Annotated in this window: 48 protein-coding genes and 1 pseudogene; 28 read left to right on the forward strand and 21 right to left on the reverse strand. The window is 61.4% G+C overall.

Features of this window, described 5'->3' with window-relative positions; genetic code table 11:
- Nucleotides 1-198 precede the first annotated feature (198 nt).
- From guaB to AC3A5O_RS16410, 4 genes and pseudogenes are all read left to right on the forward strand, one after another.
- Nucleotides 199-1,668 carry an IMP dehydrogenase gene (guaB, locus tag AC3A5O_RS16395; protein ID WP_122568796.1) on the forward strand — a complete coding sequence of 490 codons (1,470 nt, stop codon included), beginning with the start codon at nt 199-201 and terminating at the stop codon, nt 1,666-1,668.
- A 79-nt stretch (nt 1,669-1,747) separates the two neighbouring features.
- Nucleotides 1,748-3,325 (forward strand): glutamine-hydrolyzing GMP synthase, encoded by a 1,578-nt coding sequence (gene guaA, locus AC3A5O_RS16400; protein ID WP_210642979.1) that lies wholly within the window; start codon nt 1,748-1,750, stop codon nt 3,323-3,325.
- Nucleotides 3,326-3,739: 414 nt separating this feature from the next.
- Nucleotides 3,740-4,138, forward strand: a complete 399-nt coding sequence (locus AC3A5O_RS16405; protein WP_305469843.1) for a type II toxin-antitoxin system death-on-curing family toxin — start codon at nt 3,740-3,742, stop codon at nt 4,136-4,138.
- 212 nt (nt 4,139-4,350) lie between these two features.
- Nucleotides 4,351-4,537, forward strand: a pseudogene (locus AC3A5O_RS16410) (DNA-binding protein); the annotation flags it as partial.
- 549 nt (nt 4,538-5,086) lie between these two features.
- Here AC3A5O_RS16410 and AC3A5O_RS16415 read toward each other — a convergent pair.
- Together AC3A5O_RS16415 and treR are read right to left on the reverse strand one after the other, a co-directional pair.
- A complete protein-coding gene (locus AC3A5O_RS16415; RefSeq protein ID WP_305469845.1) occupies nt 5,087-7,159 on the reverse strand; it encodes a TerD family protein in 2,073 nt (690 codons plus the stop codon).
- Nucleotides 7,160-7,446: 287 nt separating this feature from the next.
- Nucleotides 7,447-8,151 carry a trehalose operon repressor gene (gene treR / locus AC3A5O_RS16420; RefSeq protein WP_305469847.1) on the reverse strand — a complete coding sequence of 235 codons (705 nt, stop codon included), beginning with the start codon at nt 8,149-8,151 and terminating at the stop codon, nt 7,447-7,449.
- 245 nt (nt 8,152-8,396) lie between these two features.
- Here treR and treP point away from each other — a divergent pair, with 245 nt between their 5' ends.
- The 8 genes from treP to tadA all read left to right on the forward strand — a co-directional run bounded on the left by treP (nt 8,397) and on the right by tadA (nt 18,391).
- Entirely contained in the window at nt 8,397-9,839 is a 1,443-nt protein-coding gene (gene treP, locus AC3A5O_RS16425; RefSeq protein WP_122568791.1) for a PTS system trehalose-specific EIIBC component, read from the forward strand.
- Nucleotides 9,840-9,910: 71 nt separating this feature from the next.
- Nucleotides 9,911-11,557, forward strand: coding sequence for an alpha,alpha-phosphotrehalase (gene treC / locus AC3A5O_RS16430; protein ID WP_305469849.1), 1,647 nt, complete (start codon nt 9,911-9,913; stop codon nt 11,555-11,557).
- Nucleotides 11,558-11,699: 142 nt separating this feature from the next.
- Nucleotides 11,700-12,923, forward strand: coding sequence for a maltoporin (locus tag AC3A5O_RS16435; protein WP_122568789.1), 1,224 nt, complete (start codon nt 11,700-11,702; stop codon nt 12,921-12,923).
- Nucleotides 12,924-12,994: 71 nt separating this feature from the next.
- Entirely contained in the window at nt 12,995-15,529 is a 2,535-nt protein-coding gene (gene ptsP, locus AC3A5O_RS16440) for a phosphoenolpyruvate--protein phosphotransferase (protein WP_305469850.1), read from the forward strand.
- A 2-nt stretch (nt 15,530-15,531) separates the two neighbouring features.
- A complete protein-coding gene (locus tag AC3A5O_RS16445; RefSeq protein ID WP_122568787.1) occupies nt 15,532-15,819 on the forward strand; it encodes a PTS sugar transporter subunit IIB in 288 nt (95 codons plus the stop codon).
- 138 nt (nt 15,820-15,957) lie between these two features.
- Nucleotides 15,958-16,365 (forward strand): DUF6632 domain-containing protein, encoded by a 408-nt coding sequence (locus AC3A5O_RS16450; protein WP_305469852.1) that lies wholly within the window; start codon nt 15,958-15,960, stop codon nt 16,363-16,365.
- Nucleotides 16,366-16,517: 152 nt separating this feature from the next.
- Nucleotides 16,518-17,894 (forward strand): multicopper oxidase family protein, encoded by a 1,377-nt coding sequence (locus AC3A5O_RS16455; RefSeq protein ID WP_072408147.1) that lies wholly within the window; start codon nt 16,518-16,520, stop codon nt 17,892-17,894.
- Nucleotides 17,894-18,391 (forward strand): tRNA adenosine(34) deaminase TadA, encoded by a 498-nt coding sequence (tadA, locus tag AC3A5O_RS16460; RefSeq protein ID WP_305469854.1) that lies wholly within the window; start codon nt 17,894-17,896, stop codon nt 18,389-18,391. Before AC3A5O_RS16455 ends, tadA begins: the two co-directional genes overlap by 1 nt.
- 262 nt (nt 18,392-18,653) lie before the next feature.
- Here the strand turns inward: tadA and cmoB are convergent, their stop codons facing one another.
- From cmoB to AC3A5O_RS16500, 8 genes are all read right to left on the reverse strand, one after another.
- Nucleotides 18,654-19,610: a tRNA 5-methoxyuridine(34)/uridine 5-oxyacetic acid(34) synthase CmoB gene (gene cmoB / locus AC3A5O_RS16465; RefSeq protein WP_305469856.1), complete on the reverse strand. Its 957-nt coding sequence runs from the start codon at nt 19,608-19,610 to the stop codon at nt 18,654-18,656.
- Nucleotides 19,607-20,350: a carboxy-S-adenosyl-L-methionine synthase CmoA gene (gene cmoA / locus AC3A5O_RS16470; RefSeq protein WP_122568783.1), complete on the reverse strand. Its 744-nt coding sequence runs from the start codon at nt 20,348-20,350 to the stop codon at nt 19,607-19,609. The genes cmoB and cmoA overlap by 4 nt, the downstream gene beginning before the upstream one ends.
- Nucleotides 20,351-20,581: 231 nt before the next feature.
- The gene (locus AC3A5O_RS16475; RefSeq protein WP_122568782.1) at nt 20,582-21,217 is read right to left on the reverse strand and encodes a lysoplasmalogenase; all 636 of its coding nucleotides are present in this window, start codon (nt 21,215-21,217) and stop codon (nt 20,582-20,584) included.
- A 2-nt stretch (nt 21,218-21,219) separates the two neighbouring features.
- Complete coding sequence (locus AC3A5O_RS16480; protein WP_305469858.1) at nt 21,220-21,612, reverse strand: protease inhibitor I42 family protein; 393 nt, start codon at nt 21,610-21,612, stop codon at nt 21,220-21,222.
- Nucleotides 21,613-21,819: 207 nt separating this feature from the next.
- The gene (gene lon / locus AC3A5O_RS16485) at nt 21,820-24,234 is read right to left on the reverse strand and encodes an endopeptidase La (RefSeq protein ID WP_122568780.1); all 2,415 of its coding nucleotides are present in this window, start codon (nt 24,232-24,234) and stop codon (nt 21,820-21,822) included.
- A gap of 152 nt (nt 24,235-24,386) precedes the next feature.
- Entirely contained in the window at nt 24,387-25,700 is a 1,314-nt protein-coding gene (locus AC3A5O_RS16490; protein WP_122568779.1) for an MFS transporter, read from the reverse strand.
- A gap of 428 nt (nt 25,701-26,128) precedes the next feature.
- Nucleotides 26,129-27,370, reverse strand: coding sequence for an HlyC/CorC family transporter (locus tag AC3A5O_RS16495; protein ID WP_305491755.1), 1,242 nt, complete (start codon nt 27,368-27,370; stop codon nt 26,129-26,131).
- A gap of 12 nt (nt 27,371-27,382) precedes the next feature.
- Nucleotides 27,383-28,195, reverse strand: coding sequence for a cytochrome C assembly family protein (locus tag AC3A5O_RS16500; protein ID WP_060739059.1), 813 nt, complete (start codon nt 28,193-28,195; stop codon nt 27,383-27,385).
- Nucleotides 28,196-28,391: 196 nt separating this feature from the next.
- On the opposite strand from AC3A5O_RS16500, the gene ffh reads away from it, so the two are divergent.
- The 11 genes from ffh (at nt 28,392) to AC3A5O_RS16555 (ending at nt 38,899) form a co-directional block, all read left to right on the forward strand.
- Complete coding sequence (ffh, locus tag AC3A5O_RS16505) at nt 28,392-29,768, forward strand: signal recognition particle protein (protein WP_122568777.1); 1,377 nt, start codon at nt 28,392-28,394, stop codon at nt 29,766-29,768.
- 251 nt (nt 29,769-30,019) lie between these two features.
- Complete coding sequence (rpsP, locus tag AC3A5O_RS16510) at nt 30,020-30,271, forward strand: 30S ribosomal protein S16 (RefSeq protein WP_003198088.1); 252 nt, start codon at nt 30,020-30,022, stop codon at nt 30,269-30,271.
- A 5-nt stretch (nt 30,272-30,276) separates the two neighbouring features.
- Nucleotides 30,277-30,813 (forward strand): ribosome maturation factor RimM, encoded by a 537-nt coding sequence (gene rimM, locus AC3A5O_RS16515; protein WP_058544503.1) that lies wholly within the window; start codon nt 30,277-30,279, stop codon nt 30,811-30,813.
- Entirely contained in the window at nt 30,795-31,568 is a 774-nt protein-coding gene (gene trmD, locus AC3A5O_RS16520) for a tRNA (guanosine(37)-N1)-methyltransferase TrmD (protein WP_205929660.1), read from the forward strand. Before rimM ends, trmD begins: the two co-directional genes overlap by 19 nt.
- A gap of 45 nt (nt 31,569-31,613) precedes the next feature.
- Nucleotides 31,614-31,964: a 50S ribosomal protein L19 gene (gene rplS, locus AC3A5O_RS16525; RefSeq protein WP_003175895.1), complete on the forward strand. Its 351-nt coding sequence runs from the start codon at nt 31,614-31,616 to the stop codon at nt 31,962-31,964.
- 133 nt (nt 31,965-32,097) lie between these two features.
- A complete protein-coding gene (gene xerD / locus AC3A5O_RS16530; RefSeq protein ID WP_092202311.1) occupies nt 32,098-32,994 on the forward strand; it encodes a site-specific tyrosine recombinase XerD in 897 nt (298 codons plus the stop codon).
- Between the two features lie 262 nt (nt 32,995-33,256).
- The gene (locus AC3A5O_RS16535) at nt 33,257-33,988 is read left to right on the forward strand and encodes a DsbC family protein (protein WP_122568775.1); all 732 of its coding nucleotides are present in this window, start codon (nt 33,257-33,259) and stop codon (nt 33,986-33,988) included.
- Between the two features lie 133 nt (nt 33,989-34,121).
- Nucleotides 34,122-35,426 carry a homoserine dehydrogenase gene (locus tag AC3A5O_RS16540; protein ID WP_122568774.1) on the forward strand — a complete coding sequence of 435 codons (1,305 nt, stop codon included), beginning with the start codon at nt 34,122-34,124 and terminating at the stop codon, nt 35,424-35,426.
- Nucleotides 35,427-35,530: 104 nt separating this feature from the next.
- Complete coding sequence (thrC, locus tag AC3A5O_RS16545; protein WP_122568901.1) at nt 35,531-36,940, forward strand: threonine synthase; 1,410 nt, start codon at nt 35,531-35,533, stop codon at nt 36,938-36,940.
- 120 nt (nt 36,941-37,060) lie between these two features.
- A complete protein-coding gene (locus AC3A5O_RS16550) occupies nt 37,061-38,449 on the forward strand; it encodes a transporter substrate-binding domain-containing protein (RefSeq protein WP_305491756.1) in 1,389 nt (462 codons plus the stop codon).
- A 162-nt stretch (nt 38,450-38,611) separates the two neighbouring features.
- A complete protein-coding gene (locus tag AC3A5O_RS16555) occupies nt 38,612-38,899 on the forward strand; it encodes a DUF3509 domain-containing protein (protein ID WP_122568772.1) in 288 nt (95 codons plus the stop codon).
- A 784-nt stretch (nt 38,900-39,683) separates the two neighbouring features.
- Here AC3A5O_RS16555 and AC3A5O_RS16560 read toward each other — a convergent pair.
- Entirely contained in the window at nt 39,684-40,883 is a 1,200-nt protein-coding gene (locus AC3A5O_RS16560) for a CaiB/BaiF CoA transferase family protein (protein WP_305482774.1), read from the reverse strand.
- A gap of 147 nt (nt 40,884-41,030) precedes the next feature.
- On the opposite strand from AC3A5O_RS16560, the gene AC3A5O_RS16565 reads away from it, so the two are divergent.
- The 3 genes from AC3A5O_RS16565 (at nt 41,031) to AC3A5O_RS16575 (ending at nt 44,955) form a co-directional block, all read left to right on the forward strand.
- Nucleotides 41,031-41,573, forward strand: a complete 543-nt coding sequence (locus AC3A5O_RS16565; protein WP_122568769.1) for a YaeQ family protein — start codon at nt 41,031-41,033, stop codon at nt 41,571-41,573.
- Between the two features lie 172 nt (nt 41,574-41,745).
- Complete coding sequence (recJ, locus tag AC3A5O_RS16570) at nt 41,746-43,455, forward strand: single-stranded-DNA-specific exonuclease RecJ (protein ID WP_122568768.1); 1,710 nt, start codon at nt 41,746-41,748, stop codon at nt 43,453-43,455.
- A 393-nt stretch (nt 43,456-43,848) separates the two neighbouring features.
- Complete coding sequence (locus AC3A5O_RS16575) at nt 43,849-44,955, forward strand: NADH:flavin oxidoreductase/NADH oxidase (RefSeq protein ID WP_305469869.1); 1,107 nt, start codon at nt 43,849-43,851, stop codon at nt 44,953-44,955.
- A 188-nt stretch (nt 44,956-45,143) separates the two neighbouring features.
- Here the strand turns inward: AC3A5O_RS16575 and AC3A5O_RS16580 are convergent, their stop codons facing one another.
- On the reverse strand, nt 45,144-46,772 hold the full coding sequence (locus tag AC3A5O_RS16580; protein ID WP_487753462.1) for a glucan biosynthesis protein D: 1,629 nt from the start codon (nt 46,770-46,772) through the stop codon (nt 45,144-45,146).
- Between the two features lie 362 nt (nt 46,773-47,134).
- Between AC3A5O_RS16580 and AC3A5O_RS16585 the strand changes: the two genes are divergently transcribed.
- A complete protein-coding gene (locus tag AC3A5O_RS16585; RefSeq protein ID WP_092143945.1) occupies nt 47,135-47,320 on the forward strand; it encodes a hypothetical protein in 186 nt (61 codons plus the stop codon).
- A 44-nt stretch (nt 47,321-47,364) separates the two neighbouring features.
- Here the strand turns inward: AC3A5O_RS16585 and AC3A5O_RS16590 are convergent, their stop codons facing one another.
- From AC3A5O_RS16590 to AC3A5O_RS16630, 9 genes are all read right to left on the reverse strand, one after another.
- On the reverse strand, nt 47,365-47,664 hold the full coding sequence (locus tag AC3A5O_RS16590) for a type II toxin-antitoxin system RelE/ParE family toxin (protein ID WP_122568764.1): 300 nt from the start codon (nt 47,662-47,664) through the stop codon (nt 47,365-47,367).
- On the reverse strand, nt 47,627-47,890 hold the full coding sequence (locus AC3A5O_RS16595; protein ID WP_122568763.1) for a CopG family ribbon-helix-helix protein: 264 nt from the start codon (nt 47,888-47,890) through the stop codon (nt 47,627-47,629). The genes AC3A5O_RS16590 and AC3A5O_RS16595 overlap by 38 nt, the downstream gene beginning before the upstream one ends.
- 146 nt (nt 47,891-48,036) lie before the next feature.
- Nucleotides 48,037-49,461: a gamma-aminobutyraldehyde dehydrogenase gene (locus AC3A5O_RS16600; protein ID WP_305482780.1), complete on the reverse strand. Its 1,425-nt coding sequence runs from the start codon at nt 49,459-49,461 to the stop codon at nt 48,037-48,039.
- A 158-nt stretch (nt 49,462-49,619) separates the two neighbouring features.
- Nucleotides 49,620-50,438 (reverse strand): ABC transporter permease, encoded by an 819-nt coding sequence (locus AC3A5O_RS16605; protein WP_053118722.1) that lies wholly within the window; start codon nt 50,436-50,438, stop codon nt 49,620-49,622.
- Nucleotides 50,428-51,375, reverse strand: a complete 948-nt coding sequence (locus AC3A5O_RS16610; RefSeq protein WP_305482782.1) for an ABC transporter permease — start codon at nt 51,373-51,375, stop codon at nt 50,428-50,430. The genes AC3A5O_RS16605 and AC3A5O_RS16610 overlap by 11 nt, the downstream gene beginning before the upstream one ends.
- A 1-nt stretch (nt 51,376) precedes the next feature.
- Complete coding sequence (locus AC3A5O_RS16615; protein ID WP_122568760.1) at nt 51,377-52,414, reverse strand: ABC transporter ATP-binding protein; 1,038 nt, start codon at nt 52,412-52,414, stop codon at nt 51,377-51,379.
- A 208-nt stretch (nt 52,415-52,622) separates the two neighbouring features.
- A complete protein-coding gene (gene ydcS / locus AC3A5O_RS16620) occupies nt 52,623-53,774 on the reverse strand; it encodes a putative ABC transporter substrate-binding protein YdcS (protein WP_487753463.1) in 1,152 nt (383 codons plus the stop codon).
- 90 nt (nt 53,775-53,864) lie between these two features.
- On the reverse strand, nt 53,865-55,322 hold the full coding sequence (locus tag AC3A5O_RS16625) for a gamma-aminobutyraldehyde dehydrogenase (RefSeq protein ID WP_487753464.1): 1,458 nt from the start codon (nt 55,320-55,322) through the stop codon (nt 53,865-53,867).
- Nucleotides 55,323-55,536: 214 nt separating this feature from the next.
- Nucleotides 55,537-56,451, reverse strand: coding sequence for a LysR family transcriptional regulator (locus tag AC3A5O_RS16630; RefSeq protein ID WP_487753465.1), 915 nt, complete (start codon nt 56,449-56,451; stop codon nt 55,537-55,539).
- 182 nt (nt 56,452-56,633) lie between these two features.
- Here AC3A5O_RS16630 and AC3A5O_RS16635 point away from each other — a divergent pair, with 182 nt between their 5' ends.
- Nucleotides 56,634-57,344: a tellurite resistance TerB family protein gene (locus AC3A5O_RS16635; protein WP_122568756.1), complete on the forward strand. Its 711-nt coding sequence runs from the start codon at nt 56,634-56,636 to the stop codon at nt 57,342-57,344.
- Nucleotides 57,345-57,671 lie beyond the last annotated feature (327 nt).

A 57,671-nucleotide genomic window follows, 5' to 3' on the forward strand; every position in this document is an offset into this window, starting at 1 on the left:
CGACACATTCAATATTGTTGCTGACTGATCCACCGCTATCGCGAGCAAGCTCGCTCCCACAGGGGAATGTGTTGGCTGTGGGGCCGGGTTTTAGCCCGTCAATCACCCCGCCAATAATAGACAGAGTTTTACATTGAGCCAGACGGGGTCCATGAGTATAATGGCGCGCTTCCATTTTCCCGCTCGGGAGCCCCCGCGATGCTGCGTATCAGCCAAGAAGCTCTGACCTTCGACGACATTCTCCTAGTGCCCGGTTATTCCGAAGTACTGCCTAACGAAGTCAGTCTCAAAACCCGTCTCACCCGTGGCATCGAACTGAATATCCCTCTGGTTTCCGCCGCCATGGACACCGTGACCGAAGCCCGTCTGGCCATTGCCATGGCCCAGGAAGGCGGTATCGGTATCATCCACAAGAACATGACCATCGAACAGCAGGCCGCCGAAGTGCGCAAGGTCAAGCGGTTCGAGGCTGGCGTGGTCAAGGATCCGATCACCATCGAGGCTGACGCCACGGTCAGGGATCTGTTCGAACTGACCCGCATGCACAACATCTCCGGCGTTCCGGTGCTGCACGATGGTGACCTGGTCGGCATCGTCACCTCCCGCGACGTGCGTTTCGAGAACCGCCTGGACGCCACCGTCCGCCAAGTGATGACGCCTAAAGAGCGCCTGGTCACGGTCAAGGAAGGCACCAGCAAGGACGACGTGCGCGAGTTGCTGCACAAACACCGCATCGAGCGCGTGCTGATCGTCGACGACAAATTCGCCCTCAAGGGCATGATGACCGTCAACGACATCGAAAAAGCCAAGGCCTACCCGCTGGCCAGCAAGGACGACCAAGGTCGTCTGCGCGTCGGCGCTGCGGTCGGCACCGGCAAGGACACCGGCGATCGCGTCGCCGCCCTGGTCAATGCCGGCGTTGACGTGGTGGTGGTCGACACCGCTCACGGCCATTCCAAAGGCGTGATCGACCGCGTTCGCTGGGTCAAGCAGAACTTCCCTGACGTGCAGGTGATCGGCGGCAACATCGCCACCGGCGAAGCCGCCAAGGCCCTGGCCGAAGCCGGCGCCGACGCGGTCAAGGTCGGTATCGGCCCTGGCTCGATCTGCACCACCCGTATCGTCGCTGGTGTCGGCGTGCCGCAGATCAGCGCCATCGCCAACGTCGCCGCCGCCCTTGAAGGCACTGGCGTGCCGTTGATCGCCGACGGCGGTATCCGCTTCTCCGGTGACCTGTCCAAGGCCATCGTCGCCGGTGCCTACTGCGTGATGATGGGCTCGATGTTCGCCGGTACCGAAGAAGCTCCGGGCGAGATCGAACTGTTCCAGGGCCGTAGCTACAAGGCCTATCGCGGCATGGGTTCGCTGGGCGCCATGTCCCAGGCCCAGGGTTCTTCCGACCGTTACTTCCAGGACTCCTCCGCGGGTGCCGAGAAGCTGGTGCCGGAAGGCATCGAAGGTCGCGTGCCGTACAAAGGCACCCTGAGCGCCATCATCCATCAACTGATGGGCGGCCTGCGTTCTTCCATGGGCTACACCGGCAGCGCCGACATCGAAGAGATGCGCACCAAGCCGGAATTCGTGCGCATCACCGGTGCCGGTATGGCCGAGTCCCATGTCCACGACGTACAGATCACCAAGGAAGCGCCGAACTACCGCGTAGGTTAAGGCCTTCAGCAAAATGTTAATCACCGGGGCTGTTCATTCAGCCCCGAGTTGTTTCTGATTCACTACATGAGAATGAGTCATGGCCCTCGACATTCACGCTCACCGCATCCTGATCCTCGACTTCGGTTCCCAGTACACCCAACTGATCGCCCGCCGCGTGCGTGAGATCGGCGTGTACTGCGAACTGCATCCGTTCGACATGGATGACGAAGCGATTCGCGAATTCGCGCCTAAAGGCGTCATCCTCGCCGGCGGCCCCGAGTCCGTGCACGAAGCCAACAGCCCGCGCTGCCCGCAAGCGGTGTTCGACCTGGGCGTGCCGGTCTTCGGTATCTGCTACGGCATGCAGACCATGGCTGAACAACTGGGCGGCAAGGTCGAAGGTTCGGACCTGCGTGAGTTCGGTTACGCCCGCGTTGACGTGGTTGGCAAGAGCCGCCTGCTGGACGGCATCGAAGATCATATCGACGCCGACGGCCTGTTCGGCCTGGACGTGTGGATGAGCCACGGTGACAAGGTCACCAAGATGCCGGAAGACTTCCACATCCTGGCCAGCACCCCGAGCTGCCCGATCGCCGGCATGTTCAACGATGACCGCCGTTACTACGGCGTGCAGTTCCACCCGGAAGTGACCCACACCAAGCAGGGCGGCCGCATCCTGTCGCGTTTCATCCTCGACATCTGCGAGTGTGAAGCCCTGTGGACCCCGTCGAAGATCGCGGAAGACGCCATCGCCCAGGTCCGCGCCCAGGTCGGCACCGATAACGTGCTGCTGGGCCTGTCCGGCGGCGTGGACTCTTCGGTGGTTGCCGCATTGCTGCACAAAGCCATCGGCGACCAACTGACCTGCGTCTTCGTCGACAACGGCCTGTTGCGTCTGCACGAAGGCGAGCAAGTGATGGCCATGTTCGCCGAGAACATGGGCGTCAAGGTGATCCGCGCCAACGCCGAAGAGCAGTTCCTGAACAACCTGGCCGGCGAGTCCGATCCGGAGAAGAAACGCAAGATCATCGGCCGCACCTTCATCGACGTGTTCGATGCCGAATCCTGCAAGCTGGACAACATCAAGTACCTGGCCCAGGGCACCATCTACCCCGACGTGATCGAGTCGGCCGGCGCCAAGAGCGGCAAGGCCCACGTGATCAAGTCCCACCACAACGTCGGTGGCCTGCCCGAGGAAATGAACCTCAAGCTGGTCGAGCCGCTGCGCGAACTGTTCAAGGACGAAGTGCGTCGTCTCGGCCTGGAACTGGGCCTGCCGTACGACATGGTCTACCGCCACCCATTCCCGGGCCCGGGCCTGGGCGTGCGGATCCTCGGTGAAGTGAAGAAGGAATACGCCGACCTGCTGCGTCGCGCCGACCATATCTTCATCGAAGAACTGCGCAAGGCCGACTGGTACCACAAGGTCAGCCAGGCCTTCGTGGTGTTCCAGCCGGTGAAATCGGTGGGCGTGGTTGGTGATGGCCGTCGCTACGCCTGGGTCGTGGCCCTGCGCGCCGTGGAAACCATCGACTTCATGACCGCTCGCTGGGCGCACCTGCCGTACGAGCTGCTGGAGACCGTTTCCGGGCGGATCATCAATGAAATCGAAGGTATTTCTCGCGTGACGTATGACGTGTCGAGCAAGCCGCCGGCGACGATTGAGTGGGAGTGAGCCTGCGCCTGCTAAGGGGCCTATGCTGACTAACAAAAAAGCCCGCTAAGTTGCGGGCTTTTTGCATTTGTCGTTGAATGGATCGACGCATAACCGCTAACCGCTGGAGATGCTTTTTCTGTCAGCAATGACTGATGCCAATCGGCAGGCGGCGTACGGCGCTGTCGAAGGCTCGGTGTATCTTGCCTCTCAGTGTGATATCGTGTGAGCAGAAAATGATCAAGCCGTTTGGGGTACTCAAGCCATGAACCACAAGCTGAACACCTATGGCGTATCCATAGTAGAGAGGCCTAAAGTTAAAGCCATCAAGAAGCTGGACTTGGGTGGCGACTTGGGTAAGCAGATCGTTTATTCAGAAACCAAGCTCGTTCTCAGAACTCACAAGAAGACTTTTCAGAAGTTGGCTGACATGTAATGGAATTGATCTTCTTTCCATTTGAACGTGTCATTGAGATAAACACTCAGATCTTGACTACCGAGCCCGGCATGAAGGGGCCAGTAAATATTCCTATCTTGCAAGGCGCGCTGGCCCGAATCGACAATGCGATCGCCTATAATGGCCTCGATGATGTATTTGAAATTGCCGCCAAGTACACTGCCAGTATCGCGCAAGGCCATGCACTGCCTGATGCTAACAAGCGCACCGGGCTTGCAGTCGGCTTGGAGTACCTTTCGCTCAATGATTATGAAATTACTCTAGATAATGATCTGATAGCGGATGCCGTTAGGGATTTGGTTACCGGCGATATCAACGAGCATGATTTCGCTGATATTCTTTACTCCTGCTTCATCGCTTCTAAAAATCAGGCTTAGCCTTAGGAAGGCCTTATATGGTCTTTCGTCGTCTATTGATAACTGGGCGGGAATGAGTCAAGCGTAAATATCGGTGGCGCTGACGGCCGCGCTATTGGCTCCGGCGCCAGCTCTGAACAAAGCCTTGTGGATAACTTCCATGGGGCTTTTTTCATTTTTGAGGGTCAATTCCAGGCTTCATCTGAGAGGGAAATATCAGCTTGCTGACGTCGGTGCACAAGGCGAGTGCATCTATCTGGCATTTGGCCGGCGTGCTGGCCTGGCTGCAGACCAAGGGCAACTATTCGCTTATCAAAGGACGTGTTGGATGTGGCCCAGGTGGCGTTGCAGGTCAACGTTGCGAAAGAAGGCCTGCGGTTACCTGGCATGGCTTCCAAAGAGTTGGGCGCTTTGGTTGGGAAACAGCATGTTCAGCCTCTTCATCAGTTTGACGAGCCGGTTGTCAGGAGTAATCGTTTTTGTGCGCGGCTCCTATTATCTAATCGTTTTTTACAACCTTAACCGTTTGCTGACAAGATCAGGTGCACGACATCATTTCTGGATTGCCCGTGCTGCAGCAGGTAGGGGTGTGGGCTGAAATCGTTGATGCCGTCTCGCGGGCGTTTGAGGAGGACGGTGGAGCGGGTGCTGCTGTGATTGATCGATATCGCCCGGGAAAGCCTATCGACCGCTGAAGTTCCTTCATGCAGCTTCCCCGTCACCTTCCGCTACGATTGCCGCCTCAGCGCGACTGATTTGGTCGGGCTGACCGACGTTGTTACCTGGTATGGCTTCCGAAGAGTTGGAAGCTTTGGTTGGGTGACAGTGTTGGGGAGTCGCTGAAGTGGGATTTCCATGACATGGGAGCGAATAGACCCCAGCACTGACCTGCGCCCGCTAGCATGCCGCACTAGGTTCGGACGACCATAGGAAAGGGTTTTAGCCAACGTCAAAAGACTGGTTTAGGCATTAGAGAAACTGCGACCGAATCAAATCCGTATCGAACGGCGTTATCCCTTGATCAGGCGCAAATACCGTCTGTGCCTGTTGCGGCGAAGCCACCCGTTCTCCTCGTGCGCGTGCATGTAAATCGAACAGCGTCTCCAAATTCGGACGGGGTGTGTGCACCAAGGCCCGCAGCATCAACGATACCCCACTCAGGTTGTTTTGAACGTTGTTCCACCGCGGCGATGACGTGAGCCCCAGATCGGCCCAAATCACGCGTCGCTCCTGCAAGTCCATCACGAATGGCAGACAGATCTCGGTGTCGGATGCGATATCGAGACGGTCGATCACGGATCGCGGTTCGAATACTTCACCCGATGCCACGTCGGCACGGGCCATCCAGCCAGCGAAGCACTCGGGAAGATCGCAGTACGGTTGCTCGGTGTATGAGTTGATCGACGTGACGACGTAGCGGATACCCTTCTCGACGAGGGCATCAAGGTCGAGGTCGATGAACTCCGAAGCCCCGTGGGGCGCGTCGACGATATCGCCGCTGTGGTAGCCCCCGAACCCCTTCAGGTTGTAGTACGCGACAGTTTGCGTGAACACGAAATTGGCGTCGAAAAATGCGGCAGACAAGTCGATGTCCGTGCGTTCACTGCCGTTCTTCCACCACAGGAACAGGCGAATGAAACGCGTGTCAGGCATAGGCAACCGGCTGCCTCGCACCAGCGTACGCAGCGACTTCGATGCGGCACGTTGTGCCATCGGCACCCTATATTCGCGCAGGGCAGGGTCGATGAAACAGCGGCCTAGCGGCGGTAGTGACGCAAAACGCGTTATGAGAGCGTCCTGGCATATTCGGGCTGTGCGCGCCAACACCTCGGGTGTGAGAGGTTCACGTCGATCCTCAATGCCGTAGACTTTGGCCAATGCCCCTTTCGGCGTGAAGGCCCGCAGGGGCAGGGGGCGCGGGGCTCGTACTTGGGCCAGCACTTGCAGCAGGATGGGGGTGGACACTTGTATCGCGACGGCTTCAAACGCGTCGAGTACAGCGTCTGCTTCGCTCGCGCGGCGCAAGGTCACATCCAGCCGTCGTGCGAATTCACCGGGACGCTCCTGCAATAAGGGCGTGAGCGCGGCGATCTGACGTTGGGCAAGCATTGTTTCGACACGTGATCCAAACGAGGCCTGCGGGTCTTTGCGGCGCGCTGCCGTGATGGCGACGAGTGCTCGTGGATACTTGTCGGCGTACTCCCCCGGATGCAGTACTTCGGCCAGGCGTTTCCAGCGTTCGGTATGACGCATCACATCCTCCGCTGCGTTGGGTGCGCGATCAAGTAGGCGCAACAGCAGACGGCGCGTCGCGCGCTTCATCGCTGTGAAACGTGTCGAAGCTGTCGTCAGTGACACGTCGCCTCCATTCAGCGCGACCGCCAGTCGCAGCACGTCTGTCGCCGTTTCGACGTTTCGCTCCAGGAATGCGTCCAGCCGCGCATCGCTGGCTACATGCAGGAGCAGTGCGCCGCCAACCAATGCACGAGTCTCCCGGAACGGTACGGCTTCAGGCAACAGGCGAAACACATCGCTTTTGTACGTTCGGATAAACCAGACGACATCGGCAGTTTCCTCTTCGGCGAGCGAGGTACGCGATGAAACCAGCGGCTCGAGCAGTGACTCGAACTCGGTGACGCTGCCCGGTTCGATAACTCGGGATATGAAATTTCCTTCAAGCATTGCGGGTCGAGCGTGTTCGCTTGGTGGCAAACGCCAAAGCGTGAGGTAGTGCATGACGGCGGTAATGTATAACTCCGCCTCTGAGGCCTTCAGAACTTGTTCCGGGAAGGCAGGATAAAGCGGCCGGTGGTGCACATGAGCGCCGGTCTGCCGCCGAAGCACTCCGACAACGTCGCGCAGCCAGTGCGTGAGTTCTGCTGCCGAGAGCATGCCGAGTCGCTCGATCAGTGGCTCCGATAGCACGCATCGGAACGCCGCGACCTCCTGGACAGCCGACGCGACCTGAGCGCGCGTAGCACCGCCGGTGCCCATAGGGACGTGAACCTTGGTACGGCGACGCAGGAACAGCTCCTGATTCATGCTTGATGTTCTCCCTTGGCCGCCGTGGTGAGTGAGCTGCAGCGTCACGTCTGCAGTCGATGTAAAAACGCCTGCAAGAAGCAGGCGCGGTGTGGAGAGCGGAACCCCTAGATCATCAGAGGTTAGAAGGAAGGTGTTCCATAGCCACGCAGGCATTGTACGGATGGTGGGTTCTGCTTGTCATGTAAACACATATCTTGAAACCTGCTCGATTCTCGGCTGGCAATTTTTGTCGTGACGTGCCAATTACACAATGCGTGACCCCGTATCCACACGGCGTTTTGTCTTCACCGCCGCGCCACATCCGAAAAATAAAACTTATCCAGGGTATGCCGCGATTCGGTGTACTCGAACTGTCGGCCGTCCTGAAGAAAGGTCTGGTTGCTCACCACGATGACATGGCTCTGGCCGTCGAGATCCAGGTGCTGCTGATCGTCCTTGGCGCAGCGGACCGCTTCGATGGTGCGCTGGGCGTAGGCGATTTGCAGTTGCAGGGTTTGTTCGATGAAGGCGTAGATCGACTGCACGGCGATGTCGCGGGTCAGGCCGGGGATCACGTCGCTGACGAAGTGGTTGATGTCCAGGATCACGCGTTTGCCATCGATTCGCCGGACTCGTTTGATGCGGGTGACCTGGCTGCCGGCGGGTGCCTTGATGTGCTCGAGCAAGGCACCTTGCAACGGCAACTGGCTGAACTCGACCACTTCGGTGCTGACATCGTTGCCCAGGCGCGGGTAGGTCTCCTGGAAGCTGACGATGCCGCCGAGTTGGAATTCGATGGGTTGGGTGGACAGTACGAAGGTGCCCTTGCCGTGGATCTTCTGGGCGAAGCCGCGCTCCTGAAGTTGTTCGATGGCCTTGCGCACCGTGCCACGACTGGCCTGATAGCTGTCCATCAGTTCGGTTTCGGAGGGCAGGCGGGCGCCTCGCTCGAGGCGTTCGGTGGTAATGCTGGTCAGCAGATCGTTGTAGATCTGGTTGTATTTACTCATGGAGAGGGCTCTGTACCGCGCTGTTCACCGGGGCGGAACCTTACGGGCCAAATGGGGGATTTGTCCATTCGGCTGTCATTATTCGCCGACAGGAGCGTAGGACGTTTCCGCGATTTTCGGGGGCTCATCATAAACAAAAACACAACTCGTCTGTACGAGTTGTTGATTTAACTCGTACAGACGAGTACTTTCTCTTCCACGTGCTGTCGACTCTCAATAACAAGAATGACGCGGAAGAAAAAAGCATGAGCCACGATTACCCCAAAATCGCCAGTGAGCTGCTGCAAAGCTTGGGTGGCGTCGAGAATATCGAGCAGGCGGCCCATTGCGTGACGCGCCTGCGCTTGTCCCTCAAGGACGCGGCCCGGGTGGACAGTGCCACGCTGAACCAGGTCGACCTGGTCAAGGGCTCGTTTTTTACCGGTGGCCTGTTCCAGGTGGTCATTGGCCCGGGCGAGGTGGAAAAGGTCTACGCCGCCCTGCGCGAACTGACCGGCCTGGCCGCCGCGACCATTGCCGACGTCAAGCGCCAGGGCGCACAGAAGGGCAACGGCATGCAGCGCCTGGTGCGGGTGCTGTCCGATGTGTTCATGCCCATCCTGCCCGCCCTGGTGATCGCCGGCCTGCTGATGGGCGTCAACAACCTGCTGGGCGCCAAGGGCATGTTCATTGCCGGGCAGACGTTGCTCGATGCCTATCCGAACCTGGACGGCGTCTGGAGCCTGATCAACCTGATGGCCAATACCTCCTTCGTTTTCCTCCCGGCCCTGGTGGGCTGGTCGGCGGCCAAGCGTTTCGGCGGCAGTGAGATCCTCGGCATCGTGCTGGGCCTGATGCTCGTCCACCCGGACCTGCTCAACGCCTGGAACTACGGCAAGGCCGTGGCGGGGTTGGAAGGCCAGAGCCTGCCGTACTTCGACATCTTCGGCTGGTTCCGGATCGAGAAAGTCGGCTACCAGGGGCAGATCCTGCCGATCCTGCTGGCGGCCTATGTCATGAGTGTGATCGAGCGATGGTTGCGGGCCAGGGTGCCCAACGCGATCCAACTGCTGGTGATCCCCATCACCACCATCGTGATCACCGGGGTACTGGCCCTCGCCATCATCGGTCCGGTCACCCGGCACCTGGGCATTCTGATCACTGAAGGCATGGTGGCGCTGTTCGACCTGGCGCCGGTGATTGGCGGGGCGATTTTCGGCCTGCTCTATGCACCGCTGGTGGTGACCGGCATGCACCACATGTTCCTGGCGGTGGACCTGCAGTTGATCTCGACCCAGGGCGGCACGTTCATCTGGCCGATGATCGTCATGTCCAACCTGGCCCAGGGCAGTGCGGCGCTGGCGGTGTTCTACATGACCCGCAATGCGCGGGACAAGAGCATGGCGTCCACCTCGGCGATTTCCGCCTATTTCGGGATCACGGAGCCGGCGATGTTCGGCGTCAACCTGCGCTACAAGTTCCCCTTCTATTGCGCCCTGGCCGGCTCGGCCCTGGGTTGTATTTTCCTGTCGTTGAACAAGATCAAGGCCTCGGCGATTGGCGTCGGGGGGCTGCCGGGTTTCATTTCGATCGTGCCTGACTACATACCGATGTTCGTGGTCGGCATGGTCATCGCCATGAGCGTGCCCTTTGCCCTGACCTGTGCATTGAGCATGAAGATCGTTCGGCCGGGGTATCGGGTGGCCTGAGCCCTGTGGGAGCCGGGCTTGCCCGCGATGAGGCCTGTAAGGCCGGTACAAACAGACTGAAGGAAACGCACATGCAAGACTGGCAACGCTCGGTGATCTACCAGATCTATCCCAAGAGTTTCTACAGCCATGGCGGCCAGGCCACCGGTGATTTGCTGGGGGTGGTGGACAAGCTCGACTACTTGCACTGGCTGGGTGTGGACTACCTGTGGCTGACGCCGTTCCTGCGTTCGCCGCAGCGGGACAATGGCTACGACATCAGCGACTACTACGCCATCGACCCCAGCTACGGCACCATGGCCGACTGCGAGTTATTGATCGCCGAGGCGCGCAAGCGCGGTATCAAGCTGATGCTCGACATCGTGGTCAATCACACCTCCATCGAGCATCCCTGGTTCCAGGCCGCCCGCAGCAGCCTCGACAACCCGTACCGCGATTTCTATATCTGGCGGGACCAGCCGAACACCTGGGAGTCCAAGTTCGGCGGCTCGGCCTGGGAGTACGAAGCGCAGACTGGCCAGTATTACCTGCACCTGTTCGACCATACCCAGGCCGACCTGAACTGGGACAACCCCCAGGTGCGCGCCGAAGTGTTCAAGATGATGCGTTTCTGGCGGGACAAGGGGGTAGGGGGCTTTCGTCTCGATGTGATCAACCTGATCTCCAAGCCAGCCGACTTCCCTGACGACCACACCGATGGCCGGCGCTTCTACACCGACGGCCCCAACGTGCACCGCTACCTGCAGGAAATGCATCGGGAAGTCTTCGAGGGTTTCGACCTGATCAACGTCGGCGAGATGTCGTCCACCAGCCTTGAGCACTGCGTTCGTTACTCCTGTCCGGCTTCGCGCGAACTGTCGATGACCTTCAATTTCCATCACTTGAAGGTGGATTACCCGAACCTGCAAAAGTGGGTGCGGGCCGACTTCGATTTTCTCGAGCTCAAACGCATCCTGTCCGACTGGCAGGTCGGCATGCAGGCCGGTGACGGTTGGAATGCGCTGTTCTGGTGTAACCATGACCAGCCGCGGGTGGTGTCGCGGTTCGGTGATGACGGTGAATACCGCGTGCCTTCGGCGAAGATGCTCGCCACGGCGTTGCACTTTCTCCAGGGCACGCCGTTCGTGTACCAGGGCGAGGAATTGGGCATGACCAATCCGGGCTTCGAGCACATCGAGCAATACCGCGATGTGGAAACCCTGAACATCTATCGCCTCAAGCGCAACGCCGGCGTATCCGAAGCCGAGGCCATGGCACCGATCATGCAGAAGTCCCGTGACAACGGGCGCACGCCGATGCAATGGAATGCCGGGCCGAACGCGGGTTTCAGCCGGGTCGAGCCCTGGATTGGCGTGCCGGCCAACGCCGCTTTCATCAATGTCGAGCAACAACAAGAAGACGCGACCTCGGTGTTGCATTACTACCGTGAGCTGATCGCCCTGCGTCGCAGCGAAGCCTTGATCCAGGACGGCGTCTACCGCCTGCTGCTGCCTGAGCATCCGCACGTGTGGGCGTACCTGCGCGAAGGGCAGGGGGAGCGCCTGCTGGTAGTCAGCCATTTTTATGGGGGCGACTGCGAGGTGGAACTGCCCGAAGGGATTCTCACCCATGACACGAAACAACGCTGGGTGATCGGCAACTACGAGGCCGGCGAACACCGATACCGACGGCTGCGCCTGCGGCCCTACGAGTCGTTCGTGCTGCACTTGAGCGACTGAATAAAAAACTTCCCCTGACCCAGGCACTGCCTGACAGCGAACACGTTGCGCCAGACGCATCGTGGGCCCTTTGTCGTCAACCAAACGGCAAATAGGGGGAAGTCATGGAGCAAAAAAACAATAAGAAACAATGGAGAGGCATATGAAAACAATAATAAACCGTGGCCTGGCCGCGTCCTGTATCTGCCTGGCGCTGCCGTCCTCGGTTCAGGCGCTGGAATTTTCCGGTTATCTGCGTAGCGGCGTCGGCAGCGCGACCAATGGCCGTTCCCAGTCCTGCTTCCAGCTACCCGGGGCGCAGACTAAATATCGGTTGGGCAACGAGTGCGAGCAGTACGGGGAACTGGAGCTGCGCCAGGACCTGTTCACCCTCGACGATGGCTCGGTGTTGAGCGTGGACGGCATGGCATCGCTGTACAACCGCTATGACCGCACGCCGACTTTCCAGGGTGAAAACGGCTCGGCCCGCATGCCGCAGATGTATGCCCAATGGTCGAACATGCCTAGCCTGAACGGCGGGTCGTTGTGGGCAGGTCGGCGTTACTACAAACGTAACGACATTCATATCTCGGATTTCTACTACTGGAACCAGAGCGCCACCGGTGGTGGGATCGAGGACGTGCTGATCGGTGGGCTGAAATACAGCTACGCCTTCTCGCGCAAGGACAACCTGTACCAGAAAGACCCGGTCAACCGGCATGACTTCAACGTCGCCGGTTTCAATACCAACCCCGGCGGCGAGCTGGAATTTGGCCTGAGCTTCATCGACCGGGCGGACCGTCGTGACGCCCATCGCGGTTGGGCCCTGACTGCCCAGCATGTGCAGCAGGACTTCCTGGGCGGCAAGAATAAACTGGCCTTGCAGTACGGCGAGGGCCCAGGCACCGGGCTGGGGTATACCGGCGATACCGGGCTGGACGACAGCAACAAGAGCTATCGTCTGGTGGAGTTTTTCGATTGGCAGGTCACGCCGCGTTTTGGCGGGCAGGTGCAGGCGGTGTACCAGAAGGACATCCGTCCCGACGGCGCCGACCAGGACTGGGTGTCGTTGGGCGTTCGCCCGGCGTACGCCATCACCGACCAGTTCAAGCTGGTGGCCGAACTGGGCCACGACCAGGTGCAGGCCAGCGATGGAACACGCAAGCTGAGCAAATTCACCTTCGCGCCTACCTGGTCGCCCAAGGGCCCGGAATTCTGGGCTCGCCCGGAAATACGGCTCTATTACACCTACGCCAGTTGGAACGCGGCGGCCCAGCGAGCAGCCAATGAACTGGCTGCTGGCTCGGCGCTGTCGGACACCGGTGCGTTTGGCGGTGCGCGACATGGTTCCAACGTGGGCCTGCAGGTCGAATATTGGTGGAAATGACCCGTGTAGCGCGGGTCGCTGATCGCTGCGTGCCCGCGATGCGAAAAGAATAGACAGCAGCAGGTGAAGTCATGAACACAACGCAACCTTTGCAATTGCTCGCACCGCTGTCCGGGGTCCTGATGCCTTTGGACAGTGTGCCGGATCCAGTCTTCTCCAGCCGTGTGGTGGGGGATGGCATCTGCATCGATCCGACCTCGCAGACCCTTTGCGCGCCGCTGTCCGGCGTCATCGGCACACTCCAGGACAGCGCCCATGCGGTGAGTATCACCGCTGACAACGGTGTCCAGGTACTGATGCACATCGGCCTGGACACGGTCAACCTGGCGGGTAACGGCTTCACCTCGCGGGTGGCAATGGGGCAACGGGTCGAGGCCGGCCAGCCGCTGATCGATTTCGATGCCGACTACATCGCCTTGCATGCGCGCAGTCTGTTGACGCTGATGCTGGTGGTCAGCGGCGAACCCTTCCGCCTACTTGTGGACGAGGCGATTTGCGTCGAAAGCGGCACGCCGTTGTTGCAGGTACGCTCAGGTGAGCAAGGGGCGGTTGATGAGGCGCAGCAGGGCTCGGTGCTGTTTTCCCGGCCGCTGATCGTGCCCAATGAAAGCGGCCTGCATGCCCGTCCTGCCGCGGTGCTCGCCCAAGCGGCCAAGGGGTTCGAGGCCACTATTCAACTGCATAAACAGCAAGCCAGCGCCAACGCCAAGTCCCTGGTGGCGATCATGGCGTTGCAGACGGCCAAGGGTGACCGCGTGCAGATCAGTGCCGTCGGCCCCCAGGCCGGGCAGGCCATCGAGGCGTTGGAACAGTTGCTGCTGTCGGGATGCGGCGAAACGGTGCAAGCGCCGCTGGCGTTGGAGCCGACCATGACCGTCGAACCGTCGCTGCCCAGCCGGCTGCGGGGCGTCTGCGCGTCGTCCGGTTCGGCGTTTGGCGAAGTGGTCCAGATCGCCTCCCAGGTGTGGGACATCGACGAGGCGGGCGCCGGCATCGAGGCTGAGCAGGCGGCCCTGGATCAAGCATTGGAGCAGGCGACGCAAGCCTTGAAGGCTTTGCAGGACGAGGCGGCGGGCAGCGTCCAGGCGCAGATTTTTCGGGCCCATCAAGAGTTGTTGGAAGACCCCACCTTGCTGGAGCAGGCCCAAGCCTTGATCGCCGAGGGCAAGAGCGCGGCATTCGCCTGGAAAACCGCCACCGAGGCGAGCGCCGCGCTGTTCCAGCAATTGGGCAGCGCTTTGCTGGCCGAGCGCGCAACGGACCTGGCCGATGTCGGGCAACGGGTGCTCAAGCTGATCCTGGGGGTGCAGGACAACGCCTGGAACCTGCCTGAACAGGCGATCCTGGTGGCCGAGCAACTGACGCCGTCCCAGACCGCCAGCCTCGACACCTCACGCATCGCCGGTTTCGTCACCGTGGGCGGCGGCGCTACCAGCCATGTCGCGATCCTGGCCCGTGCGCTGGGCCTGCCCTCGTTGTGTGGCGTGGCGCAATCCGTGCTGGCCCTGGATAACGGCACCCGGGTGTTGCTGGACGCCGACGGCGGCGAACTGCATGTGAATCCGGAGCAGGCCCTGATCGAGCAACGCGAGGCCGCGGGTGACCGGCAGCGCCAGCGACATCAGCGTGACCTGGAACAGTCGGCCCTGGCGGCTCGGACCCTTGACGGCCATCGCGTCGAAGTCAGTGCCAATGTTGGGTCGCTGCGGGACGTGGAGCAGGCCATGGCCCTGGGAGGCGAAGGCGTGGGACTGTTGCGCTCCGAACTGCTCTATCTGGATCGCGCGCACCCACCTGGCCATGACGAGCAAGCGACCCTCTACAGCGCCGTCGCCCGGGCGCTTGGGCCTGAGCGCAACCTGGTGGTTCGCACCCTGGACGTGGGCGGCGACAAACCGCTGGCCTATGTGCCGATGGCTCATGAGGCCAACCCATTCCTGGGCATGCGTGGTATTCGCCTGTGCCTGGAACGGCCGCAGTTGCTGCGCGAACAGTTCCGGGCAATTCTTGCCTGTTCGGGGTTGGCACGGCTGCACATCATGTTGCCCATGGTCACGCAATTGGCGGAGCTGCGCCTGGCGCGGCAGATGCTGGACGAAGAGGTCCGCCACCTGGGACTCAAGCAGGCGCCGAAGCTGGGCATCATGATCGAAGTGCCGGCGGCGGCGCTGATGGCCGACCTGTTTGCCCCTGAAGTGGATTTCTTCTCCATCGGCACCAACGACCTGACCCAATACACCCTGGCCATGGACCGTGACCACCCGCGTCTGGCCAGCCAGGCCGATGGCCTGCATCCCTCGGTGTTGCGCCTGGTCGCCCGTACGGTCGAAGCCGCTCGCACCCACGGCAAGTGGGTTGGGGTGTGTGGCGCGCTGGCCTCGGAACCCCTGGCGGTGCCGGTGTTGCTAGGGTTGGGCGTGGATGAATTGTCGGTCAGCGTGCCGCTGATTCCGTCGATCAAGGCCTGCGTGCGTGAATGGAGCCTGAGCGAGTGCCGCACGCTGGCTCAACAGGCCTTGGCCCAGGAAAGCGCGGAGCAGGTGCGTGACCTCCTGCGTACTCACTCATCCACCGCCAACCCGGCCACCTTGGCCACGGAGCATTGAACATGTTCGACAAACTACAACAGGCTTTCTGGAAAGCCCTGACCCCGGACCTGGTACCCGAAGAGCCCAAGCAGTCGCCAGCGGTTGAAGGGCTGGCGCCAGCCATCATCGCCGCGTTGGGCGGCGCGGAAAACCTCAAGTCCCATCAACCCGTGGCCTTGACGCGGCTGCGGGTAGAACTGCGGGACGTAACGCGGATCGATCGGGCCGGGTTGAGCGTCGCCGGTGTGATGGGGGTGATGATGCTGGACAACGGCGTGGTGCATCTGATTACCGGCTTGCAGGGCTGACTTTTTGGGGGCTGCTGCGCAGCCCAGTGAGAGCCACAAAAGCGGTTCGCCACGAGGGAGATCGGTGGGAGTTCCTCACGCGTTCTATACTCCTGGCACCCATTGCGGCAAACGATATGCCGCAATAAGGAGCCTGCCATGAATGACACTCAAAAACTCGCCGCCTTGCGCATCGTTTTGGTCGTGGTCGGTGTGATTGCCGTCTTCGCGATCTGGCCGTTGATGATGCTGTGGCCGTCCGGCTGGGCGTGGCACAGCGGCCATTCCGACTATCCGCTGATGATCGTCGGAATTTACGCGACGCTCGGCGTGTTCCTGCTGATGGCGTCTCGCGAACCGATGAAACACCTGAGCCTGATCTGGTTCACCGTGTGGTCGAGCGTCGTGCACGGCGCGATCATGGCGGTGCAGTCGTTTGGCGTCGGGATGGACGGGGCGAGCCAATACGGCCATCTATTGGGCGATGTGCCCGCGTTATTCATCGTTGCGGTGGCGCTGGCATTTTTTACACCGCGGGGCGAGAAAGCGCGTTTGCTGCCTGATTGACCCCGGGTGGGGCGGTAACCAAAAGCCTTGTGGATAACTTCCATGAGGCTTTTTTCATTTTAGCTGGCCTTACTGTTTCTCATCTGCGGGTGTATCGTATTCGCCTTTTGCGGGCCCCATGGTCCGTCGCAGATTCAAGAGGTGGTCGCTTCATGTCCTTTACCCGTCGCCAAATACTCGGTGGCCTGGCCGGTCTTGTTGTCGTTGGTGTGGGTGCAGGCGGCGCGTCGCGGTACTGGCTGGGCAAGAGGGCCGACGCAGAAGCTGGTCATGATTATGAATTGATCGCCGCGCCTCTGGACGTCGAACTGGTGGCCGGGCACAAGACCCAGGCCTGGGCGTTTGGTCCTTCGGCACCGGGCACCGAGTTGCGGGTGCGCCAGGGCGAATGGTTGCGGGTACGCTTCATCAACCACCTGCCGGTCGCCACCACCATTCATTGGCACGGGATCCGTTTGCCGCTGGAGATGGACGGCGTGCCGTATGTTTCGCAACTACCGGTGCTGCCGGGAGAGTATTTCGATTACAAGTTCCGCGTGCCGGACGCCGGCAGCTACTGGTATCACCCCCACGTCAACAGCAGCGAAGAGCTCGGGCGTGGACTGGTGGGGCCGTTGATCATCGAAGAGCGCGAGCCCACCGGCTTCAAATATGAACAGACCCTGAGCCTCAAGAGCTGGCATGTGGATGAGCAGGGCGAGTTTGTCGCGTTCAGCATTCCCCGCGAGGCGGCGCGTGGCGGTACGGCCGGGCGGCTGGCGACCATCAACGGCGTGCCCCAGGCGGTGATTGACCTGCCGGCCGGGCAGATCACTCGGGTGCGTTTGCTCAACCTCGACAACACCCTGACTTACCGCATCAACATCCCCGGCGTTGAAGCGCAGATCTATGCGTTGGACGGCAACCCCATCGAACCGCGCCCGCTGGGCAAGGAATACTGGCTTGGCCCAGGCATGCGCATTTGCCTGGCGATCAAAGCGCCGCCGGCCGGTGAAGAGTTGTCGTTGCGCAACGGCCCGGTGCGCTTGGGGACGCTGCGTTCGGTGCCCAACAGTGACGCACCGACCCAGTGGCCACCGGCACTGCCCGCCAATCCGGTGTCCGAGCCGGACCTGGCCAATGCCGAGAAACTCAACTTCAATTTCGAATGGGTCGGCTCGGTGTCGGTCAATGTCGACAACGGCAAGCCGCCAAGCCTCTGGCAGATCAACGGCAAGGCCTGGGACATCACCGACAAGACCTGCGCCGACCGGCCGATCGCCACGCTGAAGAAAGGCCAGAGCTACATTTTTGAATTGAAGAACATGACCCAGTACCAGCATCCGATCCATTTGCACGGCATGAGCTTCAAGGTGATCGCGTCGAACCGGCACAAGGTCGTGCCGTATTTCACTGACACGTACTTGCTGGGCAAGAACGAGCGGGCGCAGGTGGCGCTGGTGGCGGATAATCCAGGCGTGTGGATGTTCCACTGCCATGTGATCGATCACATGGAAACCGGCCTGATGGCCGCCATCGAGGTGGCGTGATGCGTCAGATTCGCCCCGCCAAGATCATTGACCGCAGCCGTGACCAGGACTTCATGCGCGAAGCCCTGGCCCTCGCCGCCCAAGGCGCCGTCCTGGGCGAAGTGCCGGTGGGCGCGGTGCTGGTGCAGGACGGCGAGATCATCGGGCGCGGCTTCAACTGCCCGATCAGCGGCCACGACCCCAGCGCCCACGCGGAAATGGTCGCCATCCGCGCCGCCGCCCAGGCGGTGAGCAACTATCGCCTGCCCGGCAGCACCCTCTACGTGACGCTGGAACCGTGCAGCATGTGCGCCGGCCTCATCGTCCACTCGCGCATCGCCCGGGTCGTCTACGGGGCTTTGGAACCCAAGGCCGGTATCGTCCAGAGCCAGGGGCAGTTTTTCAGCCAGGGTTTCCTGAACCATCGGGTGATGTTCGAGGGCGGGGTGTTGGCTGAGGAGTGCAGTACGGTGCTGAGTGAGTTCTTCAAGGCCCGAAGAGCCAAATCCTCAGACTGACGCTGTCCCCCACTGTGGGAGCGGGCTTGCTCGCGAAGGCGGCGTGTCAGTCACATAGAGGTTGAATGGTCCGACGCCATCGCGAGCAAGCTCAGCTCCCACATGGGGTTCCGGGTGTCCACAGATCTTGCGTTCACCACAATCCCTGTGGGAGCTGAGCTTGCTCGCGATAGCGGTGGGTCAGCTTGCATTCGTGTTGAATGTGCTGCCGCCTTCGCGAGCAAGCCCGCTCCCACAGTGGGATTTGTGGTGCCTGGGCGATTTATTTCCGCGCCACAATCACCGCCCGCCTCGGCGCCGGCAGCCCTTCGATGGTTTTGCTGTGGTCGGCGGGATCGAGGAAGTCGCTTAGCGACTGATACTTCATCCACTCGGTGCTGCGCTGTTCTTCCACGGTCGTCAGGCTCACGTCCACGCAACGCACGTCACTGAACCCGGCGCGGCGCAGCCAGCGTTCCAGGGCCGGGACCGACGGCAGGAACCACACGTTGCGCATCTGTGCGTAGCGGTCCTCGGGCACCAGCACCTGGTGTTCGTCCCCTTCGATCACCAGGGTTTCCAGCACCAGTTCGCCGCCCTTGACCAGGCAGTCCTTCAAGGCGAGCAAGTGTTCGATCGGCGAGCGACGGTGGTAGAACACGCCCATGGAAAACACCGTGTCGAAGCCCTCCAGTTCAGCTGGCAGCGCCTCGAAGGGGAATGGCAAATGCCAGGCGTTGGGCTGCGACAGGTAGCGCTGCACCGCCTGGAACTGGCAGAAGAACAGCCAGTTGGGGTCGACACCGATCACCGTGTCTGCCCCGGCGCCGAGCATGCGCCACATGTAATAACCGTTGCCGCAGCCTACATCAAGGATGCGCTTGCCTTTGAGATCCAGGTGCGGGGCTACCCGTGACCACTTCCAATCCGAGCGCCATTCGGTGTCCACGTGCACGCCAAACAGGTCGAAAGGCCCTTTGCGCCAGGGTGACAGGCCCATCAACGCGGTACGCATTTGCCCACGGGTTTCGTCGGAACAATCGGCGTCTAGCGTCAGCCCGTTCAGCAGGTCGACGGTGGTGGGTTGCAACACCGGCAGCGCATCGAGCGCGCTTTGCCAACGCTCCAGGTCGCCGTGGCCCTTTTCCATCTTGCTGTCGAGTTGCGTCTGCAGCGTCGCGGCCCAATCGGCCAGGGGTGTGCCGGCCAGATGGCGGGCGAGGGGGGACAGATCAATCATGGCAGGGCAATCAACGAGGCGAAGTTAAGACACTGGAACCACGGCACGACTTTCGAGAACCCGGCCGCCAAGAGGCGCTCGCGGTGCTCCTCGAGGCTGTCGGGCTTCATGACGTTTTCGATGGCGCTGCGTTTCTGGGCAATCTCCAGCTCGCTGTAGCCGTTGGCGCGCTTGAACGCCACGTGCAGGTCGGTGAGCAGGGCGTGCTCCTCGGCATCGTTGAAACGCAATTTTTCCGACAGGATCAGGGCACCACCCGGCAACAGGGACTGGCGAATGCGGCTCAACAGTGCGGTGCGCTGGTCCGGCGCGATGAATTGCAGGGTGAAATTCAGGGCCACCACCGAGGCCGGCTGGAACGTCAGGGCGAGGATGTCACCTTCGATCACTTCAACCGGCAGCAGCTCCTGGAACATCGAGTCCTGGCCGTTGAGGTATTCGCGACAACGCTCGACCATGGCCGCTGAGTTATCCACAGCGATGACACGGCAACCGTCGGTGCGCACATGGCGACGCAGGGCCTGGGTCACCGCACCGAGGGACGAACCCAGGTCATAGAGCACGCTGCTTGGCTGGGCGAATTGCGCGGCGAGCACGCCGAGGTTTTCGACGATGGTCGGGTAACCCGGCACCGAACGCTTGATCATGTCCGGAAACACCCGCACCACGTCCTCGTTGAAGGCGAAGTCCGGCACTTGGGCCAGGGGTTGGGCGAATAAGCGATCGGGGTCTTTGCTCACGGCGGTTCCAGCGGCATGGGTGGTGAAAAGGCCGGCATTTTAACCAAAAAACCTGCGGGAGCGAGCTTTGTGGGAGCAAGGCCTGTGGGAGTAAGGCTCTGTGGGAGCAAGGCTCTGTGGGAGCAAGGCTTGCCCGCGATGAACGATAATGAGGTCTTACTGTAGACCGCGGTGCTTTTATCGCGGGCAAGCCTTGCTCCCACAGAGCCTCGCTCCCACATTGATCTTTGTTCAGTGCCGCTTTTGCGGGAACGCCGACGCCGTAATGCCCCATTGGCCCAGCCAGTAACTGATGATGATCAGGTAAGGCGCGGCATGGAAGGGCTGCACGAACCGGTTGATGCCGATCAGGCTGTCGGAAAACACAAACGCCAGGGCCCCGGCGGCGGCCAGCCACGCCGAACGCTTGGGCACGTCGGTGCCCAGCCGGGCCAACGCCCGCCAGAGCATGGCGCTGATGACCAGGCCGTAGACCACCACCGGCACCAGCAACGGCCCGAGACCGCTCGACACCAGAATCCCCAACAGCACCGCGCCGATGCCCAAGGCCAGGGCCAATGGCAGCAGCGCCGGACGACGACAGTCGCTGAGGTAGGCTTTCAGGTAGGCCAGGTGCGCCAGCAGAAACGCGCCGAGGCCGAACACGAACAGGTCCCCCGGCCAGGCCAGCAGCACATCGCCCACCAGTGAAAAAATCAGCCCGAGGCTGATCCAGCGCCGATAGTCGCTGGGCGGTGCATCGTGCAGCCAGCCGAGCAGGGCCAGCACGGGCATGGGCTTGACCAGCAGGCACAGCAGCGTGGCATGCATGGCCAGGCCGTACAGGTAGGTGGCCGCACCCATCAGTGCGAGGATCAGCCAACCCACGGTCAGTTCACCGCAATGGCGCAGTCAAAGGTTTCCACGGGCGGTACTTCTGGTGCCCAAGGCTGTTGATAAGTCAGGCGCAAGCGCCCGGTGCCGGCGCTGAACGCCTGGAAGCGCCAGGTCGACACGCCGGCGGCGCCCACGATGCCGGCGTCTTCCGGGTTGCGATAGACCTCCGGCCCCAAGCCTTTCAACACGCCCCCGGCCGAATCCTGGATCGCCCAGCGATAACCGGTGGTGGGGTTGCTCGGCAAGCTCAAAATCAGGTTCTGCCCGTTATTGAGCCGCACCGGGCACTGGCTCAGTTTTTCCACGGTCACGTTGTTGCTGTTTTGCGTGGCGCAGGCGCTCAGCAGGGCGAGGCTGAGGGGGACGAAGAGGCGGGTGAGGGACATAAGGGCTCCGGCATTCACGACGAACGGCGAGCATAACCGAAGATGCTACTGGGTGTGTCAGGTGGGAAGGTGTTGTCTGTCAGGGCCCCATCGCGAGCAAGCTCGCTCCCACAGTGGATTTGTGTCGTTCACAAAATTTGTAATCCACACGAACCCTGTGGGAGCGAGCTTGCTCGCGATGGGGCCGGAACAGTCGCTACATAATTATCAGAACAGCACCTTGGCCACATCCGCAAACCGCTTGGCAAAGTGCACCGTCACACCTTCCTTGAGGTAGTCCGGCAATTCTTCAAAGTTGCCCCGGTTGGCTTCCGGCAGGATCAGTTCATTGATTTTCTGCCGGCGCGCGGCGATGACTTTCTCGCGCACGCCACCAATCGGCAGGACGTGCCCGGTGAGGGTCAGCTCGCCGGTCATGGCCACGCCTTTTTTCGGCGGCTGGTTGCGGGCCAGGGACAGCAAGGCGCTGGCCATGGTCACACCGGCACTCGGGCCGTCCTTGGGTGTGGCGCCTTCCGGTACGTGCAGGTGAACAAAGGCTTCGTCGAAGAACTTCGGATCGCCGCCAAATTGCTTCAAGTGCGAACTGACGTAGCTGTGGGCGATCTCCGCCGACTCCTTCATCACCTCTCCCAGTTGCCCGGTCAGCTTGAAGCCGCGATTGAGGGTGTGGATGCGCGTCGCCTCAATCGGCAAGGTCGCGCCGCCCATGCTGGTCCAGGCCAGGCCGGTAATCACCCCGATGCCGGACAACACCTGCTCATTGCGGAACACCGGTTTGCCCAGGGACGCCTCTAAGTCCTTCGGCCCGAGCTTGATCACCGCTTTCGGGTCGTCGATCAGCTTCATCACCGCCTTGCGCACCAGTTTGCCCAGCTGTTTCTCCAACTGCCGCACCCCGGCCTCACGGGCGTAACCGTCGATCAGGGCCTTGAGGGCGCTGTCGTTGATGCTCAGGCTGCCCTTGGACACACCGGCCTTGGCCAGTTGCTTGGGCCACAAGTGGCGCTTGGCGATGGCGACTTTTTCTTCGGTGATGTAGCCCGACAGGCGAATCACTTCCATCCGGTCCAGCAGCGGGCCGGGGATCGAGTCCAGGGTGTTGGCGGTGCACACGAAGAGCACTTTCGACAGGTCCAGGCGCAGGTCCAGGTAGTGATCGAGGAATTCGACGTTCTGTTCCGGATCAAGGGTTTCGAGCAAGGCCGACGCCGGGTCACCTTGGTAGCTCTGGCCCATCTTGTCGATTTCGTCGAGCATGATCACCGGGTTCATCACTTCGACATCTTTCAGCGCCTGCACCAGCTTGCCCGGTTGGGCACCGATGTAAGTGCGCCGATGGCCCTTGATCTCGGCTTCATCGCGCATGCCGCCAACGCTGAAGCGGTAGAACGGCCGGCCCAGGGATTCGGCGATGGACTTGCCGACACTGGTCTTGCCCACGCCCGGCGGGCCCACCAGCAGCACGATGGAACCGCTGATCTCGCCTTTGTAGGCGCCAACGGCGAGGAATTCGAGGATGCGGTCCTTGATGTCGTCCAGGCCGGCGTGGTGCTGGTCGAGCACCTTGCGCGCATGCTTGAGGTCGAGCTTGTCCTGGCCATACACGCCCCACGGCACCGAGGTCGCCCAATCCAGGTAATTGCGGGTGACGGCGTATTCCGGCGAGCCGGTTTCCAGGATCGAGAGTTTGTTCATCTCTTCTTCGATACGCTTCTGCGCCTGGGCCGACAACGCTTTGCCTTCCAGCCGCTGCTCGAATTGTTCGATGTCGGCGCTGCGGTCGTCCTTGGTCAGCCCCAGTTCCTGCTGGATGACCTTGAGCTGTTCCTTGAGGAAGAATTGGCGCTGGTGTTCGCCAATCTTGTTGTTGACCTCGGCGGAAATCTCTTTCTGCAACCGCGCCACTTCGACTTCCTTGCGCAACATCGGCAGCACTTTTTCCATGCGCTTGAGCATGGGCACGCAGTCGAGCACTTCCTGCAGCTCATTGCCGGTGGCGGAGGTGAGCGCGGCGGCAAAGTCAGTCAGCGGCGAAGGGTCGTTGGGGCTGAAGCGGTTGAGGTAGTTCTTCAGCTCTTCGCTGTACAGCGGATTGAGCGGCAGCAGTTCCTTGATCGCGTTGATCAGCGCCATGCCGTAGGCCTTGACCTCGTCGGTCGGCTCGCTCGGCTGGTGCGGGTATTCGACTTCCACCAGGTACGGCGGGCGATGGTGCTTGAGCCAGGTGCGGATGCGCACGCGGGTCAGGCCCTGGGCGACGAATTGCAGCTTGCCGCCTTCCCGGCTGGCGTGGTGCACCTTCACCAGCGTGCCGTACAGCGGCAGTTTCGAGGTGTCGAAATGGCGCGGGTCTTCCTGGGGCGAGTCCATGAAGAACAGCGCCAGGGAGTGGTGATCGGACTTGGCCACCAGCTCCAGGGTCTCGGCCCACGGTTCTTCGTTGACGATGACCGGCAGTACCTGGGCCGGGAAGAAGGGGCGATTGTGGATGGGGATGATGTAGACCTTGTCCGGCAGGTTCTGGCCGGGCAACGCCAGGCCGGTGCCGGAGGAGGTGTGTTCGATGTGTTCGGAGTCAGCGTAGTCGTTAGTGGCTTCAGTAGAGTGCTGGTCGCTCATGGGGCACCTGCGCAATGGGGTATGGGTCTTAGATGGGGCAGGTGGGGGGTGGTTTCAATGGTGGGCGATTGTTAACGGTTATTTCATTGGTGGCCGTTCAGGCTGGCGACAGGTTTGCGTGGCGAGGCGCAAAGCCTCGCCACGGGCCCAGCCTAGGCCACCCGGTTCAAGTCGTTGTGGCGCGTTTCCTTCAGGCACAGCACGGCGATGACGCTGAGCAGCGCGGCCGCTGAAACATAGCCGCCGACATAGCTCAAGCCGCCCATCGCCACCAGTTTCTGGGCGAAGAACGGCGCGGCCGAGGCGCCGACGATACCGCCCAGGTTGTAGGCCGCCGAGGCACCGGTATAGCGCACATGGGTCGGGAACAGTTCCGGCAGCAAGGCGCCCATGGGGGCGAAGGTCACCCCCATCAGGAACAGCTCGATGCACAGGAACAGCGCTACGCCGCCAGTGGAACCGTGGGTCAGCAACGGTTCCATGAGGAAACCCGAGGCAATTGCCAGCAGGCCACCGATGATCAATATCGGTTTGCGGCCGTAGCGGTCGCTGGCCCAGGCCGACAGAGGCGTTGCAGCGGCCATGAACAGTACGGCAAAGCACAGCAGGCCCAGGAATGTCTCGCGGCTGTAGCCGAGGGTCGACACCCCGTAGCTCAGGGAAAACACCGTCGAGATGTAGAACAGCGCGTAACACACCACCATCGCCGCCGCGCCCAGTAAGGTCGGCGCCCAGTATTGGCTGAACAGCTCGACCAACGGCACTTTGACCCGTTCCTGGCGGGCCATGGCATTGGCGAATACCGGGGTTTCATGGAGCTTGAGCCGTACATAGAGGCCGACAATCACCAGCACGGCACTGAGCAGGAACGGAATTCGCCAGCCCCAGGAGCGGAACTGCTCGTCGTCCAGGCTCATGGCCAGGGTCAGGAACAACCCGTTGGCTGCCAGGAAGCCGATGGAGGGCCCCAGTTGGGGAAACATGCCGAACCAAGCGCGCTTGCCCTTGGGTGCGTTCTCGGTGGCCAACAGCGCCGCTCCGCCCCATTCGCCGCCCAACCCCAGGCCCTGGCCGAAGCGCAGCAGGCACAGCAGGATTGGTGCCCAGGCACCAATGCTGGCATAACCGGGCAGCACGCCAATGAGCGTGGTGCATACACCCATCAGCAGCAGGGACGCCACCAGCGTCGACTTGCGCCCGATCCGGTCGCCGAAATGGCCGAACAGCGCCGAACCCAGCGGACGGGCGAGGAAGGCGATGCCGAACGTCAGGAAGGACGACAGCATCTGTGCCGTGCCTGAGGTTTGCGGAAAGAACACCGGCCCGATCACCAGGGCCGCCGCCGTGGCATAGACGTAGAAGTCGTAGAACTCGATGGCGGTGCCGATGAAACTCGCGGTCGCCACGCGAGTAGCCGAGTTGGTCGGCTGGGCAGGCACAGCCTCGTTGCAGGTAGCGGTCGTCATGCGGTTATCCCTGACAGTCATGTGCTCCGTTGGAGCGAATTATTATGGTCGAACACCCAGGGATGTGGGCGGGTATCCCGTCGCTGTTTCGGGTAGGAACAGTCCCAGGGCTATGCGGATTTTGCCGATGGTCTGGCCGGAACCGGCCGGATGCGGGGTAGGCACGGGGTTCGGGCGGGGCTGGGTAAGCGGCTTGAGTATAGGAAGGGGGCTAACGAATCAACAAGAGCGCCCGCGCACAATATCGGCGCTTGCGATGAGCTTTTTGTGGCGAGGGGATTTATCCCCGCTGGGCTGCGCAGCAGCCCTAAAGCCCGACAACTCGGTGTTCCAGACAAATTGAGTTGACCGTATTTGGGGCTGCTTCACAGCCCAACGGGGATAAATCCCCTCGCCACAACGGTGTTTTACCTTGAGCCTGTTGGGGGTCAGGAAACGGCCGGCACCGAACTGTTATGCCACGCCAGCACCTGGCTGACGCGGTTGTCCACGGTCTCGATGATTTCCAGTCGATAGCGCCCGATCTTCAGGCAGACCGGGCTTTCGGGGATGGTTTCCAGGGCTTCGGTCACCAGCCCGTTGAGGGTCTTGGGGCCGTCGCAGGGCAGGTGCCAGCCCAGGGTCCGGTTCAATTCGCGGATCGACGCCGCGCCATCGATCATCAGGCGGCCATCGGGCTGGGGATGGACGTGGGGGTTGTCGAGGCTATGCTCGCTCTCGAATTCGCCGACGATTTCTTCGAGGATGTCTTCCAGGGTGACGATGCCCAGCACTTCGCCGTATTCGTCCACCACCATGCCCAGGCGCCGCTGCTGCTTGTGGAAATTCAGCAATTGCAGTTGCAGTGGCGTGCTTTCGGGCACGAAGTAGGGCTCGTGGGAGGCGGCCAGCAACGCTTCCTGGGTCAGGCTCGCGTCCGCCAGCAAATGACGGATCTGGCGGGTGTTGAGCACCGCTTCGACCTGATTGATATCGCTGTGGAACACCGGCAGGCGGGTACGCCGGTTCATACGCAACTGTTCGATGATCTCGCCAATGGGGTCGTCGAGGTTGATCCCATCGACCTCGCTGCGGGGCACGAGGATATCGTTGACGGTGATGTTGTCCAGGGCGTGGATGCCGGAAATCGGATGCAGCCGGCCGCTGCCGTGTTCTGATTCCTGCTCGCTGCGCGGCGGCACGGGCATTTCGTCGTCGCTCTGTTGCACCATGCCGGGCTTGCGCGCAAATGGACGCAGCAACAGTTGGCTGGCGCCATTCAACAGCCAGGCAAACGGATAGAGGATCTTCAACGGGATGCCCAGCAAGGTGTTGCCCAGTGCCAGCACCGCGTCGGGCTGGCGGGTGGCCAGGGTGCGCGGCAGGTAGTCGGCGAATATCAGCAGGGCGGCGCTGGTGCCGAGCCAGGCGACCCAGGGGCCGTTCTCCAGCCAGGTGAAAATCGCCAGCAAGGTGCCGATGACCACGGCCAGGACACGACAGAGGGTATTGCACAGGACCAGGCTGGCCAGTGGAAATGTCAGTGTCGCCAGCGGTTTGTCACTGGCGCGCGAGGCCGTACGCTGGGCCAGCAGGTGTTGCTGGGCGGCTTCGATGGCCGTGAACAGGGCCGACCAGAGGATCAGCACCACCAGCACGGCGAACAACGGCGCTACGGGCAACGTATCCATCAGGGCCGTCCGTCAGATATGCAGGATGTATTCACGGACCAGCTTGCTGCCGAAGTACGCCAGCATCAGCAGGCAGAAACCGGCCAGGGTCCAGCGAATCGCTTTGTGCCCACGCCAGCCGAGGCGGTTGCGGCCCCACAGCAATACGCTGAAGACCACCCACGCCAGGCAGGCCAGCAGGGTCTTGTGCACCAGGTGCTGGGCGAACAGGTTCTCGACGAACAACCAGCCGGAGATCAGCGACAGCGACAGCAGGCTCCAGCCGGCCCAGAGGAAACCGAACAACAGGCTTTCCATGGTTTGCAGCGGCGGAAAGTTGCGGATCAGTCCGGACGGGTGCTTGTTCTTGAGCTGGTGATCCTGCACCAGCAGCAACAGGGCCTGGAACACCGCGATGGTGAACAGGCCGTAGGCGAGGATCGACAACAGGATGTGGGCGAGGATGCCCGGCTCTTCGTCGATGATCTGCACGGTGCCCGACGGCGCGAACTGCGCCAGCAGCACCGTGGCCAGCCCCAGCGGGAACAGCAGCACCAGCAGGTTTTCCACCGGGATGCGCGAGCAGGCCAGCAGCGTGAGGGCGATCACGGCGACGGCGATCAGGCTGGCGGCGTTGAAAAAATCCAGGCCCAGGCCGATCGGCGTCATCAGGTGGGTATAAAGGCTGGCCGCGTGGCCGAGCACCGCCAGCACGCCAAGCGTGACCAGCAGGCGTTTGTTCGCCTTGGCGCCGGTGGCCAGGCGGGTGCCTTGATAGAGGGTCGCAGCGGCATAAAGGCAAGCGGCGGCGAGGGTGGCAAGCAAGCTGGGTGACAAGGGGAGCATAAATCCTGTTAGGCAAGCCCGAAAGGCGCTGAGTTTGGCATAGAACCCCCTCCACACGAAAGACCACTGCAAGGTGTACGCCGCACGCTTCTTCGCTATAATCCGCGACCTGCCCACGCCGCAGGCTCGCCGAGCACATTTTTCACGGTCTGGGCCGCCATTATCCCGGTCTCATCTGGGCCTGAAAGGATCGCGCATGTTTGAAAACCTAACCGACCGTCTCTCGCAGACGCTGCGCCATGTCACCGGCAAGGCGAAACTGACCGAGGACAACATCAAAGACACCCTGCGCGAAGTGCGCATGGCGTTGCTCGAAGCCGACGTCGCCCTGCCGGTGGTCAAGGACTTCGTCAATTCGGTCAAGGAACGCGCCGTCGGCACCGAAGTGTCGCGCAGCCTGACGCCGGGCCAGGCGTTCGTGAAGATCGTCCAGGCCGAACTCGAAAGCCTGATGGGCGCCGCCAACGAAGACCTGAACCTCGCCGCCGTACCTCCAGCGGTGGTGCTGATGGCCGGCCTGCAGGGCGCGGGCAAGACCACGACAGTCGGCAAGCTGGCGCGCTTCCTTAAAGAGCGCAAGAAGAAGTCGGTGATGGTGGTGTCGGCGGACATCTACCGTCCGGCGGCGATCAAGCAGCTGGAAACCCTGGCCAACGACATCGGCGTGACGTTCTTCCCGTCCGACCTGAGCCAGAAGCCGGTGGACATCGCCCAGGCGGCTATTAAGGAAGCGAAGCTCAAGTTCATCGACGTGGTCATCGTCGATACCGCCGGTCGTTTGCACATCGATGAAGAGATGATGGGCGAGATCAAGGCGCTGCATGCCGCGATCAACCCGGTGGAAACCCTGTTTGTGGTCGATGCCATGACCGGCCAGGACGCGGCCAATACCGCGAAGGCGTTCGGTGATGCACTGCCGCTGACCGGTGTGGTCCTGACCAAGGTCGACGGTGACGCCCGTGGCGGTGCCGCGCTGTCGGTACGCGCCATCACCGGCAAGCCGATCAAGTTCATCGGTATGGGCGAGAAGAGCGAAGCGCTCGAGCCGTTCCACCCTGAGCGTATCGCTTCGCGTATCCTCGGCATGGGCGACGTGCTCAGCCTGATCGAGCAGGCCGAGCAGACCCTCGACAAGGACAAGGCCGACAAACTGGCCAAGAAGCTGAAGAAGGGCAAGGGCTTCGACCTCGAAGACTTCCGCGACCAGCTGCAACAAATGAAGAACATGGGCGGCCTTGGCGGCCTCATGGACAAACTGCCGAACATCGGTGGCGTGAACCTGGCGCAGATGGGCAATGCCCAGGGCGCGGCTGAAAAGCAGTTCAAGCAGATGGAAGCCATCATCAACTCCATGACCCCGGCCGAGCGCCGCGACCCTGAGCTGATCAGCGGTTCGCGCAAGCGCCGCATCGCCATGGGTTCCGGCACCCAGGTGCAGGACATCGGTCGCTTGATCAAGCAACACAAGCAGATGCAGAAGATGATGAAGAAATTCTCCGCCAAGGGCGGGATGGCCAAGATGATGCGCGGCATGGGCGGTATGTTGCCCGGCGGCGGCATGCCGAAAATGTAAAGAATCTGCGCCGGCTGTCATGCCGGCGTTGCCCCGCACGGAGGCGGGGATCTCCAGCAAACCCGCGCTACGCGGGAGCTGACTTGCCGTTTTTCATGACGGCTCTATGGCAAATCTTGATCGCATGGCGCCAGGCGCCGGAAAAAGACATTTGCAAAAGTCCGGATATTCCTTAGAATATGCGGCCTTTCGGGCACCTATGCCCGCTGTGCATTTAGATTTGCAGCACCGACTACAGGAACGATGTTCACATGCTAACAATCCGTCTTGCCCTTGGCGGCTCCAAAAAGCGCCCGTTTTACCACCTGACCGTAACCGACAGCCGCAACCCGCGTGACGGTTCCCACAAGGAGCAGGTTGGTTTCTTCAACCCTGTTGCCCGTGGTCAGGAAGTTCGTCTGTCCGTGAACCAAGAGCGCGTAGCCTACTGGCTGAGCGTTGGTGCACAACCTTCTGAGCGTGTTGCTCAGTTGTTGAAGGAATCGGCTAAGGCTGCGGCCTGAGCAATATGAACGCGACGCCAAAAGATGCTGATGATTTGATCGTTGTCGGCAAGATCTATTCTGTACATGGCGTTCGCGGCGAAGTGAAGGTGTATTCCTTTACTGATCCGATCAAGAACCTGTTGGACTACAAAACCTGGACGCTCAAGCGCGAAGGTAGCGTGAAACAGGTGGAGCTGGTCAGCGGACGCGGGAACGACAAGTTCCTGGTCGCAAAGCTCAAGGGTCTCGATGATCGTGAAGAAGCTCGTCTTCTGGCCGGTTATGAGATCTGCGTGCCGCGCAACCTGTTCCCTGAACTGACCGACGGCGAGTACTACTGGTACCAGCTGGTGGGTCTGAAGGTCATCGACCACCTCGGGCAATTGCTCGGGAAAATCGATCACCTGCTCGAGACCGGTTCGAACGATGTCATGGTGGTCAAGCCTTGCGTCGGCAGCCTGGATGATCGCGAACGCCTGTTGCCCTATACCGAGCAATGCGTGTTGGCCGTCGACCTTGCCGCAGGCGAGATGAAGGTGGAATGGGATGCGGATTTCTAAACGTGGCTAATTTGCGCGTTGAAGTCATCACATTGTTTCCCGAGATGTTTTCCGCCATCAGCGAGTACGGCATAACCAGCCGCGCGGTGAAGCAGGAGCTGCTGCAGCTCACCTGTTGGAATCCGCGGGACTACACCACGGATCGGCATCACACTGTGGACGATCGCCCGTTTGGCGGTGGTCCGGGCATGGTGATGAAGATCAAGCCCCTGGAAGATGCGCTGGTTCAGGCCAGGACGGCAGCCGGGGAGGGTGCGAAGGTGATCTACCTGTCGCCCCAAGGCCGCCAACTGACTCAGTCGGCGGTACGCGAGCTGGCGAATTTGGATGCATTGATCCTGATTGCCGGCCGTTATGAAGGCATTGACGAGCGTTTCATTGAAGCTCATGTCGATGAAGAGTGGTCGATTGGCGACTATGTACTGTCTGGCGGCGAGCTGCCGGCGATGGTCCTGATCGATGCGGTTACACGACTGCTGCCTGGAGCTTTAGGGCATGCAGATTCCGCTGAGGAAGATTCCTTTACGGATGGTCTGCTGGATTGCCCGCACTACACCCGACCGGAGGTGTATGCGGATCAGCGTGTTCCCGACGTGTTGCTAAGTGGCAACCACGCGCACATCCGGCGTTGGCGTTTGCAGCAGTCCCTTGGTCGGACCTACGAACGACGCGCCGATCTTCTGGAAAGCCGCTCGCTTTCTGGAGAAGAGAAGAAGCTGCTCGAGGAATACATCCGCGAGCGGGACGATAGTTAACAACGTATCGATGGTGAGTCCGACGACTCGCCTTAGGAGCACAGCATGACTAACAAAATCATCCTTGCACTCGAAGCAGAGCAGATGACCAAAGAAATCCCTACCTTTGCCCCAGGCGACACCATTGTCGTTCAGGTGAAAGTGAAGGAAGGCGACCGTTCCCGTCTGCAAGCGTTCGAAGGCGTCGTTATCGCCAAGCGTAACCGTGGCGTGAACAGTGCATTCACCGTTCGTAAAATCTCCAACGGTGTCGGCGTAGAGCGTACTTTCCAGACCTACAGCCCGCAAATCGACAGCATGGCTGTCAAGCGTCGCGGTGACGTACGTAAAGCCAAGCTGTACTACCTGCGTGACCTGTCGGGTAAAGCAGCTCGCATCAAGGAAAAACTGGCTTAAGTCCAGCTTCCGATGCAAAAAAAAGCAGCCTGCGGGCTGCTTTTTTGTTGCCTGCGATTTGCGCTTTGAGCACCCTGCATGGCTTCATTTCCCCTTTTGATGCCGTGTGTGCCCGCATCCTCCAAGAGTCTTTATGCCAGCCATCGATCATCCGCTGATAGACCAGTTTCTCGACGCCCTGTGGTTGGAGAAGGGCCTGTCCGATAACACCCGCGATGCCTACCGCAGCGACCTGGCGCTGTTCAATGGCTGGCTGCAGGAAAACCACCTGGAGCTGGTCAATGCCGGCCGGGAGTTGATCCTCGATCATTTGGCGTGGCGCCTGGAGCAGAACTACAAACCGCGCTCGACCGCGCGTTTTCTCTCCGGTCTGCGTGGGTTTTATCGCTATTTGCTGCGGGAAAAGCTGATCGCGGTGGACCCGACCTTGCGCGTGGAAATGCCGCAACTGGGGCGTCCGCTGCCCAAGTCCCTGTCGGAAGCCGATGTGGAAGCGCTGCTGGCGGCACCCGATCTCAGCGAGGCCATCGGTCAGCGCGACCGGGCCATGTTGGAAGTCCTGTATGCCTGTGGCTTGCGCGTCACCGAGTTGATCAGCTTGACGCTGGAGCAAGTCAACCTGCGCCAGGGCGTGCTGCGGGTGATGGGCAAGGGCAGCAAGGAGCGCCTGGTGCCGATGGGCGAGGAAGCGATTGTCTGGGTCGAGCGTTATATGCGCGATGCCCGTCATGAATTGCTGGGCGGGCGTCCCAGCGATGTGCTGTTTCCCAGCCTGCGCGGCGAGCAGATGACCCGCCAGACCTTCTGGCATCGCATCAAGCACCAGGCCAAGGTGGCCGGCATCAACAAATCCCTCTCGCCCCACACCTTGCGGCATGCCTTTGCTACACACCTGCTCAACCACGGTGCCGACTTGCGGGTGGTGCAGATGCTGCTGGGCCATAGCGACCTGTCCACCACCCAGATCTACACCCATGTGGCCCGGGCGCGGTTGCAGGATTTGCATGCCAAGCATCATCCTCGCGGCTGAATGAAATCTCCCGTGGGAGCAAGGCTTGCCCGCGATGAACGATAACGCGGCTCCGTTGATACACCGCGGCGCGGCCATCGCGGGCAAGCCTTGCTCCCACAAGCCGGCTCCCACAGAAAAGCGTTCACCAATGCCTTGTATCACCGGCATTCGGCCACGCCAGCCTTATGTGGTAGGCTTTGTCGGTTTGCACAGTGGGCGGTTGGAACCCGAATCTGCGGGTCGGCGTTTCCCGTCTCATTTGTTCGCCTCAGGAGTCCCCATGCGTTTGATCCAGATGTTCACCGCCGCCGCCATTGCGTTGGCCAGTACCTTTGCCATTGCCGACGACGCGGCCGACAAGGCTATCCGCAAGAGCCTGGAAAACCTTCAGCTCGAAGTGCCGATCGACACCATTTCGGCCAGCCCCATGGCTGGCCTGTATGAAGTCAAGCTCAAGGGCAGCCGCGTGCTTTACGCCAGTGCCGACGGCCAGTACATCGTCCAGGGCAACCTGTTCGCGCTCAAGGACGGCAAGCCGGTCAACCTCACCGAGATGACCGAGCGCCAGGGCATTTCCAAGTTGATCAACGGCATTCCGGTCGCTGAAACCGTGGTTTATCCGGCGATCGGCGAAACCAAGTCCCACATCACCGTATTCACCGACACCACCTGCCCGTATTGCCACAAGCTGCACGCCGAAGTGCCCGAGCTGAACAAGCGCGGCATCGAAGTGCGCTATGTAGCGTTCCCGCGCCAGGGCTTGGGCTCGCCGGGCGATGAGCAGTTGCAGGCGGTCTGGTGCTCCAAGGACAAGAAAGCGGCCATGGACAAGATGGTCGACGGCAAGGAAATCAAGGCCGCCCAGTGCGAGAATCCGGTTTCCAAGCAATTCGCCCTTGGCCAATCCATTGGCGTGAACGGCACGCCGGCCATCGTTTTGGCCGACGGCCAAGTGATTCCGGGCTACCAGCCGGCACCACAAGTGGCCAAACTGGCCCTGAGCGCGAAATAGATCATGGGCGGTCCGCTTTTGAAGATCACGGCTCGGCGAAAACTTTCGTCGGGCCGTTAAAAACAGAGTCGCGTTGCTACGCGGCTGTATTTCACGGCCGACCTTGCGTCGGCCGTTTCATGGGGAGTCAAGAGTGAATCCGGTCAAAGTAGGCATCTGTGGGTTAGGTACCGTCGGTGGCGGCACCTTCAACGTACTTCAGCGCAACGCCGAGGAAATTTCTCGTCGTGCCGGGCGTGGGATCGAAGTGGCACAAATTGCCATGCGCACGCCAAAGCCTCAGTTCCAGACGACCGGTATTGCGATTACCAACGATGTGTTCGAAGTGGCCACGAACCCTGAGATCGACATCGTCATAGAGCTGGTGGGCGGCTACACCGTTGCCCGCGAGTTGGTACTCAAGGCCATCGAGAATGGCAAGCATGTGGTCACCGCGAACAAGGCGCTTATCGCTGTTCACGGTAATGAGATTTTCGCCAAGGCCCGCGAGAAGGGCGTGATCGTGGCGTTCGAAGCCGCCGTGGCTGGTGGTATCCCGGTGATCAAGGCGATCCGCGAAGGCCTGTCGGCCAACCGCATCAACTGGGTCGCGGGGATCATCAACGGCACCGGCAACTTCATCCTCACCGAGATGCGCGAGAAGGGTCGCACCTTCGAAGACGTGCTCGCCGAAGCCCAGGCCCTGGGTTACGCCGAGGCTGATCCGACGTTCGACGTGGAAGGCATCGACGCAGCGCACAAGCTGACGATCCTGGCATCCATTGCGTTCGGCATTCCGTTGCAGTTCGACAAGGCCTACACCGAAGGCATCACCAAGCTGACCACCGCTGACGTGAACTACGCCGAAGCCTTGGGCTACCGCATCAAGCACCTGGGCGTGGCGCGCAGCACCGCCAGCGGCATCGAGCTGCGTGTGCATCCGACGCTGATCCCGGCCGACCGCCTGATCGCCAACGTCAACGGCGTGATGAACGCAGTGATGGTCAACGGCGACGCCTCCGGCTCGACGTTGTTCTACGGCGCGGGCGCCGGCATGGAACCGACCGCTTCCTCGGTGGTGGCCGACCTGGTGGACGTGGTTCGCGCCATGACCTCGGACCCGGAAAACCGCGTGCCGCACCTGGCCTTCCAGCCGGACTCGCTGTCGGCGCACCCGATTCTTCCGATCGAGGCATGCGAAAGCTCCTACTACCTGCGCATCCAGGCCAAGGACCATCCGGGCGTGCTGGCTCAAGTGGCGAGCATCCTCTCGGAGCGCGGTATAAACATCGAGTCGATCATGCAGAAGGAAGTCGAGGAACACGACGGCCTGGTGCCGATGATCCTGCTGACCCACCGTGTGGTCGAGCAGAACATCAACGATGCGATTGCGGCGCTGGAAGCGCTCCAGGGTGTCGTTGGGCCGGTGGTCCGTATCCGCGTCGAACATTTGAATTAATTTAGCGGCAAGTTATAAGCTGCAAGCCGCAAATAGAAGCCGAGCCGCTTTGACTTGTCGCTTGCCGCTTGACCTTGAAGCTCAAACCGAAGGTTTGCCAAAAAATGCGCTATATCAGCACCCGCGGCCAGGCACCGGCCCTGAATTTCGAAGATGTCCTCCTGGCCGGCCTGGCCACGGATGGCGGCCTCTATGTGCCGGAAAACCTGCCGCGCTTCACCCAGGAAGAAATCGCTTCCTGGGCCGGCCTGCCGTATCACGAGCTGGCGTTCCGGGTCATGCGCCCGTTCGTCACCGGCAGCATCCCGGACGCCGATTTCAAAAAGATCCTCGAAGAGACCTATGGTGTCTTTTCCCACAATGCCATCGCACCGCTGCGTCAGCTCAACGGTAACGAATGGGTCATGGAGCTGTTCCACGGCCCGACCCTGGCGTTCAAGGACTTCGCCCTGCAACTGCTCGGTCGCCTGCTGGACTACGTGCTGCAAAAGCGTGGCGAGCGCGTGGTGATCGTCGGTGCCACCTCTGGCGACACCGGTTCGGCGGCCATCGAAGGCTGCAAGCATTGCGAAAACGTCGACATTTTCATCCTGCACCCGCATAACCGGGTTTCGGAAGTGCAGCGTCGGCAGATGACGACGATTTTCGGCGATAACATCCACAACATCGCCATCGAAGGCAATTTCGATGACTGCCAGGAAATGGTCAAGGCCAGCTTCGCCGACCAGAGCTTCCTCAAGGGCACGCGGCTGGTGGCGGTGAACTCGATCAACTGGGCGCGGATCATGGCCCAGATCGTCTATTACTTCCACGCGGCCCTGCAATTGGGCGGTCCGGCCCGTTCCGTGTCGTTCTCGGTGCCGACCGGCAACTTCGGCGATATCTTCGCCGGTTACCTGGCGCGCAACATGGGGCTGCCGATCAACCAATTGATCGTCGCCACCAACCGCAACGACATCCTGCACCGCTTCATGAGCGGCAACCAGTACGTCAAGGAAACCTTGCACGCCACGCTATCGCCTTCAATGGACATCATGGTGTCGTCGAACTTCGAGCGCCTGCTGTTCGACCTGCACGGTCGCAACGGTGCGGCGATTGCCGGGCTGATGGACAGCTTCCGCCAGGGTGGCGGCTTCAGCGTCGAGCCTGAGCGCTGGACCGAAGCGCGCAAGCTGTTCGACTCCCTGGCCGTGGACGATGAGCAGACCTGCGAAACCATCGCCGAGGTGTTCGCGCAGAGCGGCGAACTGCTCGATCCGCACACGGCTATCGGCGTCAGGGCGGCCCGTGAATGCCGTCGCAGCCTGGACATTCCGATGGTGATCCTGGGCACGGCGCACCCGGTCAAGTTCCCGGAAGCGGTGGAGAAAGCAGGTGTAGGAAAAGCGCTCGAATTGCCTGCGCATCTTTCTGATTTGTTTGAGCGAGATGAGCGTTGCACCGTGTTGGCCAACGACTTGAAAGCCGTGCAGGCCTTTGTCAGTCAGCATGGCAATCGCGGCAAGCCACTCTGACCGGGTAAACCTGTCACATTTTGAAGCCCGTCTCCTGACGGGCTTTCTTGTTTCTGCATGCCAAACTGGCCGGGTTTTCGCCCTTGGAGGGATGGGCGAGTCATCTCGAAGGAAATGCAGATGTCGTTTTTTATCAAAGGCAAACCAGCCCTGGGCTGGGTAATGGGCCTGGCCCTGATGTACTGGACGCAGGGAGGCAACGCGGCGCCGTTGACGACTTTCGAAACGCCACCGCCCAACCCTGGCGAACGGTTGGTGTTGGACGCGCAGGAATTGAAGTGGATCAAGGAGAACCCCCGGGTCATCGTGGCCACGATCCAGTTTCCGCTGTACCTGTTCAAGAATGAGCTGGGGCAGTGGAGCGGGTTGAACCACGACGTTCTCCAGCGCATCGCGCACATGACTGGCCTTGAGTTCGTGCATCGGGAGTCGTTCTCCCCCGGCGAGTTGCTGACGATGCTGGAGAATGGTGAGGCAGACATGACGACCCTGCTGGCGATGAATGAAGAACGTCGGGATTTCCTCAGTTTCAGCCATGCATTCGGTGGTTTCGGCTGGGTGTTCGTCGGCCGTGACGGGGAATCGCCCCTCCATTCGCTGGAGCAGCTCGAAGGGAAGGTTTTGGCATTGCCAGCACGGCATGCCTTGGAAGCGGAAATCAGGCGCGAGTACCCGGCGATCAAATTGCGCACGACCAAGACCTATGGTGAGGCGCGGGCGCTGGTAGAAAGCCGGGAGGCCTACGCCACCATCGAAAATGAAACCGGGGTGCACCTCTATCCAGCCGGGCAGTTGCAGGTAGGCAGCGGTCTTGAGGGCAAGTGGGAACCGGACTACCTGGCGGTGCGCCAGGACTTGACCGCGTTGCTGAGTATCTTGAATAAAGCCCTGGAAGCCTTCCCGGCCGAGGACATGCGTGCGCTGCGGTCGAAATGGATGGCCGGTACGACCCCCGTCCAGACGCCATCGATCTGGGAGCGGATGTCCGGCTGGGGCTACTGGTGTGTCACCGTGGTCGTGGTCTTTGGCCTCTTGTCCCTGTTGTGGAACCGCCGTCTGCAGACACAGATCGACCAACGCCTCAGGGCCGAAGCGGTCCTCAAGGACCAGTTGATGCTCCAGCGGGCCTTGGTGGATGCCATTCCCGACCCGATTTTCATCTGTGACCTGGAAGGGCGCCTGATCATGTGCAACAAAAGTTATGAAGACCAGTTCGCAACCCGCTTCGAAAAACTGCGGGGCACGCGGCTTACCGACTCGGCGTCATTCCCGCCGGCCACCGCCGAGCTGCTGCATGGGGAAGTGATGGAGCAGTTGCGCACCGGCCAGTCTCGATTCGTCGACCGGCAATTGATGTTCAGCGGCGGGTTGCGGGAAATCTATCATTGGACGGTGCCGTTCTATGGGGCTGATGGACAGCTGCGTGGCATTCTGGGGGGCTGGACCGATGTCGGACGGCGGTGGCGTCGTTGCGACAGGGGCCTGGCTGAGCCGGCCGTCATCCCTTAACAGCTCACGGGGAACGCTGTTGTTTGCCTGTCATATTGGACGCGCATGCTCGGTTGAACAGGTTGGGGCATGCCGGTTCGGTGCGCTGACGAACTTTCTGCTGCGGCCCACGGTCATTTACTGTGAACATGCAGTTGTTTCGGACTATTGAAGGGTGAGCGAATGGAAAGTATCAGCCTATTGCTGAATGAAGCCTTGAGCCCGTATCAGGTCTCGCTGACTCCCACCGGCGCCAAGGGCGAATGCCGGGTGACGTTGAAGAATGCCAGCGGGGTCATCATGGTCGAGCGAGTGTTCAACCAGGCCCAATTGACTGACAAGCGTCAGTTGACCGACGTTGTCGATGGCCTGCATCGCGATGTGCTGATTGCCGAGGGGCGCCTGGAGCCCTGTGTGATTGCGGCGTTGCGCAATCTGGCGCGCGACAAGGTCATGGTCGCGGCGAATTGACTGGGCTTTTGTGGGAACCTTCCTACGTCCTGATGAGTCAGAGCCTTTACCAGCAAGAGCGAGCATTGTGCTCCGGTGCTTGTCGCTTGTTGTACTAACCTTGATTGGTTACGTTTAACCCCGAGTCGTCTCCCCACTTCTCGGGGTTTCTTTTTGCCCAGCGTTTAAGCTTTTGGTGTGTTCTGTCAGGCGCTGAAATCTTTGTGGGAGCGAGCTTGCTCGCGATGGCGGACTTGCAGCTGGCCTGGATGTTGGTCATTGAGTACATATCCATTGCTGCGGTAACGGCCACTTAGGGTTCCGCCCTGACGGCGGGTCACTTTCGAAAAGCGCGAAAGTAACCAAAGCGCTTTTGCCCCACCACTCGGTGCCTCGCTTAGGCTCGGCATGCCCGAACGCAGGCATTGCTCCGTGGGCCCGCCGCGAAGGGCCATCCATGGCCCAGCGCGGCTATCCCGGCATCCATGCCGGGATGCCCACTCCACAATGCCTGCGTTCGGCCATCGTGGTTAACGGGGCGCCCGAGATCAACGTCCACCCCGAGGCGGCCTAACAGCCGACCTGGCTCTTGATGGGGACCGCGTTTCCCCTGTGGGAGCGAGCTCGCTCGCGAAGGCGGCCTAGTAGCCGGCCTATCTCTTGCGAATGTACCCCGATCCAATTGTGGGAGCGAGCTTGCTCGCGATTGCGGTGTGCCAGTCAACATCAAGCCGGCTGAACCGACGCTATCGCGAGCAAGCTCGCTCCCACAGTTTGATTTTCAGTGACTGCCCCCTGCGGTGCGTCAAATGGCGCCGTCGCTGCGCAGTCTGGCGATCTGCTGTGCATCGTAGCCCAGCTCGCCGAGCACTTGGGCGTTGTGTTCACCCAGCGCCGGGCCGACCCATTCGCAGGTGCCTGGGGTGTCGGAAAGTTTCGGTACGATCCCCGGCATCTTGAACGACTTGCCGTCCGGCAGCTTGGCCTGCAGGAACATCTCTCGGGCGAGGAACTGCGGGTCGCTGAACATATCTTCGGCGCTGAAGATCCGACTGGCCGGCACGCCGGCCTGGTTCAGTTGGTCGATAACGCTATCGAGCGGCAGCGCGTTGACCCAGCGATCGATCACGCCGTAGAGCTCATCGCGCCGGCTGTCACGGCCATCATTGCTGGCCAGTTGCGGGTCATTGGCCAGGTCGTCACGGCCGATGATCTGCATGAAGCGCTTGAAAATCGCATCGCCGTTGGCGCCAATCTGCACGTGCTTGCCATCGGCGCTGGTGTGGATGGACGAGGGGGTGATGCCGGGCATGATATTGCCGGTACGCTCGCGGATGAACCCGAACACATCGAACTCCGGCACCATGCTTTCCATCATGGCGAAAATCGCCTCGTACAAGGCCACGTCCACCACTTGTCCAGTGCCGCCGTTGATCTCGCGGTGACGCAGGGCCATCAATCCGCCAATCACCCCCCAGAGGGCGGCGATGGAGTCGCCGATGGAGATCCCGGTGCGCACTGGCGGGCGGTCGTCGAAGCCGGTGATGTAGCGCAGGCCGCCCATGGATTCGCCCACCGCGCCAAACCCCGGTTGGTCTTTCATCGGCCCGGTCTGGCCGAAGCCCGAAAGCCGCACCATCACCAGTTTCGGGTTCAGTGCATGCAGCACATCCCAGCCCAGGCCGAGCTTTTCCAATACGCCGGGGCGAAAGTTCTCGATCAGGATGTCGGCTTCGCCGAGCAGTTTTTTCAGGATCGCCAGGCCTTCAGGGTGCTTGAGATTCAAGGTCAGGGACTTCTTGTTGCGTGCCTGGACGAACCACCACAGCGAGGTGCCTTCGTACAGCTTGCGCCACTTGCGCAGCGGATCACCGCCATCGGGCGATTCGACCTTGATGACTTCGGCACCGAATTCGCCGCAGATGCGCGAGGCGAAGGGCCCGGCAATCAAGGTGCCAAGTTCGATGACTTTGACGCCGGCAAGGGGTTTGGCAGTAAGCGACATGACGGATCCTGTAGGACAAAGGCAGAACGAATAGAGCGTTTTATCATAGGCCAAGGCCGGTCGCCGCAGGTTGATGGTCGGCAATTCGTGGATTGCCCGCGTCATCGGTTAGACTTGCCGCCTTTCCTCGTATCAAGAAGCCCGTTCATGGCCCAGCCGTCCACGACCTACAAGTTTGAACTGAACCTCACCGACCTCGACCGCAATGTGTACGAGAATGTGAAGCAGACCATCGCCCGCCACCCTTCGGAAACCGAAGAGCGCATGACCGTGCGCCTGCTGGCGTACGCGTTCTGGTACAACGAGCTGCTGGCGTTTGGTCGTGGTCTGTCAGACGTCGATGAGCCTGCGCTGTGGGAAAAGAGCCTGGATGACCGTGTGCTGCACTGGATCGAAGTCGGCCAGCCGGATGCTGATCGCCTGACCTGGTGCTCGCGCCGGACCGAGCGCACCAGCCTGCTGGCCTATGGCAGCCTGCGGGTGTGGGAAGGCAAGGTGATCCCGGCGGTCAAGAACCTGAAGAACGTCAACATCGCCGCCGTGCCCCAGGAAGTACTCGAAACCCTGGCCAAGGACATGCCCCGGGTGATCAAGTGGGATGTGATGATCAGCGAGGGCACGATTTTCGTGACCGACGACCGTGGTCAGCATGAAGTCCAGCTGCAATGGTTGCTGGGCGAGCGTGGTTGAGCCATTGACCCGGTATTGAGTGAACTCATTGTGGGAGCGAGCTTGCTCGCGAAGACGGCAGATCAGTCTGCATTGATGTTGAATGTGCCGCCGCATTCGCGAGCAAGCTCGCTCCCACCCAAGCGTTCCTTGCCACAACCTTCATGATTTCCAGAGAAAATTTCGTCACCCCATGCGCATAGAACCCCGCCAACTGCCCGACACCCTGCCATTCCTCGGTGACCTGCCGCCCCTGTTGACCCGCCTGTACGCAGCACGCGGCGTGCAGTCCGAGGCTGAGCTGGACAAGAGCCTGGCGCGCTTGATTCCCTTTCAGCAGCTCAAGGGGATCGACGCCGCGGTGGATCTGCTGGTGACGGCGTTGGAGCAGCGCCAGCGCATCCTGATCGTGGGGGACTTCGATGCCGATGGCGCGACCGCCAGCACCGTGGGCATGCTGGGCTTGCGCCTGCTCGGTGCGGCCCATGTCGATTACCTGGTGCCTAATCGCTTCGAATATGGCTACGGACTGACCCCGGAAATCGTCGAAGTTGCCTTGACCCGCGAACCGCAGTTGCTGATCACCGTGGATAACGGCATCTCCAGCGTGGAAGGCGTGGCGGCGGCGAAAGCGGCGGGGCTCCAGGTGCTGGTCACCGACCACCACTTGCCTGGCCTCGAATTGCCGGCGGCCGATGCCATCGTCAATCCGAACCAGCCGGGCTGCGAATTCCCGAGCAAGGCCCTGGCCGGTGTCGGGGTGATTTTCTATGTGCTGATGGCCCTGCGGGCGCGTCTGCGCAGCCTGGGCTGGTACGCGAGCACACCCCAGCCGAACATCGGTGAATTGCTCGACCTGGTGGCCCTGGGCAGCGTGGCCGACGTGGTGCCCCTGGACGCGAATAACCGGATCCTGGTGCACCAGGGCCTGGAACGGATTCGCGCCGGACGCGCCCGGCCCGGCATCAAGGCGATCCTGGAAGTGGCCAAGCGCGACGCTGCACGGATTACCTCCACCGATCTCGGATTTATCCTCGGGCCGCGTCTGAATGCGGCCGGGCGCCTGGACGACATGAGCCTGGGCATCGAATGCCTGCTCACCGACGACCCGGCCCTGGCGCGGGAGATGGCGGCGCAACTGGACGGCATGAACCAGGACCGCAAGTCCATTGAGCAGGGCATGCAGCGTGAAGCCCTGGCCCAGCTCAAGGACCTGCCGGTGGAGTCGATGCCATTCGGTTTGTGCCTGTTCGATCCTCAGTGGCACCAAGGGGTGATCGGCATCCTCGCCTCGCGGATGAAAGAGCGTTATTTCCGCCCGACCATTGCCTTTGCCGATGCCGGGGACGGCTTGCTCAAGGGTTCGGGTCGTTCGGTACCGGGCTTTCACATTCGCGATGCGCTGAGCGTGGTGGCGGCGCAGCATCCGACTCTGATCAGCAAGTACGGCGGTCACGCCATGGCGGCGGGGCTGACGCTGCCGGAGGCGAATTTTCCGTTGTTCGCCGAAGCGTTCGACGCGGAAGTGCGTCGGCAATTGCGCGAAGAAGACCTGACCGGCCGACTGTTGTCGGACGGCACCTTGGCGGTGGAGGAATTCCACCTGGAGCTGGCCCGGGCGCTGCGCCATGCCGGTCCCTGGGGCCAGCATTTCCCGGAGCCGATGTTCCATGGCGTGTTCCAGTTGGTCGAACAACGCGTGGTGGGCGAACGGCACCTGAAGGTCATCCTCAAGAGCGAGTGCGGCTCGGTGAAGCTCGATGGTATCGCCTTTGGCATCGACCGCGAGATCTGGCCCAACCCTACCGTGCGCTGGGTGGAGCTGGCCTACAAGCTCGACCTCAACGAGTTCCGCGGCCAGGAAACGGTGCAGTTGATGATTGCCCATATCGAGCCGCGGTAGACACAAGTGTTATCTATCAGGTGATAGCACTTGTGGCGAGGGGATTTATCCCCGCTCGGCTGCGAAGCAGTCGTGGAACCGGCCAGCGCCGTTTGGCTGAGGAAATGCGGTGCAGGAATATTTAGGGGCTGCTGCGCAGCCCAGCGGGGATAAATCCCCTCGCCACACAGTGACCGGCCCAAGCAGGAGCAAGCCCTCTCATCACACCGTCGGTTTTTAAGTTCTGAACCCTCCATCCTTCCGGGTTGTCGACTAGGCTCTAAGCACTGCTTGATAGCCCTTGTGACGTCTTGTCGAATTTTTTGCCCGCGGGGGCGGGTGTTGCACCTTTTGTCACTCGTCGACTGTTCAAACAGAACCCTGGAGCCTGCCCACTGATTCGAGAGGTGCCCCATGAGTCTGCTGCTGGAACCCTATACCCTTCGCCAATTGACCCTGCCCAATCGCATCGCGGTATCGCCGATGTGCCAGTATTCGAGCACCGATGGCCTGGCCAACGATTGGCACCTGGTGCACTTGGGCAGCCGCGCCGTGGGCGGTGCCGGCCTGGTGTTCACCGAAGCCACCGCCGTGACCGCCGACGGCCGCATCACCGCCCAGGACCTGGGGCTGTGGAACGACGAACAGATCGAACCCTTGCAACGCATCACCCGCTTCATCACCGCCCAAGGGGCCGTGCCGGGCATCCAACTGGCCCATGCCGGGCGCAAGGCCAGCACCTGGCGGCCCTGGCTGGGCAAGCATGGCAGCGTCAAACCGGCCGACGGCGGCTGGGTGCCGGTCGGCCCGTCGCCGATTGCCTTCGACCCGCAACACACCCAGCCGGTGCAGTTGGACGAGGGGCAGATCGCCGATTTGATCCAGGCCTTCGTGGATGCGGCCAAGCGCGCCCTCACGGCCGGCTTCAAGGTGGTCGAGGTCCACGCGGCCCATGGTTATCTGCTGCATCAGTTCCTGTCGCCCTTGAGCAATCAGCGGCGCGATCAATACGGCGGCTCGTTCGAGAACCGCATCCGCCTGGTACTGCAAGTCACCGAAGCAATCCGGGCCGTATGGCCTGAAGAGCTGCCGGTGTTCGTTCGCGTCTCCGCCACCGATTGGGTCGAGGACGGTTGGAACCCGGATGAAACCGTGGAGTTGGCGCGGCGCTTCAGGGCGCTGGGGGTGGACCTGATCGATGTGTCATCGGGGGGTACGGCCGCCAATGCGGAAATTCCCACCGGCCCGGGTTACCAGACCCGCTTTGCCGAACGGGTGCGCAAGGAGTCGGAAATCGCCACCGGTACCGTCGGCATGATCACCGAACCGGCCCAGGCCGAACACATCCTGCGCACCTGCCAGGCCGACATCATTTTCCTGGCCCGCGAATTGTTGCGCGATCCGTACTGGGCCCTGCATGCCGATGATGACCTGGGCGGCCGCAAGGCCACATGGCCGGCGCAGTACCAGCGAGCCACCCATCGGGACCAGCCGATTCATGAGTCGGATTTGCGGGACTGAGGGCCCGATAAAACAAAAAGCCCCGGTCGTTATTGGCCGGGGCTTTTGTTTATCGGGCTGGATTATTCGGTGGCTGTAGCGGCCTCATCGCGAGCAAGCTCGCTCCCACGGGGTATGTGTGAACGACACAAATCCACTGTGGGAGCGAGCTTGCTCGCGATGGGGCCAGCCCAAGTACCGGATCAATATCAGGGGTACTTACGCTTATCCGGCGCCGGCGGGAAGTACTGATACAACCAGGTCTCGCTCAAGGTGCGGTCCTTGGTGCGAATGAACAGGCGCATCTGCACTGGGTCCACCCGATCGTCGGTCGGGTACCAGTCGAACGTGATGCGATAGCCCTTGATTGCATCCAGTACCAACACGTTGAAGTCCTTCACCTCGCCGTGGGAGCAGGTCACCACCGGTTCGATGCCGGTGCCCGGTGGCAGTTGGTCGAGGCCGCCGCCGCTGAAGTCCACGGCGAAACGACGTGCCCAGACGGTTGGGTAATGCTCGCCCGGTGCCCAGCCTTCGATGAAGCCGCCCATGCCTGAACGGGTGGCGTCGACGTGGGCCAGGTCGGTGCTGACCGGCGGCAGCGCGCTCCAGTAGAGCTTGTAGCCGTAGTTCAGCGAGTCGCCGGCGGCCACCGGTTTTTTCGGCGTCCAGAACGCGACAATGTTGTCCAGGGTTTCGCCGGTGGTCGGGATCTCCAGCAGATCCACCGAGCCTTCGCCCCAGGCCGTCGTCGGTTCGACCCACAGGCTTGGACGCTTGCTGTACCAGTCCACGGTGTCCTGGTAACTGGCAAAGTCGTGGTCGGTCTGTACCAGGCCGAAACCTTTCGGATTGTTGTCGGCGAAGGCATTGAATTGCAGGGTCGCGGGGTTGTTCAACGGCCGGCAGACCCACTCGCCGTTGCCGCGCCACATGGCCAGCCGGTCGGAGTCATGGATTTGCGGGTGGATGGTGTCGCACATGCGCCGTTCGACGGTGCCGCAGCTGAACATGCTGGTCATGGGGGCGATGCCCAATTGCTGGATCGCGGTACGGGCGTTGATGTGCGCGTCGATCTCCATCACCACCCGGGTCGGCTGGCAATCGATGTCGAACCGATAGGCTCCGGTGGCGCTGGGGGAGTCGAGCAGGGCGTAGACCACGAAGCGGGTACTGTTCTTGTCCGGGGTTTCGAACCAGAACTTGGTGAAATCCGGGAACTCCTCTTGCTTCTTGGCGTAGGTGTCGATGGCCAAGCCGCGGGCCGACAGCCCGTACTGGCCGCTGGCATCCACGGCGCGGAAGTAGCTGGCCCCCAGGAACGAAACGATGTCGTGCCGAGCCAGCTCCGGCGCCTTGAAGACACGAAAGCCGGCGAAGCCCAGGTCACCCGTCAGTTGCGAGGTGTTGACCGTGGTTTTCTCGTAGTTGAACAGTTCCGGACGGAAGTGCACCTCACGGGCCATGCGCGTCTTCGGGTCGACGCTGTACATGCGCACCGGCTGCTTGAAGCCCATGCCAACGTGGAAGAACTGCGCATCCAGTTGCCGCCCTTCCAGGTCATTCCATAACGAGTGATTGACGTCGTATTGGATGGCGTTGAACTGCAACGGCGACATTTGCGCCAGGGTCGGTGGCAGGACTTGCTTGGTGTCGACGTAGCGGCTCTCGGCCAGCCGCTTGGCCTGATCGTTCAAACCGTTGAAATCGAAGGGACGGGCTTCGCCGTCGGCAGTCTGATCGGCGGCCCAGGCGCGTGCGGCCATGAGCCCGGAGGCCGACAGCCCGGTGTAGGCGGCGAAGGCCATGGAGGCCTTGAGCAGATTCCTGCGGTGCATAAATACAACCTTTCTCAAAACAGTCCCGAGCCGACCCTGGCAACAAAGACTGATAAAGGAGTTCGGACATGCCTTTGGCCAAACGCGACGAACGTTAGAACAGATGCCTGTGAGCTGGATCGGTTCACCGAGGCGCAAAATCATAGGGGAAATACAGGCTTTGAGAGCGAGGAAAGCGGGGCTTGGTCAAATTTTCTTACAGTTATTTCTTTTTTTATGTCGATTCCAACTTTTTTTGACTAATTACTCTAAAACTCCCTTTTCACGCTTTGAATCCTCCCTATTCTTTAGCGTGATAGACGATCCAACCCGGGTTCAGACGGCGCTATCAGGTCAAACCTCGACGTAAAGAAGGACAACTCATGACAAAAATACAGGGCATTACCGAAATGCTGGGGATCTTTCCAGGCCTGACCAACCCGCGCAGGCCACGCCGGCTCAGCCTGGAAGAATTGAGACTGGTCGAGCGCTATCGGGAGTTGTCGGAAAACGACCGCATCGCCATGCGTTACCTGGTGGATGCGATGCGCAGTGTTTCGCGGTTTTGAAGCGTGGTGCAGGTGAGCGGCCGGGGCGGGAGCACCGGCCAACATCACTCTGGCGACCAGTCCTGGCGACGTTCGGTGCGCTGGTGCAGTATCCGCAGGACCTGCAGTTGGCCATGCTTGAGCCGGTAGGGGGCAACGAACGGGTAGCGTGTCAGCACCAGCTCGCGGATATCGGGAGCGAGCGAAGGACGGCCCGAACCGGGAAAGCGTTGCAGTTGACGCAGTGTCTCCAGGATGGCGCGGATGACATCATCGGCGCCTTCCGCGCCGATAGCGCTTTGGTGATGTTCGTGGATCGAGTCGAGGTCACTCTGTGCTTTGTCGGTCAGTACGATGCTCGGCACGCTTTGCCCACTTAGCCTTCACGGCGTCCAGATCGGTCAGATTTCCAGCGTCGGCATCGGCTATGCCTTCGCTGATGGCTTGCAGATGCCAGGATTCGGCTTCCACATATCGGACCAGTGCACGCTTGAGGTGATACTGGCGGTCGCGGTCGGTGGCGGCAGCCAGCGAGTCCAGCTGTTGAGCCAGACCTTCTTCCACACGAAAGGACAAAACGGGCGAGGCCATGGCTGATCTCCAAGGTGTATACGTTGTAGACACCCTAGGTGCTGCCAGGATTTCCGTCAACCGGCAGGCGTGCACCGATCGACGAAAACCTTAGCAGGGCGAACGCAGGGCAGGCGCGAGCATGTGTTGCCAACGTTGTCTTGTCGTCAATGCTTGAACATCACATGCCGCACCACCGTGTAATCCTCCAGCCCGTACATGGACATGTCCTTGCCATAGCCGGAACGTTTCTGACCGCCATGGGGCATTTCGCTGACGAGCATGAAGTGGGTGTTCACCCAGGTGCAACCGTATTGCAGGCGTGCCGACAGGCGATGGGCGCGGCCGATGTCGGCGGTCCATACCGATGAGGCCAGGCCGTAGTCCGAATCGTTGGCCCAGGCCAGCACTTGCGCTTCGTCGAGGAACGGGGTGACGGACACCACCGGCCCGAAGACTTCCCGGCGGACGATTTCGTCATCCTGCTGGGCGTCGGCCAGCACCGTGGGTTCGAAGAAGAACCCGTTGCCGTCCACGGCCTTGCCACCGGTGACCAGGCGGATATGCGGCTGGGCGATGGCCCGCTCGACGAAAGCGGCCACGCGGTCGCGGTGCTGGGCGGTGATCAGCGGGCCCATCTCGGTGTCGGATGCACCCTGCAGGCCGTACTTGATGCTGCCCACCGCGGCACCGAGCTTCTCGACGAACTGGTCATAGATGCCTTGCTGGGCATAGATGCGGCAGGCAGCGGTGCAGTCCTGGCCGGCGTTGTAGAACCCGAAGGTGCGGATGCCTTCCACGGCCGCGTCAATGTCGGCGTCGTCGAAAATGATCACCGGGGCCTTGCCGCCCAGCTCCATGTGCATACGCTTGACGCTGTCGGAGGTGCTGGAAATGATGTTCGAGCCGGTGGCGATGGAGCCCGTCAGCGACACCATGCGCACTTTCGGGTGAGTGACCAGCGGGTTGCCGACGGTTGGCCCTCGGCCGAAGATCACGTTGAGCACGCCGGCCGGGAAAATCTCCGCCGCCAGTTCCGCCAGGCGCAGCGCCGTCAGCGGGGTTTGCTCCGAAGGCTTGAGCACCACGGTATTGCCGGCGGCGAGGGCCGGGGCGATTTTCCAGGCGACCATCATCAGCGGGTAGTTCCACGGCGCGATGGAGGCGATGACGCCCACCGGGTCGCGACGGATCATCGAGGTGTGGCCCGGCAGGTATTCGCCGCCCGCCGAACCGCTCATGCAACGGCTGGCACCGGCAAAGAAGCGGAACACGTCGGCAATCGCCGGGATCTCGTCGTTCAGCGCAGCGCTCAAGGGTTTGCCGCAGTTGTCCGACTCCAGCTTCGCCAGTTCCTCGCCGTGTGCTTCGATGGCATCGGCCAGTTTGAGCAGCAGCAGGGAGCGGTCCTTGGGTGGCACTTGCGACCAGGCCTCGAAGGCTGCGTCGGCGGCGCGCACGGCGGCATCGACCTGGGCTTCGCTGGCTTCGTTGATTTCCACCAGTACCCGGCCCAGCGATGGGTTGAACACAGCCTGGCCAGGGCCTTCGCCGTTTACCAGGTGGCCGTTGATCAGCAGTTTGGTTTGCATGTCCAAGTCCTCTTGAAGGTTTCCCAAGTCCCCTGTGGGAGCGAGCTTGCTCGCGATAGCGGTGGATCATTCAGTCTTTGCAGCGACTGACACGACGCCTTCGCGAGCAAGCTCGCTCCCACAGGATTGCGGCTCCCGCAGTGAGCGATCACCGTTGATTATTTCCCGCCGCTCCCCGCCACGCTTTCACCGCCCCGGGTCAGGTAATACGCGCCCAATATCGGCAACATCGTGACCATCATCACCAGCATCGCCACCACGTTGGTCACCGGCACGTCGCGCGGGCGGCTGAGCTGGTTGAGCAGCCACAGCGGCAGCGTGCGTTCGTGGCCGGCGGTGAAGGTGGTGACGATGATCTCGTCGAACGACAGCGCAAACGCGAGCATCCCACCGGCCAGCAGTGCCGACCCCAGATTGGGCAGGATGATGTAGCGAAAGGTCTGCCAGCCGTCGGCGCCCAGGTCCATCGAGGCTTCGATCAGGCTGTGGGAGGTACGGCGCAGGCGGGCGATGACGTTGTTGTAGACGATCACCACGCAGAAGGTGGCGTGGCCTACGACGATGGTGAACATCCCCGGTTCGATGCCCAGGGTCTTGAAGGTCGCCAGCAGCGCAATGCCGGTGATGATCCCTGGCAAGGCAATCGGCAGGATCAACATCAGCGAAATGCCCTGTTTGCCGAAGAAGTCGCGCCGGTACAGCGCCGCCGAGGCCAGGGTGCCGAGCACCATGGCGATCAGCGTGGCGATGGCCGCGATCTGCAACGACAGCTTGATCGCCTCCAGCACATCCGGGCGCGAGAAGGCGACGCTGAACCACTTCAGGGTCAGGCCCTTGGGCGGGAAGCTGAACGCGGCGTCCTCGGTGTTGAAAGCATAGAGGAAGATGATCAGGATCGGAAAATGCAGGAACACCAATCCGCCCCACGCCGCGATGCGCAGGCCCCACGAGGCCCGGTCTTGAGAGTCAGAGTGCATCGAAGGCCCCCAGTCGCTTGACGATGGATAGATAGATCGCGATCAGCACGATGGGCACCAGCGTGAACGCCGCGGCCATGGGCATGTTGCCGATGGCGCCTTGCTGGGCGTAGACCATGCTGCCAACGAAGTAGCCCGGCGGGCCCACCAGTTGCGGTACGATGAAGTCTCCCAGGGTCAGCGAGAAGGTAAAGATCGAGCCGGCGGCGATGCCCGGGATCGATAGCGGCAGGATCACCTGCATGAACGTCTGGCGTGGCCTGGCGCCCAGGTCCGCAGAGGCTTGCAGCAGCGACGGCGGCAGACGCTCCAGGGAGGCCTGGATCGGCAGGATCATGAACGGCAGCCAGATGTAGACAAACACCAGGAAGCGTCCCAGGTGCGAAGTGGACAAGGTGCTGCCACCCACCCCCGGGATCCCTAGCACGAATTGCAACACCGGCCCCAGGCCCAGGTGCTGGACGAACCACTGAGCCACGCCGCCCTTGGCCAGCAGCAGCGTCCAGGCATAGGCCTTGACGATATAGCTGGCCCACATCGGCAGCATCACTGCGATGTAGAAGAACGCCTTGGTCTTGCCACGGGTGTAGCGCGCCATGTAATAGGCGATCGGGAACGCGACGATGGCGCTGGCGATGGACACCGCAATGGCCATGCTCAGGGTGCGCAAAATGATGTCGAAGTTCGAGGGCTGGAACAGCGCGGTGAAGTTCGCCAGGGTCAGGTCCGGCGTGACCGCCATGGTGAAGTCGTCGAAGGTGTAGAAACCTTGCCACAGCAGGGTCAGCAGCGAGCCGAGGTAGATCGCGCCGAACCAGAGCAGCGGCGGCACCAGCAACAGCGACAGGTACAGGTTGGGCCGTCGGTACAGCAGGTTGGCAAACCGCCGCAGCGGCGAACCGGGCGCAGGCGCTTGGGTGATGGCCAGGGTGTTCATCTCACACCTCGCCACTGGCGGTGTCGTGCAGCGTGACCATCGCCTCACGGGCCCAGCGGACGCTGAGGTGCTGGCCGGTCTGGTGCTGGGCTGTGTTGTCGAGCCATTGGGTGTTGGCCTGGCTGAGGTTCAGGGTCTGGCCGTTGGCAAGTTTCAACTCGTAGCGTGTGGCGCTGCCCTGGTACTGGATGTCGTGCAGCAGGCCGTGGACTTCGATTTCATGGCTGGCCAACGGGCCTTCGGCGAAACGCACGTGTTCCGGGCGAATCGAAAACGGCTGTGGATAACCGCTCAGTTCCCGGGCCAGCTCGCCACGAATCACGTTGGAGGTGCCGACGAATTCGGCGACGAAGGTGGTCGCCGGTTTCATGTACAGGTTGCGTGGGGTATCGACTTGTTCGATGCGCCCCTTGTTGAACACCGCCACGCGGTCGGACATCGACAGCGCTTCGGTCTGGTCGTGGGTGACGAAAATGAAGGTGATGCCCAGTTGGCGTTGCAGCTTCTTCAACTCGCCCTGCATTTGTTCGCGCAGCTTCAGGTCCAAGGCGCCCAAGGGTTCATCGAGCAACAACACCCGCGGACGATTGACCAACGCACGGGCCAGGGCCACGCGTTGGCGCTGGCCGCCGGAGAGCTGCACCGGCTTGCGTTCGCCATAGCCGTCCAGGGCGACCATCTCCAGGGCTTCGTTGGCGCGCTGGATGCGCTCGGCCTTGGCGACGCCTTTGACTTTCAAGCCGTAGGCCACGTTGTCGCGCACGTTCATGTGGGGGAAGAGGGCGTAATCCTGGAAAACCGTATTGACGTCCCGCTGGTACGGAGCGAGTCCGGTGGCTTCTTCGCCGTGGATACGGATCGAGCCGGCACTGGGTTGCTCGAACCCGGCGATCAGCCGCAGGCAGGTGGTCTTGCCCGAGCCGGACGGGCCCAGCATGGAAAAGAACTCGCCGTCCTGGATATCAATGGAGACCCGGTCAACGGCCTTCACATCGCCGAACTGACGGGATACCTGGGTGAACTGGACTGCAAGCGTCATGGTGCGGGGCTCCAAAAAAAGCGCGACTGCTGTTGGATCGTTGCTGGGTTGCCGTGTACCAAAGCTGTGGGAGCAGTGCTGGTGGGAGCAAAGCTGTGGGAGCAAAGCTTGCTCGCGATACAGGCGCCTCGGTTCACCGGCAGACCGCATCATCTTCATCGCGGGCAAGCCTTGCTCCCACACAGTGAACTACACCGACTGATTGGACTTACCGCCCGCCCATGATCGCAATGTAATCCTGGGTCCAGCGGCTGTACGGCACGAACTTGCCGCCCTCGGCCTGTGGGGTTTTCCAGAAGGCGATCTTGTCGAACTGATCGAAACCGTTGGTCTTGCAGCCTTCGGCGCCCAGCAGCTCGCTGCCTTTGCACGCTGCCGGCACCGCAGGCAGGGAGCCGAACCAGGCGGCCACGTCACCCTGGACTTTGGGTTGCAGCGACCAGTCCATCCATTTGTACGCACAGTTGGGATGCTTGGCCTCGGCGTGCAGCATCGTGGTGTCGGCCCAACCGGTGGCGCCTTCTTTCGGAATGGTCGAGGCGATCGGTTGTTTCTCGTTCATCAAGCCGTTGACCTGATACGGCCAGGCGCCGGACGCCACCACGCCTTCGTTCTTGAAGTCGCTCATCTGCACAGTGGTGTCGTGCCAGTAGCGGTGGATCAACGGCTGCTGGGCCCGCAGCAATTCCAGCACGGCCTTGTACTGGGCTTCGTCGAGTTGGTACGGGTCCTTGATGCCCAGCTCAGGCTTGGCGGTCTTGAGGTACAACGCCGCGTCGGCGATGTAGATCGGGCCATCGTAGGCTTGCACGCGCCCCTTGTTCGGCTTGCCGTCGGGCAGGTCCTGGGCGTTGAACAGCACGCTCCAACTGGTAGGCGCCTGCTTGAACACCTCGGTGTTGTACATCAGGACGTTCGGGCCCCATTGATACGGGGTGCCGTAGGTTTGCTGGTTGACCACGTACCATGGCGCATCCTTGAGACGCGGGTCGAGGTTCTTCCAGTTGGCGATCAGCGCGGTGTTGATCGGCTGTACACGCTTGCCGGCAATCAGCCGCAACGAGGCGTCGCCGGAGGCGGTGACCAGGTCGTAGCCCCCCTTGGTCATCAGGCTGACCATTTCGTCGGACGTGGCGGCGGTTTTCACATTGACCTTGCAGCCGGTTTCCTTTTCGAAACCCGTGACCCAGTCGTAGGCCTTGTCGCTTTCGCCGCGTTCGATATAACCCGGCCAGGCGACGATATCCAGTTGGCCCTCGCCAGCGCCGACGGCCTTGAGCGGTTCGGCGGCCTGGAGGCTGGCGCTGGTCAAAAGCGCCGTGGTGAGTGCACTGAGCAATACGGTCTTGTGCGCGTACATGGAAATCCCTCTTGCTTTAATTATGGTCGGGGCAGTGTTCGAACCGGGTGAAGCGCCATGGCTGGCCTGTTATTAGAGTAGTGCTGTTAGCTACAGATGCTGGCCGTGGCGGGCCATGATGTGGCGCACCACGCTGTAGTCCTGGAGCGAATCGCTGGACAGGTCTTTCCCATAACCCGAACGTTTCAGGCCGCCGTGGGGCATTTCGCTGACCAGCATGAAATGGCTGTTGATCCAGGTGCAGCCGTATTGCAGCCGCGCTGCCACCTGCATGGCCTTGTCCAGGTTCTGGGTCCACACCGAGGAGGCCAGGCCGTATTCGGAATCGTTGGCCCAGTCCACCGCCTGGCTGAGTTCGTCGAAACGGGTCACGGTGACGACCGGGCCGAACACCTCGCGCTGGACGATTTCGTCGCTTTGCTTGCAGCCGGCCAGCAGCGTGGGTTGGTAGTAGAAACCGGCGCCGGAATGCACCGCCGCGCCGGTGATGCGTTCGATATGCGGCTGGCCGAGGGCGCGCTCGACAAAACTGGCCACGCGGTCGCGCTGGCGGGTGCTGATCAGCGGGCCGATCTCATTGTCGGCATCGCGCTTGCCGGCAAAGCGCAGGCTGCTGACCGCCGCGCCGAGCTCGGCCACCAGACGGTCGTGAATCCCCTCCTGGGCGTAGATCCGGCACGCTGCGGTGCAATCCTGCCCGGCGTTGTAGTAACCGTAGGTGCGCACGCCTTCGACCACGGCCTGGATGTCGGCGTCGTTGCAGACGATCACCGGCGCCTTGCCACCCAGCTCCAGGTGCGTGCGCTTGAGGGTTTTCGCCGCCGCCTGGAGGATCTTCTGCCCGGTGACGATATCGCCGGTCAGCGAGACCATGCGCACTTTCGGGTGGCTGACCAGGTGGCTGCCCACTCCTTCGCCGCCCCCGCAAAGGATGTTGATCACGCCCCGTGGCAGCAACTGGGCCAGGATCGGCGCCAGGGCCAGGATCGACAGCGGCGTGTGTTCCGAGGGCTTGAACACCAGCGTATTGCCGGCGGCCAGGGCGGGGGCGATTTTCCAGGCGGCCATCATGATCGGGTAGTTCCACGGCGCGATGGACGCCACCACGCCGATCGGGTCGCGGCGCACCATACTGGTGTAGCCGGGCAGGTATTCGCCACTGAGCTGGCCGGTCTGGCAGCGCACCGCGCCGGCGAAGAAACGAAAGACATCCACCGTGGCGCTCAGGTCATCCTGGCGCGCCAGGTGAAGCGGCTTGCCGCAGTTCAGGGATTCGAGGCGGGCCAGTTCATCGGCGTTTTTTTCGATGGCGTTGGCGATGTCCAGCAACAGGTTCGAGCGCTGCTGCGGCGTGGTGTGCGACCAACTGTCAAAGGCGCGATGGGCGGCGAGGATCGCGGCTTCCACCTGTTCGGTGCTGGCCTCGGCGATGTGAGCCACCACTTCACCGGTGGCCGGATTGAGGATCGACTCGACAAGGCCTTCACCGGGGATGAGTTCCCCGTCGATCAGCAACGCGGTGCATAACGGGGTTTGCGTGCCAGCCATGTCCGATTTCTCTTTTTATAGATGCCTGTTGAACCACAGAACAGAACCTGTGGGAGCCGAGCTTGCTCGCGATAGCGGTCTGTCAGTTGAATCAATGTTGTCTGACCCGCCGCTATCGCGAGCAAGCTCGGCTCCCACAGGAGAGGGGTGGCGTAGTCAGATTAGTGCTCAGCCTCTAGGCCGACAAATTCGAAATACTCAAGGCAGCATTCGATTAAATAGATGGCTTGCGCCCGCCATGGGGCTGTTCCCGGGCGACGGCCAGGAACGGGTCGACCGACGCCGGCCGCGCCGTGCCCCGGCGCCAGGCCAGGCCGACGTCGAGGGTCTGGTTGAGGTCGGCAATCGGTCGGGCTTCGATGATGTCGCCTTCCAGCGACCAGGGGCGGTACGTCATGTCCGGCTGGATCGACACGCCCAATCCCGCCGCCACCAGGCTGCGCACCGCTTCGGTCGAGGCAGTGCGCAGGGTGACCTTCGGTTGCAGGCCTGCGCTGCGCCATAGGCGCTGGGCGTTGCGGTCCATTTCATCGACGTTCAGCTGGATCAGCGGCTCGCGGGCCACATCGGCCAGGTGGATGCTGTCGTGCTCCAGCAAGGGATGCTGTGCCGGCAACCATAACCGGTGTGGCGAGTGCGTCAGGACTTCGGTCTGCAAGGCGTGGCGGTCTTCCAGGTTGGACAGGATCAGCACCCCGACATCGATTTCGCCGCTGACCAGCAAATGCTCGATGTACGGCCGCTCGTCCTCCATCACGCGGATCTCCACGTTGGGATAGGCGCGCTGGAAACGGGTCAGCAGGTCTGCCAGGTAATAGCCGGCGACCAGGCTGGTGACGCCGATGGTGACTTGGCCGGCGACCTGGTCGGTACTTTGTTGCAGGCTGCGCTTGGCATTGTCGACGGTGGCCAGGATCAGGTGGGCCTGGCGCAGGAACTGATGCCCCTGATGGGTCAGGGTCATGCCCTTGGCGTGGCGGTTGAACAGGTTGACGCCGATGTCCTGTTCCAGTTGCTGGATGGCCAGGGTCAGGGTGGATTGGGAAATGAACGCCGTTTGCGCGGCGGCGGAGATGGAGCCGGTTTCGGCCACGGCGATGAAATGACGGATCTGACGCAGGGTCATCATGGGGGCATACCGGTGGGCTGTTTTTATCGATGTGTTGGAGTGTATATCGTTTTTTTAGAAGGGCAGGTGAGTGCTTCTTTGAATGGGGCAGGCAACATCTGGAAGCAATCTCGCCAACGGCGTCGGGCACTTTCGATCTAGGCTGGGGGCCTTACGTTGACCCGACAATGTGGAGGCAACAAATGAACACCCGTGGATTGCTCGATCAGCTTCTCAAGTCCGGCCAGGAAATGTTGCAGAACAAGGCTGGCGGTTCACAGGGCAAGTCGTCCGGCGGCCTGGGTGGGTTGCTCGGCGGCTCCGGCAACCTGGGCGGGATGCTTTCCGGCGCGGGTGGCGGGGCACTGGCCGCCGGGGCCATGGGCCTGTTGCTGGGCAACAAGAAAGCCCGCAACTTCGGCGGCAAGGCCCTGGCCTATGGTGGCCTGGCTGCCTTGGGCGTGATCGCTTACAAAGCCTATGGAAACTGGCAGGCCCAGCAGGGCAATGCGCCGAAAACCGAACCGCAGACCCTCGATCGCGTGCCCCCGGCGCAGGTCGAACAGCATAGCCAGGCGATCCTCAAGGCGCTGGTGGCGGCGGCCAAGGCCGACGGCCACGTGGACGAGCGCGAACGACAGTTGATCGAAGGTGAGTTCACCAAGCTCGACAACGACCAGGAGCTGCAACACTGGCTGCACGCCGAACTGAACAAACCCCTGGACCCCACCGACGTCGCCCGCGCCGCCAGCACCCCGGAAATCGCCGCGGAAATGTACATCGCCAGCGTGATGCTGGTGGACGAGGAAAACTTCATGGAGAAGTCCTACCTCGACGAACTGGCGCGCCAACTCAAGCTGGAGCCAGGGTTGAAGGTGGAACTGGAAAAACAGGTGCGTCAGGCGACTGTATAGAAGTCCCCATCGCTATCCCCTGTGGGAGCGGGCTTGCTCGCGAAGGCGGTGTGTCAGTCAATGGAAATGTCGACTGATGCACCGCTTTCGCGAGCAAGCCCGCTCCCACAGTGGTTTTGTGGTGTTTGGTAGTCTTGTGTCCAACGCTATTCCCTGTGGGAGCGAGCTTGCTCGCGATTGCGTCCAGTCAGTCACAGCATTTTGGACTGATACACCGTAATCGCGAGCAAGCCCGCTCCCACAGTGGGTTTGTGGTGTTTGATCATTCTGTATCCAACGCATTTCCTTGTGGGAGCGAGCTTGCTCGCGATGGGGCCGGTCAGGCAC

The organism is Pseudomonas sp. Soil_N_39, assembly GCF_057655955.1.

Bases quoted from the DNA above. Each gene is read 5' to 3' on its own strand.
- guaB (WP_122568796.1), top strand. From the start codon at position 199: ATGCTGCGTATCAGCCAAGAAGCTCTGACCTTCGACGACATTCTCCTA.
- guaA (WP_210642979.1), top strand. From the start codon at position 1,748: ATGGCCCTCGACATTCACGCTCACCGCATCCTGATCCTCGACTTCGGT.
- AC3A5O_RS16405 (WP_305469843.1), top strand. From the start codon at position 3,740: ATGGAATTGATCTTCTTTCCATTTGAACGTGTCATTGAGATAAACACT.
- AC3A5O_RS16415 (WP_305469845.1), bottom strand. From the start codon at position 7,159: ATGAATCAGGAGCTGTTCCTGCGTCGCCGTACCAAGGTTCACGTCCCT.
- treR (WP_305469847.1), bottom strand. From the start codon at position 8,151: ATGAGTAAATACAACCAGATCTACAACGATCTGCTGACCAGCATTACC.
- treP (WP_122568791.1), top strand. From the start codon at position 8,397: ATGAGCCACGATTACCCCAAAATCGCCAGTGAGCTGCTGCAAAGCTTG.
- treC (WP_305469849.1), top strand. From the start codon at position 9,911: ATGCAAGACTGGCAACGCTCGGTGATCTACCAGATCTATCCCAAGAGT.
- AC3A5O_RS16435 (WP_122568789.1), top strand. From the start codon at position 11,700: ATGAAAACAATAATAAACCGTGGCCTGGCCGCGTCCTGTATCTGCCTG.
- ptsP (WP_305469850.1), top strand. From the start codon at position 12,995: ATGAACACAACGCAACCTTTGCAATTGCTCGCACCGCTGTCCGGGGTC.
- AC3A5O_RS16445 (WP_122568787.1), top strand. From the start codon at position 15,532: ATGTTCGACAAACTACAACAGGCTTTCTGGAAAGCCCTGACCCCGGAC.
- AC3A5O_RS16450 (WP_305469852.1), top strand. From the start codon at position 15,958: ATGAATGACACTCAAAAACTCGCCGCCTTGCGCATCGTTTTGGTCGTG.
- AC3A5O_RS16455 (WP_072408147.1), top strand. From the start codon at position 16,518: ATGTCCTTTACCCGTCGCCAAATACTCGGTGGCCTGGCCGGTCTTGTT.
- tadA (WP_305469854.1), top strand. From the start codon at position 17,894: ATGCGTCAGATTCGCCCCGCCAAGATCATTGACCGCAGCCGTGACCAG.
- cmoB (WP_305469856.1), bottom strand. From the start codon at position 19,610: ATGATTGATCTGTCCCCCCTCGCCCGCCATCTGGCCGGCACACCCCTG.
- AC3A5O_RS16480 (WP_305469858.1), bottom strand. From the start codon at position 21,612: ATGTCCCTCACCCGCCTCTTCGTCCCCCTCAGCCTCGCCCTGCTGAGC.
- lon (WP_122568780.1), bottom strand. From the start codon at position 24,234: ATGAGCGACCAGCACTCTACTGAAGCCACTAACGACTACGCTGACTCC.
- AC3A5O_RS16490 (WP_122568779.1), bottom strand. From the start codon at position 25,700: ATGACGACCGCTACCTGCAACGAGGCTGTGCCTGCCCAGCCGACCAAC.
- AC3A5O_RS16495 (WP_305491755.1), bottom strand. From the start codon at position 27,370: ATGGATACGTTGCCCGTAGCGCCGTTGTTCGCCGTGCTGGTGGTGCTG.
- AC3A5O_RS16500 (WP_060739059.1), bottom strand. From the start codon at position 28,195: ATGCTCCCCTTGTCACCCAGCTTGCTTGCCACCCTCGCCGCCGCTTGC.
- ffh (WP_122568777.1), top strand. From the start codon at position 28,392: ATGTTTGAAAACCTAACCGACCGTCTCTCGCAGACGCTGCGCCATGTC.
- rpsP (WP_003198088.1), top strand. From the start codon at position 30,020: ATGCTAACAATCCGTCTTGCCCTTGGCGGCTCCAAAAAGCGCCCGTTT.
- rimM (WP_058544503.1), top strand. From the start codon at position 30,277: ATGAACGCGACGCCAAAAGATGCTGATGATTTGATCGTTGTCGGCAAG.
- trmD (WP_205929660.1), top strand. From the start codon at position 30,795: ATGGGATGCGGATTTCTAAACGTGGCTAATTTGCGCGTTGAAGTCATC.
- rplS (WP_003175895.1), top strand. From the start codon at position 31,614: ATGACTAACAAAATCATCCTTGCACTCGAAGCAGAGCAGATGACCAAA.
- xerD (WP_092202311.1), top strand. From the start codon at position 32,098: ATGCCAGCCATCGATCATCCGCTGATAGACCAGTTTCTCGACGCCCTG.
- AC3A5O_RS16535 (WP_122568775.1), top strand. From the start codon at position 33,257: ATGCGTTTGATCCAGATGTTCACCGCCGCCGCCATTGCGTTGGCCAGT.
- thrC (WP_122568901.1), top strand. From the start codon at position 35,531: ATGCGCTATATCAGCACCCGCGGCCAGGCACCGGCCCTGAATTTCGAA.
- AC3A5O_RS16550 (WP_305491756.1), top strand. From the start codon at position 37,061: ATGTCGTTTTTTATCAAAGGCAAACCAGCCCTGGGCTGGGTAATGGGC.
- AC3A5O_RS16555 (WP_122568772.1), top strand. From the start codon at position 38,612: ATGGAAAGTATCAGCCTATTGCTGAATGAAGCCTTGAGCCCGTATCAG.
- AC3A5O_RS16560 (WP_305482774.1), bottom strand. From the start codon at position 40,883: ATGTCGCTTACTGCCAAACCCCTTGCCGGCGTCAAAGTCATCGAACTT.
- AC3A5O_RS16565 (WP_122568769.1), top strand. From the start codon at position 41,031: ATGGCCCAGCCGTCCACGACCTACAAGTTTGAACTGAACCTCACCGAC.
- recJ (WP_122568768.1), top strand. From the start codon at position 41,746: ATGCGCATAGAACCCCGCCAACTGCCCGACACCCTGCCATTCCTCGGT.
- AC3A5O_RS16575 (WP_305469869.1), top strand. From the start codon at position 43,849: ATGAGTCTGCTGCTGGAACCCTATACCCTTCGCCAATTGACCCTGCCC.
- AC3A5O_RS16580 (WP_487753462.1), bottom strand. From the start codon at position 46,772: ATGCACCGCAGGAATCTGCTCAAGGCCTCCATGGCCTTCGCCGCCTAC.
- AC3A5O_RS16585 (WP_092143945.1), top strand. From the start codon at position 47,135: ATGACAAAAATACAGGGCATTACCGAAATGCTGGGGATCTTTCCAGGC.
- AC3A5O_RS16595 (WP_122568763.1), bottom strand. From the start codon at position 47,890: ATGGCCTCGCCCGTTTTGTCCTTTCGTGTGGAAGAAGGTCTGGCTCAA.
- AC3A5O_RS16600 (WP_305482780.1), bottom strand. From the start codon at position 49,461: ATGCAAACCAAACTGCTGATCAACGGCCACCTGGTAAACGGCGAAGGC.
- AC3A5O_RS16605 (WP_053118722.1), bottom strand. From the start codon at position 50,438: ATGCACTCTGACTCTCAAGACCGGGCCTCGTGGGGCCTGCGCATCGCG.
- AC3A5O_RS16610 (WP_305482782.1), bottom strand. From the start codon at position 51,375: ATGAACACCCTGGCCATCACCCAAGCGCCTGCGCCCGGTTCGCCGCTG.
- AC3A5O_RS16615 (WP_122568760.1), bottom strand. From the start codon at position 52,414: ATGACGCTTGCAGTCCAGTTCACCCAGGTATCCCGTCAGTTCGGCGAT.
- ydcS (WP_487753463.1), bottom strand. From the start codon at position 53,774: ATGTACGCGCACAAGACCGTATTGCTCAGTGCACTCACCACGGCGCTT.
- AC3A5O_RS16625 (WP_487753464.1), bottom strand. From the start codon at position 55,322: ATGGCTGGCACGCAAACCCCGTTATGCACCGCGTTGCTGATCGACGGG.
- AC3A5O_RS16630 (WP_487753465.1), bottom strand. From the start codon at position 56,451: ATGATGACCCTGCGTCAGATCCGTCATTTCATCGCCGTGGCCGAAACC.
- AC3A5O_RS16635 (WP_122568756.1), top strand. From the start codon at position 56,634: ATGAACACCCGTGGATTGCTCGATCAGCTTCTCAAGTCCGGCCAGGAA.